The sequence below is a fragment of the Pandoraea pnomenusa genome, from assembly GCF_040391475.1.
In the GTDB taxonomy this organism is placed as follows: domain Bacteria; phylum Pseudomonadota; class Gammaproteobacteria; order Burkholderiales; family Burkholderiaceae; genus Pandoraea; species Pandoraea pnomenusa_C.
This window is the reverse complement of record NZ_JBEBXS010000004.1, coordinates 229,714-284,973: the sequence shown is the minus strand read 5'-3', so window position 1 is coordinate 284,973 and position 55,260 is coordinate 229,714. Positions and strand designations below refer to the sequence as shown.

The window sequence follows — 55,260 nt, the reverse complement described above, 5'->3', positions numbered from 1 at the left end:
TTGCCGCTGGGGCTGCTCATGGGCACCAGCACGCGCGTCTACGGACTGTTCAACCCGCTGGTGCAGGTGGTGCGTCCGATTCCGCCGATCGCCTACATTCCGCTGGCCATTCTCTGGTTCGGCCTGGGCAATCCGCCTGCGTTCTTCCTCATCGCGCTCGGGGCATTCTTCCCCGTGCTGATGAACACGATCGCGGGCGTGCGCCATGTCGACGGCATCTATCTGCGCGCCGCACGCAATCTCGGTGCAAGCCAGTTCACGATCTTCCGCCGCGTGATCATGCCGGCGGCCACGCCGTACATTCTCTCGGGCATTCGCATCGGTATCGGTACGGCGTTCATCGTCGTGATCGTGGCCGAGATGATTGCCGTGAACAACGGCCTCGGCTACCGCATTCTGGAAGCGCGCGAGTACATGTGGTCGGACAAGATCATCGCCGGCATGCTGACCATCGGTCTGCTCGGCCTGATCATCGATCTGGGCATGGATCGTCTCAACAACCACCTGCTCAAGTGGCACCGTGGTCTCGAAACCAAGTGAGGCGAGCGACATGCTGATCGAAATCGAAAACGTCAACAAACAGTTCCCGATCCCCGGCGGTGTCGTCGACGCGCTCAAGGACATCGACCTGAACATCGCCGCCGGCGAGTTCGTCTGCCTGCTCGGCCCGTCGGGCTGCGGCAAGTCGACGCTGCTCAACGCGCTGGCGGGCTTCGTGCAACCGACCTCGGGCGCCATTCGTATCGATGGTCGTGCCGATGCGGCGGCCGAGCCGGGCCCGGATCGCGGCATGGTGTTCCAGCAGTACGCGCTGTTCCCGTGGATGACGGTGGCGCAGAACATCGCGTTCGGGCTGGAAATCAAGGGCATGAAGCGCGCCGAGATCAACGAGCGCGTCGACCTGCTGCTCGGCAAGCTCAACCTGCGCGAGTTCCGCGATCGCTTTCCGCGCGACCTGTCGGGCGGCATGCGTCAGCGCGTGGCGATTGCCCGCGTGCTCGCGCTGGACAGCCCGATCATGCTCATGGACGAGCCGTTCGGCGCGCTCGACGCGCTCACGCGTCGCACGTTGCAGGACGAGCTGCTGCGCATCTGGGAGGAATTCCGGAAGACGATCATTTTCGTCACACACAGTATCGAGGAGTCGATCTATCTGGCCGACCGGGTCGTCGTCATGACGTACCGGCCGGGCACGGTCAAGCAGGACGTGGTCATCGAACTACCCCGTCCGCGCGACACGGCGGGCAGCGAATTCAATGAATTGAAGAAGACGCTGGCCCAGATGGTGATGGAGGAGCAAATGCGCTTTGCGCAAAGCGAGATTCGCGGCGTCACCGCGGATTGATAACAAGGGCGGTGGCTTGCCCCGCCGCCTGAAGAGGAAACAACATGCAAACCCAGACCAAGAAACCCTTTTATCGCATCCTGTACGTGCAGGTGCTGTTCGCCATTGTCATCGGCGTGCTGCTCGGGCACTTCAAGCCCGATCTGGCCGTACAGATGAAGCCGCTCGGCGATGCGTTCATCAAGCTGATCAAGATGATCATCGGCCCGGTGATCTTCTGTACCGTCGTGACCGGTATCGCCGGCATGGAGGACATGAAGAAGGTCGGCCGCGTTGGCGGCAAGGCACTGCTCTACTTCGAGATCGTCTCGACGCTCGCGCTGATCATCGGTCTGGCAGCGACGCACATCCTGAAGCCGGGCGCCGGCTTCAACGTGGACATCAACTCGCTCGATCCGAAGGCGATCGCCGGCTACGCCGAGAAGGCCGCGCACGGTGACACGTTCGTCGACTTCCTGCTGCACCTGATCCCGAACACGATCACCGACGCGTTCGCCAAGGGTGAGATTCTGCAGATCCTCGTGATCGCTATCCTGTTCGGCGCCGCCCTGGGCGCGATCGGCGAGCGTGGTCGCGTGGTGACGGGCTGGATCGACAGCGTCTCGGGCGTGCTCTTCCGCGTGGTGCACATCATCACCAAGGTTGCGCCGCTGGGTGCCTTCGGTGCCATGGCCTTCACGATCGGCAAGTACGGTATCGCCTCGCTGGTGCCGCTGGCCAAGCTCATGGGCACGTTCTACCTGACGTCGTTCCTGTTCGTGATCGTCGTGCTGGGCCTGATCGCCAAGTTCACGGGCTTCTCGATCTTCCGCTTCCTCGCCTACATCAAGGAAGAGCTGCTGATCGTGCTGGGTACTAGCTCGTCGGAAGCCGCGTTGCCGCACCTGATGGAAAAGATGGAAAAGGCCGGTTGCTCGAAATCGGTGGTGGGTCTCGTGATCCCGACCGGTTACTCGTTCAACCTCGACGGCACGAACATCTACATGACGATGGCCGTGCTGTTCATTGCGCAGGCGACCAACATCGATCTGACCTGGGGTCAGCAGCTCACGCTGCTCGCCGTGGCGATGCTCACGTCGAAGGGCGCATCGGGCGTGACCGGCGCCGGCTTCATCACGCTGGCCGCCACGCTCGCCGTGATTCCGACGATCCCGGTCGCCGGGATGGTGCTGATTCTCGGTATCGACCGCTTCATGAGCGAATGCCGCGCGCTGACGAACATCGTTGGCAACGGTGTTGCCACGGTTGTCGTGTCGGCCTGGGAAAAGGAACTGGATCGCAAGAAGCTGGCCGAAGCGATGTCCGGCAAGCAAGGTCCGGATCTGGCCTGACGGCCCCGGCAGCGGCCGCCGGAGCCTCGTGCAACCCCGTAGTGACGGGCGTCGCGCGCAGGCGCCGGCAGTGTTCTGATGACCGCTGCCATTGCAACGTACGCCACCGGGCGGCGCGGCACAGGCACAATAGCGCCTGAGCTTCGCCGCCCGGTGGTCTTTCGGTACCCTGCGCCCCAATGGCCACCCTGTACGACACCCTGATCCGCGCACGCCGCCGCGACACCCCGACGGGTGCCGCCGCCACGTCTGCGAGGACCCCGGACACCCGGCGCGACGAAGTCCCCATCGATCTCGAGAGGACAGTGCCGATGCGCCGTTGGTCATGGATCGTCGTCATGCTGTTGGCGAGCGTTCTGTTTTGTTGGTTGACGTACACCCTGAGCTGGCAGCGCGGCGTAGCCGACCTGCGCGTGAACGCCGGTGCTCGCGTCGAGCGCTACGCAGGCAGTCTGCGCAGTACCGTCGACCGTTACGAATTCCTCCCTTACCTGTTGTCGCTGCACCCCTATGTGCACGACCTGCTGCGCCACCCGAAGGACCCGGCGGTCGTTCAGCGCGCCAACGACTATCTGTTCGACGTGAACCAGCGCGCCAAGGCATCGGCTGCGTACGTGATCGACGCCAACGGTCTCGCGCTCGCTGCCAGTAACTGGCGCGAGAAGGCCACGTTCGTCGGACAGGAATATCGCTTTCGCCCGTATTTCCTCGACGCCATCAAGGGCGCGCTCGGGCGCTTCTACGGCGTGGGTACGACCTCCGGCGAGCCGGGGTATTTCGTCTCCCAGCCGATTGTCGTGGATGGCCAGATTCGCGGTGTGGTCGTCGTCAAGCTCAATCTCGAATGGTTTCAGCGTGCGGGTGCCGACGCGTCAGAGCCGGTAGTCGTGGCCGACGATCACGGCGTGGTCTTCCTGTCGTCGGAACCGCGCTGGCAGTATCGTTCGCTCGCACCGCTCGGGCCGGACGTGACGGCGGCACTCAACAGCACGCGTCAGTACTACAACCAGCACATCACGCCGCTTGCCTGGAGCGAGGACGAGCGACTCGACGCCGACGGTGAAGTGGTCACCGTGCACGACGGTCGCAGCGCGGGCAAGACCCGGCGCTTTCTCGCCGTGCAGCGCAAGCTGGGCGAGCCTGACTGGACACTCATGTACTTCGCGCCGCTCGATCAGGTGATCGCCAACGCGCGCATCGCCGCCGTGGCGGCGGCCTGTCTGGCCGCGTTCACCTGTTTGCTCGGGGTGGCGTGGAATCAGCGGCGCCAGCGCGTGCGCGACATGCTCAAGAGCCGTGAGCTGTTGCAGTCGGCCTATGCCGAACTGGGCGAGCGGGTCGCCGAGCGCACGGCCGATCTGCAATCGGCGAACCAGCGGTTGCAGACGGAAGTGCAGGAACGTTCGCGCACCGAGCACGAATTGCGCGAAGCGCAGAGCGAACTCGTGCAGGCATCGAAACTCGTGGCACTGGGGCAGATGGCCGCCGGTATCACGCATGAACTGAATCAACCGCTCTCTGCGCTGCGCAGCTTTTCCGACAACACTCGAGTGTTGCTCGAGCGCGGTGAGCACTCGGCTGCGCGGGAGAATCTCGAAGCCATTGCGTCGCTGACCGATCGCATGGGCAAGATCACCGGCCAGTTGCGGTTGTTCGCAGGACGCGCGCGTCGCGGCGACATGGAAGCGCCGGTGCAACGTGCGCTCGACAACACGCTGATGCTGTTGCGCGGGCGGCTGGAAGGCATTTCAGTGACGACGTCGTTCGCCGACGGACTCGACGATGTGCAGGTTGCCTGCGAAGGGCTGCGTCTGGAGCAGATCCTGATCAACCTCGTGGGCAATGCCATCGATGCCGTGCTGAGCGTGTCCGGCGCTGCCGACGAGTGGCATCTGCACGCGCCGCCGTCGATCTGGATCGATGTCGACGCCGACGCATCGTGGGTGCGCATCTACGTTCGCGACAACGGACCGGGGATTTCGGAGGCCCATATGCCACGTCTTTTCGAGCCGTTTTTCAGTACCAAGGAGGGCGGTCAGGGCATGGGGCTCGGACTCGCCATCTCATCGTCCATCGCTCAGGAGAACGGCGGCCAGCTCGTGGCGCGCAACGTTCCCGGCGGTGGGGCGGAATTTCTCGTGACGCTGCGCCGCGTGCAGCGCACCATTGCGACCCTCGCATGATGTACAAGAACCTCCAGATCCTTTTCGTCGAAGACGACGAGCTCGTGCGGCGTGCCACGCTGCAGAGCCTGCAACTCGCCGGACTCGACGCCTTCGGGCTCGCCTCGGCCGAGGCGGCGCGCGAGCGCATCACGCCGGACTTCGCCGGTATCGTCGTATCCGACATTCGCCTGATCGGCATGAGCGGGCTGGAACTGCTCGCGCATCTGCGTCAGCACGCGCCCGAGGTGCCGGTCATTCTCGTCACGGGGCATGGCGACATCTCCATGGCCGTGCAGGCGATTCGCGACGGCGCCTACGATTTCATCGAGAAACCGTTCGCGCCGGATCGTCTGATCGAGTCGGCCAAGCGCGCGCTGGAAACCCGCAAGCTCATGCTCGAGAACCAGGCGCTGCGGCGCGAACTGGCGGAGCAGGGCGGACGTGCCTCGCGCATCATCGGCCGCAGCCCGTCGATGGAGACGCTGCGCACGCTGATCGCCAACGTGGCGATGACCGACGCGCCCGTGCTCATCAACGGCGACACCGGCACCGGCAAGGAACTGGTCGCGCGCAGCCTGCACGAACTGTCGCGCCGTCGCGATGCGCCTTTCGTGGCGCTGAACTGTGGCGCCTTGCCCGAAGCGATCTTCGAGAGCGAGATGTTCGGCCACGAGGTCGGTGCGTTTACCGGCGCGGCGAAGCGTCGTATCGGCAAACTGGAGCACGCGTCGGGCGGCACGCTGTTCCTCGACGAGATCGAAAGCATGCCTGCGGCCTTGCAGGTGAAGTTGCTGCGCGTGCTGCAGGACGGTGTGCTGGAACGGCTCGGGTCGAACCAGTCGATCCGCGTGGACTGTCGCGTGGTGGCGGCCGCCAAGGGCGACATGGAAGCGCTCGTGCGCGCCGGAACGTTCCGGCGCGATCTGTACTACCGCCTCAATGTGGTGACGCTCGCGTTGCCGCCGCTGCGTGAGCGTCGCGAGGACATTCTGCCGCTGTTCGAGCACTTCATGCTCGACGCTGCGGTGCGCTACGGGCGCCCTGCACCGGTGGTGTCGGATCGCATGCGCCAGGAGCTGATGCAGTCGGACTGGCCGGGCAACGTGCGGGAGCTGCGCAATGCGGCGGATCGTCTCGTGCTCGGCGTGGCCAGCGCACCCGAGGGCGATTCGCTCGCGCCGCTGCCGCTCAAGGAACAGGTGGATCGCTTCGAGCGTGCCGTGCTGCAAGAGGCGCTGGAGCACAGCAAGGGGAATGTGGCGGCCACCGCCGAAGCGCTGCACGTCCCGAAGGCCACGCTCTACGAGAAGCTCAAGCGCTATGGTCTGCACACGCGCGGACACGGTGACGGGGGCGACGGCGGTCGGTGAGGTCGTGTTCATAAAAAAAGCGCCCTGAGGGGCGCTTTTTCGATGCTGCGACGTTGTCGCCGCCGGCTGGGGGCGTCAGGCCTGTTTGGCGAGCGCCTTCTCGATGAGTTTGTCCAGCTCCGCGTATTCCGGCTCGCCCACATATTGCTTGAGTACCTTGCCGTCGCGATCCACGACGAACGTCGTCGGCGTGAGTTGCACGTTGCCGTATTGCTTGGCCACGCTGCCGTCGGAATCCATCGCGACCTTGAACGGCAACTGACGCGTTTGCGCGTAGTTCACCACGTACATCGGCGGGTCGTAGCTCATGGCGACGGCCACGAATTCCAGACCCTGGCCCTTGTACTTCTCGTAGGTCTGCACCATCGTCGGCATTTCCTTCATGCACGTGGTGCAACTCGTCGCCCAGAAGTTGACGAGGTAAACCTTGCCCTTGAGTTGTTCCGTGCCGAGCTTCTGCCCCGAGAGCAACGTGAACGTGGCTTCGGGCGCGCGCTTTTGTCCGGCGAACGTGAAGTAGCCGGCAGCGGCGACGACGACAAGAATCGCCGCTGCGATGATCTTGCCGAGAGGTGACTTGCGGGACGTCGAAGTGCTCATGACACAGCCGTTTGGGATGGGTGGTTCATTAGGTGACGTCGATTCTACTCTGAATCCCGGAATTCGATCTCAGCGTGCTCCGGTGCCGCTGGGGGTGCCGGCTTGGGCGCCGGTCTGGGCGCCGGTCTGGGCGCCGGTCTGGGCGCCGGTCTGGGCGCCACTTCCCGCCTTGTTCCCTGCCGCGCGCTCCGCGTGGATGCGGGCGCGCCCCCGGGCGATGGCGTCGTCGAGATAGGCGCCGTAGAAGTCCGGGAGTCCGGCGCCGATCAGCGGGTCGGCCACCGGGTGTCCGTTGGTATCGAGGAACAAAACCGTGGGCGATACCTTTGCGCCATGCGCTCGCGCCCACGCGACGCCCGTCGTCGTCGATCCGTCGAAGTCGCGCACTGGGGCCGTGCTGTCCATGCCGATTTCGCGCACTTCGTACTTGCCGCTGCGCACCAGCGGCGCGAGTTCGCGTTGACGGATCGGGCCGCAATAAACGCAGTCGCGCAACGACACCAGCACGATCAGCGGCACGTCTAGCGCCTTCGCTCGACGCGCGTGCGCCGCGAAGTCGGTCGCCAGGGGCACGGCTGCCTGTTGGCTGGCGGCAGTCTTGCTGTCGAGCGGTGCGGCCGTCGTGCCCTCGTGGGGATAGGTGATGCCGGTGGCCTGGGCTAACTGGCGACTGGGCGCGGCGCCGGCCGGCTTGCTGGTTTGTGCCGCCGTTGCCTGACGTGCATTGCCAGTCGGCTTGTTGGCTTCTGCGGCCGTTGCCTGAAGTGCGGCGCCGGTCGGCTTGCTGGTTTCTGCGGCCGTTGCCTGAAGTGCGGCGCCAGTCGGCTTGCTGGTTTCAGCAGCCGTTGCCTGAGGCGCCGTGCCGAGCACACAGGCTGACGATAGCGTGGCCAGCATGCCGATGGCACACATGACGCGGCGAGCGAGACCAACGGGGCGTGTGGGGGAATGGGGCGCACGTTTCATGGCGCCGATGATACCGGGAACCGGGGCGAGGTGTTTTCCGTGCCGCGGCACATGACGGATAATGGCCGTTTCCTGTCCTTCCACTTTCACTCCGCTATGAATCGCGTTGTCCGTGTCTGCGTCATGCTCGCTGCGGCGGTCGTGCTCGCCGCGTGTTCTCCCCGCTACGACTGGCGCGAGGTCCACGATAAGGACGGCGCCTACGCGGTGACGTATCCCGCCAAGCCCACGCAGGACGCCCGCGAAGTGAAGTTCGCCTCCGGCCCGTTGCCCATGCGTATGCAAGCCGCCCGCGTGGACGAGGCGCTGTTTGCCGTCGGCGTGGTCACGCTGCCCAACGACGACGCCACGTTGCGTCAGACCGTGCTCGCCGAATTGCAGCAAGGCCTGCTCGCGAACGTGAACGACGCAGCCGCGGCCCCCGCACAGGTCATGGTGCGCCAGGCCGGCGATGCGCCCACCGTCCCGGGCGTTGCCGTCTCGGCACAAGGCAAGTCGAGCGACAAGACCGAACGGTACGTGGCAGCCCGATTCGTCGGGCGCGGCAATCATGCGTATCAGGTTGTCGTGATGGGGACCAAGGCGCCCACGAAGGAACAGGTCGACCAGTTCCTCGATTCCTTCACACTGGAGTGATCCCCGCTGTCACGGCGGCGCTTCGCGATACTGCACGGCTTCGGCGACATGGTGCGCGTCGATGGCGTTGCATCCGGACAGATCGGCCACGGTGCGCGCGACGCGCAATACGCGGTGATAGGTACGTGCGGACCAGTGGTGTTGGGTAACGGCGCGGTGCAACACTTCCTGCGCTTCCTTTGCCAGCGGGCACTGCGCTTCGAGCAGACGGCCTGACAGGGTGCAATTCAGTTGGCCTTGGCGCGTGACCTGTCGCTCACGCGCCAGTCTGACGCGCGCGGCGACCGTGCGGCTTCGTTCGCCGTCTGCCGGTGCTGCGAATATCTCGGCGCCCAATGCAGGCACTTCCACATGCAAGTCGATTCGATCGAGTAGCGGGCCGGAGAGGCGGTTGCGATAGCGCGCCACGGCGTCTGCGGTACAGCGACAGCTTCGCGATGGATGGCCCAGATCGCCACATGGACACGGGTTCATGGCGGCCACCAGTTGGAACGCGGCGGGAAAGGTCGCCTGCCCGCCTGCGCGCGAGATCGTCACGTGGCCCAATTCGAGCGGTTCGCGCAGGACTTCCAGAACACGTCGCTGGAACTCGGGAAGCTCGTCGAGAAAGAGCACGCCTCGATGCGCGAGACTGATTTCTCCGGGGCGTGGGCTGCTTCCACCACCGACGAGGGCCGCTGCCGAAGCGGTGTGATGGGGCGCGCGAAACGGTCGCCTGCCCCAATGGCGCAGATCGAAGCCCTGCGCACTCAGGCTGGCAAGTGTGGCGGCTTCGACCGCGTGCGCTTTGCTCAAGGTCGGGAGCAACCCGACGAGACGTGTCGCCAACATGGACTTTCCCGTGCCCGGCGGCCCGTAGAACAGGACATGATGGCCGCCCGCCGCCGCCACTTCCAGCGCTCGCTTGGCCGGGGCTTGTCCCTTGATGTCGGCAAGATCGGGGACGTCGTCTGCGTCCGGACGCGTGGCCGTTGCCGCTGCATCTGGGGCGCCGGCCGTGCTCGCGGCGTTCGGCGACTTCGCGGCACCTGCCGATGCCCTCGCCGGATGCTGCGCCGAATTTCCGACTGACGCGCTCACCGGCGTCTCCGCAGGCACTTCTGCCGGCACCTCGGTCGAAGCCGCTGACCCCGCAGACTCGCTCGCATCACCGGCACCTTCGGGTTCTGAAACCGTGCGCGGTACGACCGCCCGCGGCAGCGGTGTCGCCACGTCCGGTTCCGCAAGGTGCGCGCACACGTCGAGCAAGGTGCGCGCGCCATAGACGATGGCGTCTTCCACCAGCGCCGCTTCCTGAGCGCTGCCTGTCGGCAGCACCAAGGCACACGATGTCGCGCCGGCGGCCACCGCACTTGCCATCGCCAGCCCGCCGCGTATCGGACGAAGCTCACCGGTCAGCGAGAGCTCTCCCGCGAACTCGTGCGTGCGCAGACCGGCCTCGGGAAGCTGTCCGCTGGCCGCGAGAATACCGAGGGCAATCGGCAGGTCGAAACAGCCGGAAGCCTTCGGCAGATCGGCCGGCGCCAGATTGACGGTAATGCGTCTGGCCGGAAACTCGAACCGGCTGTTCTGCAATGCGCAGCGCACGCGCTCCCGGCTCTCCTTCACCTCCGTATCGGGCAGTCCGACCAGCGACAGGGCCGGCAACCCGTTGGCCAGATGCACTTCAACCGTCACGGCACGCGCCGCCATTCCTGTGATCGCCCGGCTGCCGACAATGGCCAATGACATGACTTCTCCTTCGAACGTCGCGATGCATTGCATGAGCCTCGATAGTCGTCGGCATGCGAGGCACCGCGCAACGCTCTATTGGCCAAGCGCGCGGGTATGGGACGTTTTTCGGACGTCCGGCACAGGGGCGCCGGAATCGTCTGTATATGGCTTGGGACGAATCCGATAGCCGAATCGGAATCGATGCGACCGGCAAGAGGGGAGGGGGAGTGGGGAGCGGGGACGGGGACTGCGAGAGAGGGAAAAGCGAGTCGCGGTCGGTCTCGGCCAACGCATTGCACGATGAGCCAGCCAACGCACGGGTCAACGAACCGGTCTACGAACCGGTCAATGGACAGGTCAACGAACCGGGGAAAACGCCGGCAACGGCAGCGCGCCGCGCCAGAAAGCAGAAGGGGCGCCGCAGCGCCCCTGTGAATCGTCAGTCCTGCGCTTCGTTGCGCAGGCCTTCGAGTTCGGCCACGCGCTTCTCCAGCGCTTCGAGCTTCTCACGCGTGCGTGCGAGCACCTGTGCCTGTACGTCGAATTCTTCGCGAGTCACCAGATCGAGGCGGGTGAAGCCCTGATTGAGCAGGCTTTTGACGTTGCGCTCGATATCCTTGGCGGGCGATTGCTTGAGCATCTCGCTCACCTTGGCTTGCATGTCTTGCAGGATCTCGTTCGGTTTCATAAGCCTTCCTCTCTTCGTTTGTTCGCACCAACGTGGTGCTTGCACCGTCAACGTGCTTCGTCGTGCCGGACTGACCGGTGCAAGGTGGTGCATCTGGTGCGGGCCACAACGTTGGCGCAACTCTAACACCGTTTTCTGCGCCCAGCCAACGCCGATGCGCCGCAGCATCCGCCTTCGGATCGTTGCCCCGCAAGGGTTCGACTCTCGACATGCGTCATGGTTGCGGCCGCACGCCGTTGTTCGCCCGCCTCACTTTCCCCGCAATTTTGCCAATTTTTTATCTCGAAATTCGTATCTTGCGCGTCGCAGCAAACGCGGATCGAGGACCTGGCACGGGAGTTGCTCTACCCACTCCGGAACCTGCCGCACGCTGCACCAAGACTTCAAATTTCAACTTAGGGGAAAGTGATGAAAAAAGTGTCAACTGCGATGGCTGGCGTTGTGTTCTTCGGGGCGATGGCAGCAGGAAATGGCGCCTTTGCGCAGTCGAGCGGCGACGCCGCCGCAGCAGACGCAGCGCCGGCCCCGGCGGCTGCCGCAGCGGCCGAACCGCTGACGGTGACCGCCAATATCGGCTTGTTCTCGGACTACCGCTTCCGCGGCATTTCGCAAACGGCCAAGCGTCCGGCAGTGCAGGGTGGTTTCGATCTCGCGCATGAGTCCGGGCTGTACGCCGGGGTGTGGGCGTCGAACATCAGCTGGATTTCGGATGGCAATTCCGCCGTGAGCGCGCCCATCGAGATGGACTTCTACGGCGGCTGGAAGAAGGAAATCGTCCCGGACTGGACCATCGACTTCGGCGGCCTGCAGTACTACTACCCGGGCAGCTATCCGTCCGGCAATTTTTACCCGCGTCCGCATACGTTCGAGCTGTATGCCGCCGTGGGCTGGAAAACGATCACGCTGAAGTACTCGCACTCGCTGACCCGTCTGTTCGGTCTCGTCAGCCCGGACGGTCAGGACACGACCAACAGCGGCTACCTCGACCTGACGGGCACCTACGACATCGGCTTCTGGGGCCTCTCGGCCGTGGGCCATGTGGGTCACCAATGGGTGCACAACTTCAGCGCCGCAAGTTATACCGACTGGAAGATCGGCCTGCAGAAGGACCTGGGCAAGAACTTCACCGTGTCGGTCGCCTACGTCGATACGAACGCCGATGAGAAGTACTACACCGCCGCGAACTCCGGCAAGGTGCTCTCCAAGGCGACGGTCGTCGTAGGGTTGTCGAAGACATTCTAAGGAGCGACTCATCATGAAGCTGATTACCGCAATTGTGAAACCCTTCAAGCTCGACGAGGTGCGCGAAGCCCTCTCGAACATCGGCGTGGCCGGTATTACGGTGACCGAAGTCAAGGGCTTCGGCCGCCAGAAAGGCCATACCGAGTTGTACCGGGGCGCGGAGTACGTCGTCGACTTTCTGCCGAAGGTGAAGATCGAGGCGGTAATCGGCGATGCCCTGCTCGATCAGGCGATCGACGCCATCGAACAGGCAGCCCGCACCGGCAAGATCGGCGACGGCAAGATTTTTGTGTCGAACGTTGAACACGTGGTTCGCATCCGTACGGGAGAGACCGGCGAAGACGCGCTCTAAGCGCCGTATAGGTCCCACATAAGAGACAACAATCATGAAAACACTGCTTGCCAAACTCCTGCTCGCCGCTGCCCTTCTGGGCGCGGTCGGCACCGCCGGCCTCGGCGCGAACGCTGCGTTCGCCCAGGACGCTTCGGCACCTGTTGCCGCCTCGGAAACCGTCGCACCTGCGGTGGCTGCCCCAGCGGCTGTGCCTGCGCCTGCGGCACAGGCGGCCGCGCCGGCACCCGCCGCGGCACCGGCTGCGCCCGTGCCGCCCAACAAGGGCGATACGGCATGGCTGCTCACCTGCACGGCGTTCGTGATTCTCATGACGTTGCCTGGTCTCGGCCTGTTCTACGGCGGCCTCGTGCGCTCGAAGAACATGCTGTCCGTGCTCATGCAGTGTTTCATCATCTTCTCGCTGGTGGTCGTGCTCTGGTCGATTTACGGCTACAGCATTGCGTTCACTGAAGGCAGTCCGTTCTTCGGGGGCTTCGACCGGCTGTTCCTGAAGGGCATGACGCCGGATTCGGTCGCCGCGACCTTCAGCAAGGGCGTGAATGTGCCGGAGTTCGCCTACATGGCGTTCCAGGCCGCGTTTGCCGCGATTACCTGCGCGCTGATCGTCGGTGCCTTCGCCGAGCGTGCCAAGTTCGCGGCCGTGCTGCTGTTCACCGTGATCTGGTTCACGTTCTCGTACCTGCCGATGGCGCACATGGTCTGGTTCTGGGCCGGTCCCGACGCGTACATCGATGCCGCAGCGGCCGACGCCGCCAATGCGCACGCCGGCTGGCTCTTCCAGAAGGGCGCGCTCGACTACGCCGGCGGTACCGTGGTGCACATCAACGCGGCCGTCGCGGGTCTGGTGGGTTCGTACATGGTGGGCAAGCGTCTGGGCTTCGGCAAGGAAGCGTTCAAGCCGCACTCGCTCACGATGACGATGATCGGCGCCTCGCTGCTGTGGTTCGGCTGGTTCGGCTTTAACGCCGGTTCGGGGCTGGAAGCCAACGGCGGTGCCGCACTCGCCTTCGTGAACACGCTGCTCGCCACGGCTGCCGCCACGCTGTCGTGGACGGCCGGTGAATGGGTGGGCAAGGGCAAGCCGTCGATGCTCGGTGGTGCGTCGGGTGCGGTGGCGGGGTTGGTGGCCGTCACGCCGGCCGCCGGTTTCATCGGCCCGATGGGCTCGATCGTGCTCGGCCTGCTTGCCGGCCTGATCTGCCTGTGGGGCGTGAACGGGTTGAAGCGTCTGCTCAAGGCCGACGATGCGCTGGACGTGTTCGGCGTGCACGGCGTGGGCGGGATGCTCGGCGCGATTCTGACGGGAGTGTTCGCATCGCCCGCCCTCGGCGGCACCGGAATCTACGACTACGTCGCCAACAAGGTCGCGCCGGACTATTCGATTGCCGGTCAGGTCTGGATTCAGCTCCAGGGCGTGCTGACCACGATCGTGTGGTCGGGTGTGGTGGCGTTCATCGCCTTCAAGATTGCCGATATCGTGCTGGGTCTGCGCGTGCCGGAAGACGAAGAGCGCGAAGGGCTGGACATTACGTCGCACGGCGAATCGGCCTATCACAACTGATACCGCCGATACGACAGAAGCGACAGAAGCGACAGAAACGACCGATTCGGCGGCGGTTTACGCCCGGAAACCGTCCTCGGGGTCTCGTCTAGGTTCGTGAGTAGCGTTGCCGGCGGCCGGTCGGACAGCCGGTCCCGGTGTTGTGCGGGCACCCCTGGGGTGCCCGTTTTTTTGGGCGAGCCCTGGCGAGGTGGTACGCGCTGGCTTGTGATTTCCCGCTTCACCCCCATCTTCTCTCACCGCGGCATTGCGCCGTACCTCTGCAGCGTCGTCCTGATGCGACCCGCTCGATTCGCCCGCCTCGCCAACCGGCGCTGCGGCGGCGCACCGGGCAAGGCGCGGTGCCCCTTCCGGGGGCATGGCGAACGGCGGAGGTGCCGGGCGTATGCTCTACAATCGATATTCCATCTGGATATGAGAGAAGCATGGTTCCGCATCTCGTCACGGCCCTGAAAGGCCCCCTGCTCGACCTGGAAAAGAAGATCCTCGACGCGACGCCCGCGATCGAGCGCTGGTTCCGTCTCGAGTGGCAGGAACATACGCCGCCGTTCTACTGTTCGGTCGACCTGCGAAATGCCGGCTTCAAGCTCGCCCCCGTCGACACCAATCTCTTCCCGGGCGGGTTCAACAACCTCGCCCCCGAAGTGTTGCCGCTCGCCGTGCAGGCCGCGATGGCCGCCATCGAGAAGATCTGCCCCGACGCCAAGAACCTGCTGCTGATTCCCGAGCGTCACACGCGCAATTCGTTCTATCTGCAGAACATCGCCCGTCTGTCGACGATCATGCGGCATGCCGGGTTGAATGTGCGCCTGGGGAGTCTGTCCGACGACATCACCGAGCCCACGACCATTGAACTGCCCGACGGGCAGCATGTGGTGATCGAGCCCCTCGAGCGCACGCCACGCCGGCTCGGGCTCAAGAATTTCGACCCGTGCTCGATTCTGCTCAACAACGATCTGTCCGCCGGGATTCCGCCGATTCTCGAAGGCCTGCACGAGCAGTACCTGCTGCCGCCGCTGCATGCGGGCTGGGCCATGCGTCGCAAGAGTCAGCATTTCTCGGCCTATGACGACATCGTCAAGAAGTTCGCGAAGATGATTGACGTCGACCAGTGGATGCTCAACCCGTATTTCGCGAAGTGCGAGGGCATCGACTTTGACGAACGCGTGGGCGAGGAGAAGCTTGCCGACACAGTCGACGCAGTGCTCAAGAAGATCAACAAGAAGTATCGTGAGTACGGCATCTCCGAGAAGCCGTTCGTTGTCATCAAGGCCGATGCCGGCACGTACGGCATGGGCGTGATGATGGTGCACGACGCTGCCGAGATCAAAAACCTGAATCGGCGCGAGCGCACCAAGATGAGTGTGGTCAAGGAAGGCCTCGAAGTGCACGACGTGATCGTGCAGGAAGGGGTCTACACCTTCGAGCGCATCAACGAGGCCGTGGCCGAGCCGGTCGTCTACATGATCGATCGCTATGTGGTCGGCGGCTTCTACCGCGTGCACACCGGACGCGGCACCGACGAGAACCTCAACGCCCCCGGCATGCACTTTGTACCGCTCGCGTTCGAGCACACCGCATTGCCCGACGTCCATGCCAAGCCGGGGGCCGCGCCGCCCAACCGCTTCTATATGTATGGCGTGGTGGCGCGTCTGGCGTTGCTCGCGGCGTCGGTCGAGCTTGAGCGTACCGATCCGGACCCGGAAACGTACTGATCGGCCGAGTGCTGACGGGGCGCGAGTCACACCGGCTCGTGCACCATCGTTGTCAGCGTCCTGTTGAGAATTTTCTGAATTGATGTGAAGCCGATGCCGCACGGCGGTGGCTTCGACCGCGTCTCGCTTTGGGACGCGAAATGAAAAAGACGCCCGGCTGGCCCCCCGACTAGCCGGGCGTCACATTTACCAGCCGTCTCATGCAACGGCCGGAAATCGGGGCTTCCCTGAGTGAGTCCCCCCGCAAACTGGTTTCCTGCGTTCTCTTTCCCGTGACGGAATCGTGTACTGTGCCGATCCGCCATGCGGTTCGCGTCGGCAGTGAGTGGATGATGCGATCGTTTGGTGCGTCAAACATCCCCCGGATGGGGGATACCAGTTCGTCTTCAGGTGGAATAAGAAATTTCCCCTGTGACGCGTCTATCCGGGAGCGACATGACAATGCAGGGGGAGCGGGATCGATCGGCGTGTCCGGGACACGTGCAGACGCCGGGCGATTTGCGTGCGTGCCTTCGCCAGCTTCATCAACTGCCCGTGCCGATACTGGGCTATTTGCCGCTATGGCTGGAGACACTGCGGGCATGGCTTGCGGCGGATGGCGTGGTGGCCCTCTGGACCCAGGCATGTGTCGATCAGGGCGAGGGCGCGTCGGACGCCCGGACGGAAGCCACCTGCTGGTATGCACCGCAGGCATCGCTGTCGGCCTGTGAGCAATTGGCCGCCAGCGGTCGGGCCATGCCGCGTGTGGCGGCGCTGCAACGTGCGCTGTCGCATGGGAGTGTGCTCCGCAATCATGCGCGACGACTTCCCGGTGAGCGTCGGCACGCGGCATCGATGTCGTTATGCCGATCGCCCGAGCTCGAACGCTGTCTGCCGGACGGCGATCTGCTCGACGTGTGCTTGCGGCCACTACCCGGTGAAGTGCGACAGGCCGCCGAAACCGGCGAACAGGGCCGTGCGCCGTCGACCACCGATACCTCGGATTTCGGTACCCTGCGCCTGCTCGTGTCTCGCCGCAGCGCCAAGCCTCGTTTCAACGCGAGGGAAGTCAAGGCATTCGAGACGGCCGCGTTGGCGTTCGCCACACCGCTCGAGCGTCCTTGCTTTCCGCCGCTCTGCGCTTCGCCCCTGTCGCTCTCATTAGCGCTTTCATCTCCGGTTTCGACGTTCACGTCCGCCGATGCGTGTCGGCGCGCCGATACGTCGCTCGCGATCGGCCACGACGTGACCGGCACCCTCATCTGGCATGGCCGGCAACCCGAGTGGGCCGACCCGACGGCGCTGGCATTGATGCGCCGCGTCTGGCACGTGGCGCCCGGGCGCGCCTGGCCGGACGCGTGTGCTGTGGTGCGGTCGTGTCAGTCGCTGGCCGATGAACTGATGTCACCGTCCTCAAGCACCGCTGGGTCGGGGGCTCAGGTCAGCCGCGCCATGCCGGTACCTGGCGGCACCTTGCATCTGCACGCCACGCATCTGTGCGGCATGGGAGGGCGGCCAACCGACCGGGTACGCATTGCGCTGCACCTCGCGGTGCCGCCTGCGATTCGCCTGTTGCAGCGGCTGTGCGAAACACCGCTCACGCCGGTGCAGAGAGAGATCGCGATGCGTTTGCTGGCGGGTCAGTCGCGCGCGCAGACGCGCGAAGCCTGTGCGATCGGTGTGCAGACACTCAAGACCCACCTGTCGCTCATGCGGGCCCGTCTGGACCCTGTGCGAGACGCTGCGCTGCTGCTGGGTCTGGGACGAACGGGCACCGCCGGAACCACCGGTCACCTGTGACTTTTCCGTGCCGTGCCCGCGAAACCGCCGGGTGGTGCGCGGCTTGCCGCTCCGAAGCGGCAAAATGACGCCTCGGCTAGAATAGATGCCTGTCGCCGCACCCTGCGGTGTGTGCATCCGAACCCCCAAGACTCCCGCCGATCGATGCAGATTCTCTTTATCGCCGACCCGCTCGACCAGTTCAAGATCTACAAGGACACCACGTTCTCGATGATGCGCGAAGGCGCGCGTCGCGGGCACCGTATCTTCGCGTGCGAGCCGCATGAGATGGCATGGCAAGGCGCCAGCGTCGACGCGCGCGTGCGGGAAATCAAGCTGACGGGCGATGCGGACGCCTGGTACGAAGTGGTCGACACGCGCGTGGCTGCGCTCACCGAGTTCGACGCCGTCCTCATGCGCAAGGACCCGCCGTTCGACATGGAATACATCAATTCCACGTGGCTGCTGGAAATTGCGGAGCGGGCAGGGGCGCGCGTGTTCAACAAACCGAGCGCGATCCGGGATCACTCCGAAAAGCTCGCCATCGCCGAGTTCGGGCAGTTCGTGGCACCGACGCTGGTCACGCGCGACGCCACGCGCCTGCGTGCGTTCCACGCCGAGCATGGCGACGTGATCTACAAGCCGCTCGACGGCATGGGCGGCACGGGCGTGTTCCGTATTGGCCCGGACGGTCGCAACCTCGGATCCGTCATCGAGATGCTCGGCGAGAACGGTGCACGCTCGGTGATGGCGCAGCGTTTCATTCCCGACATCAAGCTGGGCGACAAGCGCGTGCTCGTGATCGGCGGCAAGGTCGTGCCGCATTCGCTCGCGCGTATCCCGCAGGGCAACGAAGTGCGTGGCAACCTCGCAGCCGGTGGCCTGGGCGAGGCGCGCGACCTCTCGGCGCGCGACCGCCAGATCGCTGAAGCCCTGGGGCCGATTCTCTGGAAGCGCGGCCTGCTGCTCGTGGGCCTCGACGTCATCGGCGATTACCTCACCGAAGTGAACGTCACGAGTCCGACGTGCTTCCAGGAAATCACCGACCAGACCGGTTTCGACGTGCCGAAGATGTTTATCGACGCACTGGAACTGGCGGTCTGAGGCGATACGGGGTCCGTTGGCAGCGACGGCTTGGGGCAGACCCTAACATGATGAAAAATCGGGGATTTTGCGCGCCTGCTAAAATAAGAGTCCCAAAATCGACAGGTTCGCGTCCGTCGTTGTGTTTGTATCCCGAACACTCGCGGCGCACGGCGTGCCTAGCATCATGGCTGGAATTCTGATCATTGCCCACGCACCGCTCGCCTCGGCACTTCGCGAGTGTGTTTCGCACATCTACGGGGGCTGCCCGTCGCGCATCGGCGCGATCGACGTCGTTCCCGACCAGGACACGGCGGCGCTCGTCGACACGGCGCGCGCGCGTCTCGTCGAGTTGCACGAAGAGAACGGCGTCCTGGTGCTCACCGATCTGTTTGGCGCAACGCCGTCGAACGTGGCGGCGCAACTCGTCGGCCCGAAAGTGCGGGTGCTGGCCGGGGTGAACTTGTCGATGCTGATCAAGGCCGTGTGCTATCGCTCGGTACCGCTCGACACGCTGGTGGAGAAGGTGCTTTCGGGCGGATCTAAAGGTATTCTGGAAGTCGGCGCGGGTGCGCCGGTCACACACACTACGTCACACTGAAACATGCTTCGACAAGAAACGACGATCGTAAATAAATTGGGCTTGCACGCTCGGGCATCCGCAAAGCTGACGCAACTGGCGGCGAAATTTCAGAGTGAGGTCTGGCTGACCCGGAACGGTCGGCGCATCAACGCGAAGAGCATCATGGGCGTCATGATGCTTGCGGCCGGTATCGGCTCGAAGGTCGAAGTCGAAACCGAAGGCTCGGACGAGCAGCAAGCCATGGACGAAATCCTGGCGCTCATCGCGAACAAGTTCGGCGAAGGGGAATAACACGTCGCATCGTCGCTGTCATGCCATGGCGACGACGGTAAGTCACGGCGCTATGCAGGCGCGCCGTCGCGCGGTGACGATGATCGACGAATCATCGTCTTGAACTGCCACCTACCGCAGCCCATACCCCCGAAACGTAAAGTAGTCACAGAATACGGTCGTATCACCCGCCTCTGAACTGGGGAGACTTCCTTGTCTTTCACCCTGCACGGTATTCCCGTTTCCCGCGGCATCGCCATCGGGCGCGCCTATTTGCTCGCGCCCGCGACGCTCGATGTTCCGCACTATCTGCTCGATCCCTCTCAGATCGACGACGAAATCGCACGATTTCACGGCGCCCAGGCGACCGTCCAGCACGAACTCGATACCCTCAAGGCCGAACTGCCCGACGATGCACCGGGCGAGATGGGTGCATTTCTCGATGTCCACTCGCTGATTCTCAACGACACGCTGCTGGCCGATGCCGTCATCAAGCTGATTCGCGAACGCCGCTATAACGCGGAGTGGGCGCTGACCACGCAGCTCGAGGTGCTGGTGGCGCGCTTCGAGGACATCGACGACGAGTATCTGCGCGAACGTCGCGCGGACATCGAGCAGGTGACCGAGCGCGTGCTCAAGGCCCTCGCGGGAGCCCCGGGCATCCGCCACGTGGTCGACGAGACGCCGCGCGACGACATGATCGTCGTGGCGCGCGATATCGCGCCGGCCGACATGCTGCAGTTCAAGTCGCAGACGTTCAAGGGCTTTGTCACCGACCTCGGTGGCAAGACGTCCCATACGGCCATCGTGGCCCGCAGTCTGGGCATTCCCGCGGCTGTGGGGGTGGCGCAAGCCAGCCTGCTCGTCAAACAGGACGACGTCATCATCATCGACGGCGACAACGGCATCGTCATCGTCGATCCGGCACCGATCGTGCTCGAGGAGTACAGCTACCGGCAAAGCGAACGGGCGCTGGAAGAGCGTCGTTTGCAGCGCCTGAAGCACTCGCCTGCGCAGACGATCGACGGCACACCGATTGCACTGCTCGCCAACATCGAGCTGCCGGAAGACGCCAAGACGGCCGTTGATGCCGGCGCCGTGGGCGTGGGTCTGTTCCGCACGGAGTTCCTCTTCATGAACGAAGAGGAGGCCCCCGAGGAGGAGGCGCAGTTCGAGGCGTACAAGCGGGCGGTCGAGACGATGCACGGGTTGCCGCTCACGATTCGTACCATCGACGTGGGCGCTGACAAGCCGCTCGACAGCCACGAGACCTACGAAACGGCGCCGAACCCGGCGCTGGGGCTGCGGGCGATTCGCTGGAGCTTGTCGGAACCGCGCATGTTCCTCACGCAACTGCGCGCCATCCTGCGCGCATCGGCGTTCGGCAAGGTGCAGATCCTGTTCCCGATGCTCGCGCATGCGCAGGAGATCGATCAAACGCTCGAACTGGTACGCGAAGCGAAGTCGCAACTCGACGCGGCCGGCCTGCTCTACGATCCGGGTGTGAAGCTCGGCGCGATGATCGAAGTGCCGGCGGCGGCGCTGACCGTGCCGATGTTCCTCAAGCGACTGGACTTCCTGTCCATCGGCACCAACGATCTGATCCAGTACACGCTGGCCATCGATCGCGCCGACAACGCGGTGGCGCATTTGTACGATCCGTTGCACCCCGCCGTACTGCGCCTGATCGCCATGACGATCCGCGAGGCACACGCTTTCGGCGTGCCGGTGGCCGTATGTGGCGAGATGGCGGGGGATCCGACCGCCACGCGACTGCTGCTCGGCATGGGGTTACGCGAATTCTCGATGCATCCGAGCCAGCTGTTGCAGGTCAAGCAGGAAATCCTGCGGGCGCATCTGCCGGATCTCGAGCGTCCGGTGCAGGAATTGCTGGCTGCCACGGAGCCCGAAGAAATGCAGGCGGCATTGGCGCGATTGGCCGTCGCCTGACGAGGCACTGACGGGTCGCCTCTCGCACATAAAAGGCGGGCCTCCGACAATGGGGGCCCGTTTTTTTTCTGCCGTTTTCGAATGGATTTGTGGCCTATCCGAGTGCAACTCAGACGTCGCCCATCCGGTCAGTGGCGCTCACCGCAGACCTTGCACTCCGGATTGCGGGCGCAGTGCATGGTGTGCCAACTCATCTTGCGTCCGTCGAGCATTTGCAGACGCCCCACGAGCGGCGTGCCTACCCCCGTAATGAGCTTGATGGCTTCAGCGGCTTGCATGCTGCCGATGATGCCGACCAGCGGGGCAAGTACGCCCATCGTGGCGCAGGCCTGCTCGGGGAAGGGCTCGTCGGCCGGGAAGATGCACTCGTAGCAAGGCGACGCGTCATTGCGCACGTCGAACACGCTGATTTGTCCGTCGAAGCGCAACGCGGCGCCGGACACCAGCGGCACGCCCGCCGCGACGCACGCGCGATTCACGGCATGACGCGTGGCGAAGTTGTCCGAGCCGTCGAGCACCACGGTGGCGGTGCGGGCCAGGGCGGTGAGCCGAGCCTCGTCCACGCGCTCGTTCACGACATCGACGATCACCCCCGGATTGATCTGTGCAATTCGTTCGCGCCCGGAAATCACCTTCGGGCGCCCCACACTTTGCGTGTCATGCAGGATCTGGCGTTGCAGGTTCGTGAGATCGACGTCGTCGTCGTCGATCAACGTGATGCGTCCCACGCCGGAGGCGGCCAGATACAGCGCGGCGGGCGAGCCGAGCCCACCGGCGCCCACGATCACGGCATGCGCGGCGAGCAGGCGCTCCTGACCCTCGATGCCGAGTTCGTCGAGCAGAATGTGGCGGGAGTAACGCAGCAACTGGTCGTCGTTCATCGCGAAACGGAAAAGCGGAAAAGGAATAAAAAAACCGTGCCGGCTTTCGCAGGCACGGTTTCCAGTGTAAAGCCGAAGCTTATTTCTTGTCCGACGGCTTGGCCGGCACGACCGTGTCGGTCTTCGGATCGGTCTTGGCACCTGCGGCAGGGCTGGCGGCCTTCGACGCGTCCTTCGGCAGCGGACCGGCGTTGGCTTCCAGACGCGACTTGGTGCGCTGGACCGGCTCGCCCTTGAGCTGATGGACAGCCTGCTGGAGCATGAAGTCGTCGGCGCTGCCCAGATCCGGCAGGCGTTCCTCGCGTTCCTTCTTGCGTTCTTCCGGCGTCTTCTTCGCGTTCTCTTCCTCGAGGCGGCGCAGTTCTTCCAGGCGGCGAGCTTCGCGGGCGTCGATTTCCTTCTGCTCGTCAGGCGTTTGCGTGTTGTGCAGGTGGTTCTGGTAATCGATTTCGCGCGTGACCAGTACGTCGTCCGGGTCGCCCTTCGGATTCTGATCGACCGGCACGTCCGGCTTGATACCGATCGACTGGATCGAGCGGCCGCTCGGCGTGTAGTAGTACGCCGTGGTCAGACGCAGCGCGGTATCGGGCGAGAGCTGACGCACCGTCTGCACCGAACCCTTCCCGAACGTCGTCTTGCCCATGATCAGGGCGCGCTTCGAATCCTGCAGTGCGCCAGCCACGATTTCCGAGGCGGATGCGGAGTAGGCGTTCACCAGCACGACCATCGGCACCGTCTTCCAGAACGGGGCTTCGCCCTTGAGCGGATCTTCCGGGCTAGCCGACAGGCGGTAGTTGTCGAAGGTGGCCGTGTACTTCTGCTTGGCGTCTTCGATCTGGCCGTTGGTCGTCACGACCGTGGCGCCTTCCTTCACGAACGCTGCGGAGACACCGACTGCGGACTGGAGAATGCCGCCGCCGTTGTTACGCAGATCGAGGATCAGGCCCTTCGGCTGGTCCTTGGCGAGTTCCTGGAGCTTCTTGGCCAGGTCCGGCACGGTGCGCTCCTGGAAGCTCGTGATACGCACGTAGGCGATACCCGAGTCCAGCATCTTGCCCTTCACGCTCTGCACGCGGATTTCCGCACGCACGATCGATACCGGGAAGGTTCGCTCCTCCGACTTGCGGAAGATCGTGAGCGTGACCTTGCTGCCCGGGGCCCCGCGCATACGCTTGACCGCCTGGTCGAGCGTCATGCCGCGCACGGGCTTGTCGTCGATGCGGGTAATCAGGTCGCCGGGCTTCAGGCCGGCCTTGAATGCCGGGCTGTCCTCGATCGGCGAGATGACCTTCACGAGGCCGTCTTCCTGCGAAATCTCGATGCCCAGACCCGCGAAGCGACCGCGTGTCTGCTCCTGGAGCTCTTTGTATTCTTCCTTGTCGAGGTACGACGAGTGCGGATCGAGGCTCGACACCATGCCCTTGATCGCTGCGGTGAGCAGCTTCTTGTCGTCGACCGGTTGCACGTACTCGCGCTTGATCTGGCCGAACACTTCGGCAAGCAGACGAAGCTGTTCGAGCGGCAACGGCGTGGTAGCGCTTTGTGCGGAAGCCTGCGAGAACGCGAGGGTGGCAGCCGCACCGGTCGCGAGGCCCAGCACGATCAGGCCGATGTGTTTGAGGGTTTGGCGCATATAGGCGTGGAAATTCCGGATTTTTCGGGGCGCCCGCCAATGGGCGCGCGCACTTTGGCGAAGTATAACCGTTTGCCCGCAGGCGGGACATTGCCCATTCGACAGGGACTTTTCCGGAGTGGTTCTACGAAAAGTACCGTTTAAAACGCCAACACGGCGAATTTTTTGCCGGATGTCACCCGAATGAACCGCGCTTTTGCGGAGAAATCACGCGATGGCACGCCTTGGGAGCCGTGAACTCGGACCGCAAAATGCGGGCGGAGCGTGTTACCGCGTATTACGGAATGTCCCGGCGGATGGCGGGAAAGTGGCCGAAAGCGGTCGGCAGGCAGGCAGACAGGCGGGCAGGCGGGCTAAAAGGCGAAAAGGCGGAGAGGCGGAGAGGCGGAACGACCGGCGGCGCCAAATGTGCCGCGACGTGAGACGCGTCGAGAGCGAAATGCGCCGGCGAATCGGTGCCGGGCGCTGCGATAGCGCGCCGCCGTCCAGGCGATGCACTATCGCACGTCACGGCATGTGGCCCCGAAGGGGCGACATGCCGTGAATCGCGAGACGTTACTTCGACTTGCCCTGCGCGGCCACGGCGGCCAGCGCACCGGCGATCTTGTCCTGATCGCCCAGGTAGTAATGACGGATCGGCTTCAGGTCGGCATCCAGTTCATACACGAGCGGCGTGCCGTTCGGGATGTTCAGGCCGGCGATGTCGTCGTCCGAAATGTTGTCGAGATGCTTGATGAGGGCACGCAGCGAGTTGCCGTGTGCGGCGACCAGCACCTGCTTGCCGGCACGCACGGCCGGAGCGATCGACTCGTTCCACAGCGGGAGCACGCGCGCCACGGTGTCCTTCAGGCACTCGGTGAGCGGAATTTCTTCGCGCTTGAGCTTGGCGTAACGCGGATCGTTGTAGGAGCTGCGCTCGTCGTCGGCGGCCAGCGGCGGCGGCGGCGTGTCATAGCTGCGACGCCAGACATGCACCTGATCGTCACCGTACTTGGCGGCGGTCTCGGCCTTGTTCAGGCCGGCCAGCGCGCCGTAGTGACGCTCGTTGAGGCGCCAGCTGTGGACCACGGGGATCCACATCTGGTCCATGGCGTCCTGCACATGCCAGAGGGTGCGGATGGCGCGCTTGAGCACCGAGGTATAGGCGAGATCGAACTTGAAACCGGCTTGCGAGAGCAGGTCGCCGGCCTGGGCGGCCTCGGCAACGCCCTTTTCGGTCAGGTCGACATCGACCCAGCCGGTGAAGCGGTTTTCCTTGTTCCACGTCGATTCGCCGTGGCGGATGAGAACGAGCTTGTACATGAGCAGACTTCAAACAGAGTTGGAAAGCGGGGGCAGCCGATCGGGGGCGGTCCGTCGCTGCTACCTCGCACAGCCGCGCCCAGTAAGGGTTTGCGGCCATGCCCGGAGGACATTCGGGGGAGCGGCGAAGGGGCCGTCGACGTCCGTTGCAGCGATTGGCAACGAGACCCGTCGGCGCAATCACGGATTATTTTATAATGATCGGATTCTTTTGACCTTTTTCAGGTGGTTTGTGAAGTTCTTTGCCGATTACACCAACCTCGCGCTGATCGCGATCGCCCTCGTTTCGGGTGGCATGCTGGCCTGGCCGGTTTTCAAGCGCGGCGGTCGCGGTCTGTCGACCACGGAAGCGACCCAGCTCATCAACCGCAAGGGCGCCGTGGTGCTCGACGTGCGTACCGGCGAGGAATTTGCCTCCGGCCACCTGCCGTCTGCGCGCAACGTACCGCTCGACGACGTGGAACAAAAGGTCACGCAAGTCATCAAGAATAAGGCAGCGCCGGTACTTATCGTGTGCAAGAGCGGTCAACGCTCGGCGCGCGCTCAGACGCTGTTGCGTAATCTTGGCTATGCTGAGGCGTTCAGCCTCCAGGGCGGCATTGCCGCCTGGCAGGAAGCCGGCCTGCCGGTCGTGAAGTAATCGAGGAGTTGCAAGTCATGCCGAAGATCGTGATGTACAGCACGCAAGTGTGCCCGTATTGCCAGATGGCGGAACGTCTGCTGCGTCAGCGCGGCGTTCAGGAAATCGAGAAGATTCTGATCGACAAGGACCCCGCCCGCCGCGAAGAAATGATGACGCGCACCGGACGTCGCACCGTGCCGCAGATCTACATCGACGAGCGCCATGTCGGCGGTTACGACGATCTCTCGGCGCTGGATCGTGCCGGTGGTCTCCTGCCGCTCTTGCAAGCGGCCTGAGAGCCCCTGCAAAATAGTCGTCCGGCCGCGTACCTGCGCGGCTGTTTCATACCCAAGGAAACGAAGAAATGTCCGACCAGAATCAGCCGTTTTTCAGCATCCAGCGCGCTTACCTGAAAGATCTGTCGCTCGAGCAGCCGAATTCGCCCGCGATCTTCCTCGAGCAGGAGATGCCGACCGTTGAAGTGCAGCTGGACGTCGCTGCCGAGCGCCTGGCCGAGGAAATCTTCGAAGTCGCCGTGATCGCCACGGTGACGGCAAAGATCAAGGACAAGGTCGCGTTCCTGGTCGAAGGCAAGCAAGCCGGTATTTTCGAAATCCGTAACGTGCCGGTCGAGCAGCTCGACCCGCTCATCGGCATCGCCTGCCCGACGATCGTCTACCCGTACCTGCGCGCGAACGTGGCCGACGCCATCAGCCGTGCCGGTTTCCAGCCGATTCATCTGGCGGAAGTGAACTTCCAGGCGCTGTACGAGCAACGTCTGGCGCAACTGGCCGAGCAACAAGCGGCCAATGGCGAGGCGCCGGCATCGGGCATCGTGATGCCCGACGGCTCGTCGGCTCAGACCCACTAAGCGCTTGCGCTTCATCGGCGCGATGGCGGGCGAATGGCTCGCTGTCGCGTCGAGGTCCTCTTCATGAAGATTGCCGTATTCGGTGCAGGTGCCTGGGGCACCGCGATGGCGAGTCACATGGCAGCACGCCATGACGTTGTCCTTTGGGCGCGCGACGCAGCGTTGCTCGAGCAACTCGCCGACTCCCACGAAAATTCCACTTATCTCCCCGGTTGTCCGCTCTCCCCACGTCTTCGATTCGAAGCCGATTTCGCGCGCGCACTGGCGCACGGCACAGGCGCGCATGCGTTGTGCGTGGCCGCCGTTCCGGTCGCGGGGTTGCGGGCACTGGCCGGTCACATGGCGCTGGCCGCCAACCCACCGCAGAACCTGATCTGGTTGTGTAAGGGTTTCGAGGCCGATTCGGGGCTGCTGCCACATCAGATCGTGGCCGACGTCTTCCCGAAGGTCGCGGGAGGCTCGCTCTCGGGGCCGAGCTTCGCGCGCGAAGTGGCGCAGGGCCTGCCGGCGGCGTTGACCATCGCCAGCACGGCGCCGTCGCTGTGCGAACTGACCATTGCGGCGTGCCATTACGGCGCGCTGCGCATTTATTCGAGCGACGACGTCGTCGGTGTCGAAGTCGGCGGTGCCGTGAAAAACGTGCTGGCGATCGCCACGGGCGTGAGCGACGGGCTGGGCCTCGGTTTGAATGCGCGTGCAGCGCTCGTAACGCGTGGACTCGCCGAGATGACGCGGCTGGGCGTTGCGCTGGGCGGCAAGCCCGAGACGTTCATGGGACTCGCCGGCATGGGCGATCTGATCCTGACGGCAACGGGGGATCTGTCGCGCAACCGCACCGTGGGTTTGCAACTTGCCACCGGCAAGTCGCTCGATGAGGTGCTGGCGTCGTTGGGGCACGTTGCCGAAGGCGTACGATGTGCGCGTGCGGTACGCGATCTGGCGCACGCGCATGGCGTTGAAATGCCGATCACGGATGCCGTGTGTGCCACCCTGTTCGACGGTTTGCCCGCTCGTGCGGCGGTGGAAGCGCTGCTGCGGCGCGACGCCCGTGCAGAGCGCGAGGACGACGGTCACCCGGGCTGACGCGTCGCAAACAACCTCATGCGGTCCGCCGGCGTTGTCTCCCGGGCAAGCTGGCGGCCTGCAACTGTGCCGCTGCTGCCATGCTTCGGCGCTTCGACGGCGAATCCTCGTCGTTGACACTCGCTACAAGGGAGTTCCGCCCATGTCGCAAGCTGTCCATCTCCACGCCTCTCAAGGCGATATCACGCAATCTAGGGTTGATGCCATCGTGAACGCGGCGAACGAATCGCTGCTGGGCGGTGGCGGTGTCGACGGTGCGATTCATCGTGCGGCGGGGCCTGAATTACTCGACGCCTGTCGCAAGCTGCACGGTTGTCCGACCGGTCAGGCGAAGCTCACGCCGGGTTTTCGTCTCAAGGCCAAATTCATCATCCACACGGTAGGCCCGGTCTGGCATGGGGGCGCCGTCGACGAGCCGGCGCTGCTGGCGAGTTGCTATCGAGAGAGCCTGCGCCTGGCGTCCGAGCAGGGCTGCCGCAGTGTGGCATTCCCGGCGATCAGTTGCGGCGTCTATGGCTATCCGGCGGAGCTGGCGGTGCCGCTGGCCGTGTTCACCGTGCGCGATGCGCTACTGCATTTCCCCAATGTCGAGCACGTGGAGTTCGTCTGCTTCGACGCCCCGATGCTCGCGCTTTATCAGACGGAACTCGCGAATCAGGACCCGCCTGCGTAGTCCTGCTGTCGCCACGCCTCGAAGACCACCACGGCGACGGTGTTCGACAGATTGAGACTGCGATTGCCGGGACGCATGGGCAGACGTACCCGTTGCGTCGTCGAAAACGTCTCCAGCAGGGTTGGGTCGAGACCACGGGTCTCCGAGCCGAAGACGAACCAGTCGCCCGGCGCGAACGACAACTCGCCAAAGGGGCGCGAACCGCGTGTGGTCAGCGCGAACATCCGCGTCGGATCCGGCGTTTCTGCGGCGAGAAACGCGGCCCAGTCCTTGTGCACCTTCATCTCCGCGTACTCGTGATAGTCGAGGCCGGCGCGGCGCATGCGGGCGTCGTCGAGCGGAAAACCCAGCGGCTCGATCAGATGCAGGCGTGCACCCGTGTTGGCGCAAAGGCGGATCACATTGCCCGTATTGGGTGGAATTTCAGGCGAGACGAGAACGACGTTGAACATAAGCGTTGGGGGCTGAGTTATGGGAAGGAGGGCGGGCGGAGCGGGGCGGCGTGCGCAACGCGACGGCCGCCAGCACGTGCGTGGCCCCTGCGCGTTTGAGCGCAGACGCCGCAGCGTCGCAGGTGGCGCCGGTGGTCATCACATCATCGATCAGCACGATACGTCGCCCGCGAACGCGCTCGCTGGCGACGAACGCGCCACGCAAGTTGCGTTTCCGGTCGTCACGCGAGAGGCGTCGCTGCGCAGTGGTCGTCCGTTCGCGGCGCAGTACGTGCGCGCTCGCGGGCAACTGCGCGCGACGTGACGCGACACGTGCCAGCTCCCATGCCTGATTGAAGCCGCGCGACGCGAGTCTCGACGGCGCCAGAGGCACGGGCACCAGCAAAGGGGTCTCGCCGGCGTGTGCCGACAGGGCGTCGCCAAGGCGTTCGCCGAATTCGCGGGCGAACGGCAACGCACCGTGGTATTTCAGACGAATCATCAGCATATCGAGCGGTGCCACGTAATCCGCGAGCGTCAGCGTCGCGTCGAATGCGGGGGGACGACGGAGGCATTGTCCGCAGATAACGGTAGGGTCAGTGCGACAAATTGTCGCACCTCCGATGTTGGATGTGGCCGAGCCCGAGGAAGGCGCCGGCGGCAGGGCGATCGCGCATCGATGGCAGCGCAGCGGCGCCTCGGGCCGGTGGCTGTCGAACCCGTATGCGCAATCCGCACAGACCTGCCGGGCCGCGCGCCGGCCGCACAGCGCACAATGGTCTGGCAGCGCCACGCGCAGCAGTTCGCCACTGAACCGGGCGAGCGCTGAGAGGGTGGCACGAAGGGTAGACACGGCGATAGCGGAAATCAGGTGATTCGAGAGGCCTCGACAAGTCATAAAGCCGTTGGCGAAGGCAGGGTGCCCGAAAACGCAAGGTTTGCGGCGGTGTCCGATGCGTTCGGACGGCAACGAGTATACTGCCGACTCGCCTTTTTGCCTGTCCCATGAAGCCCGCTGCCGCTCCCCAATCCCCGTCTTCTACGTTCTCCGCTCGCTTTCTGCGTGCCGCGTTCGATCGTCGCGCGCCGAATTGGCCGGAGGCCGATTTCCTGATGCGGGAGGTCGCATCGCGACTCGCCAGCCGTCTGGATTACATCAAGCTCAAACCGACACGAATCCTCGACGCAGGCTGCGGCACGGGGAGTGACCTGCTGAGCTTCGGTGAGCGCTATCCGGACGCATATCGCGTGGGGCTCGACGCATCGTTCGGCATGGTGCAAGCCGCGAGCGCTGCGGGGGCCGTCACCGGCTGGCGACGGCTGTTGCGCAGCGCGCCGCCGTATGGCCTGGTGCAGGCCGACTTCTCGGCGCTGCCGTTCGCACCGCGCTCGTTCGATCTCGTCTGGTCGAATCTGGCGCTCCATTGGTATCGCGAGCCGCACAGGGTGATTCCCGAGTGGCACCGCGTACTGAGTACCGACGGGCTGCTGATGTTTTCGGCCTACGGTCCTGACACGCTGCGCGAACTGCGCGCCGCGTGGGCGGAAGTCGACGACGTACCGCACGCCCTCGAGCCGACCGACATGCACGATTTGGGCGACATGATGGTGGCCAGCGGTTTCGATACGCCGGTGACGGACATGGAGCGTCTTACGCTTACGTTCGAATCGCCCGATACGCTCTTGCGCGACGTACGTTTGCTGGGCGTGAATCCGCGACCCGAGCGCCGTATGGGGTTGACCGGGCGCGCGCGTCTCGATGCGCTGCGTCAGGCGCTCGAGCGTCAACGCAGTGCCGACGGCACGATCGCGCTGACGTTCGAGCTGGTCTACGGCCACGCCTGGAAGATTCCGGAGAAGACCGATGCTGCGGGAAACGCCATCGTTCGCCTTCAGGACATCGGACGCGGCGGTCGGCCGCGCTAAGCACCTACTCGCCTTCGAGGGTTCACACCGACCCTCTCGCTGCACTCGCTCACGGTAAACACCCACCGAAAGCACTCGCCGCAACATGCGTCCTACACGACCATGCAGGTGTTCTGCGCGTCTCCCCTTCGCTTAAATGACGCTTTACGGCGTGCATGAGCGCAGGGTGATCCGAATCCCCATCCCTTTGCTTTGCCACGTCATGGCGTCGCCTTCGGGCGCGACTTCGGGAGGCTGGCAGTGGGGTTTCCGCACGAGACGTTGGTGGTTTCCGCAGGGTGCGACCCGTCGCAAGAGGGGGCAGCACTACACGTCGACGGTGCATTTCTGCGCCCGTCACTTCCCGCGTTCGCGGCGATCGAAGGACTCTGTCCCGCGACGGTCCATCTCAAGCTGGAGGGCCTGAATCCGGCGGGGTCCATCAAGCTCAAGACTGCGCTGCAGTTGATTGAGGAGCTGGAGTCGACCGACCGTCTTCGGCCGGACACGCGGATCGTCGAGTCGTCTTCAGGGAATCTTGGCGTCGCGTTGGCACTTGTCTGTGCCAATCGCGGCTACCGATTTACGTGTGTCACTGATCCCAATACGTCGCGTCACGCGATCGCAGCCATGCGCGCCACAGGTGCGCACATCGTGCGCGTGACGCATCGCGACGCGCAGGGGGGCTATCTCGGCACGCGCATTGCCTGGATTCGGGAACGTGTCGCGCGCGATCCAAGGTGGGTCTGGCTCAATCAATACGCGAACCCGGGGAACTGGCGGGCGCATCATCGCTGGACGGCTCCTGAGATCTTCGCTGCGTACCCGCACGTCGACCATCTGTTCGTGGGGGCCGGCACGACCGGGACGTTGCTGGGGTGCCTCCGATACGTGCGCAAGCATTGCATGCCGACGCGGGTGATTGCCGTCGATGCCCTGGGCTCGGTCACGTTCGGAGGGCCTCCCGGACCGCGCCGTATTCCCGGGCTGGGCACGAGTTGCCGCCCTGCGCTGTGCGAAGCGCCGAACACCGAGGTGCCGGACGACATCGTGTACGTCCCCGAGCCGGACACGTTGCGCATGTGTCATTCGCTCGCCCGACGAGGACTGCTCGCCGGCGGGTCCACCGGTAGCGTGCTATGCGGGGTGCAGATGGCATCGGCCTCCATTGCGCGCGATGCCACGGTCGTCGCCATTGCCCCGGACATGGGCGACAAATATCTCGACACGATCTACGACCCCGACTGGACCACTTCGTGTTTCGAGGCGGCGGCCCCCGGGCATCCGCCTGCACCCCACGAGACAGCCGACGCCTTCGACGCTTCCCATCCTTCACTGCCATGAGTGCACTCTCGTTACCGCAATTTCGCGTGTTCGCCGGCGAGCAGATCAATGCTGCGGTCCAGGAGGGACGACGCGCCATTCTCACGACGGTCGAAGCGGCGTATCGCGCGCATCAGGCCGGCCGCACGGTCAATCCAGAGAGTCAGTTTCTTCGCTTTCCGGACGGCCCTCGCAATCGGATCATCGCCTTGCCCGCGCACATCCGCGATCGCAGCGGCGATGGCGTGACCGGCATCAAGTGGATATCGAGCTTTCCGGAAAACGTCGAACGCGGGATGCCGCGCGCATCGGCGGTGCTGATTCTGAACGACATCATGACCGGCTATCCGATGGCGTGCATGGAGGCGAGCATCATCAGTGCCGCGCGTACTGCTGCGAGTGCGATCAGCGCACTGCGCTGCCTTGCCGCGAACCGGACGCTACCCGATCGGGGCCTGCGGATCGGCTTCATTGGTGCGGGGGTGATCGCGCGTCATGTGGCCGAGTGTCTGCCGCTCGCCGAGCGGGACATCAGCCGCGTGACGGTGCATGACCTGAGCGACGAATACGCGGCATCGCTTGTCGCACGCATCGAGTCGCGGCTGGGTTACGAGGCGTATGCCGAGACGTCGCTCGAACGCACCATTCGCCATTCGGACATCGTCGTTTTCGCCACAACGGCCGCCATGCCCTATGTCGATAACCCCGACTGGTTTTCCCATTGTCCGACCGTCTTGCACCTCTCGCTGCGCGACCTGGCCCCGGAGGTCGTGCTGGCGTCCCACAACGTGGTCGATGACATCGATCATTGCCTGCGTGCGCAAACATCGTTGCATCTGACAGAGGGTGCCATCGGTCATCGACGTTTCGTCACGACGTCGCTGCCTCACCTGCTCTGTGGCGGCGAACCGCCTTCGCAGGACCGTCCCATTGTGTTCTCGCCGTTTGGTCTGGGCATTCTCGATATCGCCGTTGGCCGATGGGTCTACGAACGACTCGCGACGCACCAGGCACCTGTTCCTCGCTTTTTCTACGATATGCAACGCGCATGACCTCTGTTTCCTGTAGTGCCACCTCTCATGTTTCTCACCAACCTTCGTCGCGCACTGAAGGCTATGCCGACGTGCTTGTCGGTCTGCAATACGGTGACGAAGGCAAAGCCAAGATCATCGACGCCCTCGCGCCGGGGTATGACGTCATCGCACGTTTCAACGGTGGGGCTAATGCGGGTCACACCATCGACACGCCTCGTGGGCGCGTCGCCCTTCGGCAACTTCCGTCAGGCGTATTTCATCCGTGCGCCGAGCTTTACATCGGCTCGGGATGTGCGATCAATCCCTGGAAGCTCGCAGAGGAAATCGAGCAGATTCGCGAGATGGGCGTTTCGCTCGAGGGTCGTCTGCGCATTAGTGCGCGGGCGGCGATCGTGCAGCCGCATCACATGGCACTGGATCGCACTGCCAGCCACACCATCGGCACGACAGGCAATGGCATTGGCCCGTGCTATGCCGACCGGGCACTGCGGGTGCGCAACGACACGCGAGTCAACCTGATGCTGGGGGACCTGCTCAGCAATGAAACGGAAACCATCGCTTCAATGCGGCAAGTTTTCACTCGCATGATCAATGCGGAAGGTGGCACGTCGCCCTGGATGGCGGAAATGTCGGATCTTCTGTTGGGCTTGCCGAGGGTCGCGCAAACGCTGCGTGAGTACATCGCGCCGGATCGCTCATGGCTCGCGAATCGTGTGGCGAATGGCGCCAGGGTGCTGTTCGAAGGTGCGCAGTCGATATTGCTCGACGTCGTCGACGGCAGCCAACCCTACGTGACGTCGAGTCATACGGTACCGGCATATGCCTACGTGGGTGGCGACTTGCCGCCGAAGTATCACCGGCGGACGATCGGCGTCGCGAAGGCCATCGTGTCGCGCGTTGGGCGCGGCCCGTTTCCTTCAGAACTGGGTGGCGAGCGCTCGGCGCAGTATTGCGATGAAGCTTCGCAGTCGCGACGGGGTGCGGCGGACGAGTTGAAGCAACATCTGCCAGACAGCTTGCTGCAATCGAGCGATCCCTTCGATGTCGGCACCGCACTTCGCATGCTCACCGGTGAGTACGGCACGGGAACGGGGCGACCGCGTCGTATCGGAATGCTCGATCTCGCTCAGCTCCGCGAGGTGATCAAGGCGCACGCGATCGACTGCGTCTATCTGAACAAGGTCGATTGTCTGACGCACTACGTTCATTCGACGTATCAGGGGGTGCCGGTGCGCGTACATCGCGAGGCGCTGTCCCATGACGCAACGCCCGATGTGTTGATCTACCCGGGGCTGACGGAGCGGTCGATCGCCCTCGGGCGCGAGGGAACGCTCGACGCAGCCATGCAGGGCTTCATCGACTTCGTCGAGCGACATGCCGGCGCTCCCTTGGCGGGTATCGGACTGGGACCGGAACGCGCCAGTCTGATGGCGCTTTCCGTGCATCATCCGGTGCCACACGCTGCGGTGGAGGAGCATGGCTGACTTGTCGTCCGAGGGTATGGAATCCCATCGGCAGGCGCCTTGGCGAGAGGTTGCCGCAGTCACGCGTTGCAGCGTGGAAGCCTGCTTTCCCCCGTTGCAACCCGATCAGCTGTTCTTCAATGTCTCGCTCATGCCCTATGCGACGCATCCGCTCGTTTGCGAGATGGGGCAGGCGGCGCGTCAGCAGTTGAGCGCGCTGCGACTTGCCGACTACCTGAACAAGACGGAGCGCGTCGAATTGCACATCGTCAACCGCGCGGTCGAGCAGATGATGGACATTCCGGGCATCACGTCGGTGAGTCGCGACGATCTGCTGGCCATCTACACGGATGAAGGATTTCACACGTGGATGATGGAGCGCTTTCGTCGCCGGCTTTTTGAGCGAACGGGCCGCGAGCTGGCACAGAAGCCCTCGCTTGGCGTGACGCGCGTGATGGCGCTGTGCGAGTCCGTGCCGGCGACGCATCGCGGCATGGCGATCGTGGCCGCAGCGTCGATTACGGAAACGCTGATTACCGGCACGCTGCGTCAGGCAGGCGCCTGCGACGACATTTACCCACCGGTGCGTGCATTGCTGGCCGACCATGCGGCGGACGAAATGCGGCATCAGGCGGCGTTCGTCCGGTTCGTGTCGGAATGGGTGCCTGCGCTCTCATCCGACGAGCGCGCCTTTCTCAATGACCTTTTTCCGGATTTGATGCTTGCGTTCCTCGCCCCCGAGTTGCCCGTCTGGCACGAGCATCTGTGTGCCGTGGGCATGGCGGCGGGCGACGCGGAGCAGGTGATTCGCGAAAGCGTCGATTCGTTGGCGGTCGGCGTGCAGATGATGGAGGCGGCGCTCGTACCGCGTCGTCTCTTCGAACGATTGGGAATGTCCTGCGCGGAACGGTTTGCGCAACGTGCGAGCCGTTGGCGCCCACCTTGATTATCAGGAGGCACATGTGACTTGTCATTGGCTTGCCCCGGATCTCACCATGAGCTCGGCGGATTACCGGGCGCTACTCAACGCCGCGCTCGCCTTCAAGCGTCGATACCCTGCGCATACGGAAGACGTACTGCGCGGCCGGACGATCTACTTCCTGTTCTACAACGCCTCGCTGCGTACGCGAAGCAGCTTTCAGACCGGCCTGTCACGGATGGGGGGGCACGCCGTTGTGCTCGACCCAAAGCATGGGATCTACACGCCTGCCCTGCCGGAGGCCGAGATTCCCTATGCCACGGAGCGGATCTCGGACACGGCGCGGGTGCTGTCTTCCTATGGAGATGCGATCGCCATACGCATGTACGGCGAACCGGCGGGCTGGGTGTATGGCGCCGCGCATCGTCACCTCGAAGCGTTTGCCGAATGGAGCCAGGTACCGGTCATCAACATGGAGTGCGATCGCTTCCATCCATGCCAGGCACTGGCCGATGTCATGACATTGCGTGAGCAACTGGGCGAACTCGCCGGGCGGCGTCTGTGCATCAGTTGGGCGTATTCGGGAAGCTGGCACAAGCCTGTGGCCGTACCGCAGAGCCTGCTGCTCGCCGCGGTGAAGGCTGGCATGGATGTCACGCTGGCGCACCCGGCGCCGTTCGCGCTCGATCCGAGCGTGATGCAAGCTGCATCCCGTTTCGCCGATCAGACCGGTGCGAGGATTCGCGTCACGCACGATTTCCGTGACGGCGTTTCGAATGCCCATGCTGTCTACGCAAAGTCGTGGTGCAGTCTGGCGTCGCTGCCGACGCGCCGTGGCGACCCTGTCGACGCGTCGGCCATGCAGTCGGCATTCGAGCAACATCGTGACTGGTGCGTCGACACCGATGTAATGCAACACGCGGCCCCCGGCTCGGGATATCTGCACTGCCTGCCCGCCGATCGGGGGCAAGAGGTGACAGACGACGTGATCGATGGACCGTCGTCGTGGGTATTCCGGCAGGCCGCCAATCGGCTTCACGCGCAGAACGCCGTGATGGCGCACTTGCTGAACCCGGGGAGCCTGGCATGAGGTCGCCCTTCTCCTACCGCTACACGTGCGTCAAATGTGGGACCCCACAATCGTGGGGTGAGATTCGATATCGTTGCCCGGTGTGCGGGCAGAACCTGCGCGTCGAACGCAAGAGGGATGCGGATTCCCCCTGCGGTACGGACATCGTGCGCACGTTTCGCGGGCGAGGCATCTGGCGATATCGCACGCTGTTGCCGGTGGACGCCTGCTGGGGAAGCCGACTGGTGGTTGGCCAGACACCATTGGTCGACTGCGGTGAGGACGGCGGGGTGTATCTGTGCGTCAAGGACGAAGCGCGTAACCCGAGCGGATCGCTGAAGGATCGTGCCACCGAAGTCGTGGTGGCGGCTGCCAGGCATGCGGGATGTACACATGTCGTGACGGCATCGACGGGCAATGCCGGTGCGTCGCTGGCCTGCATTGCGGCGTCGCAGGGGATGGCAGCGACAGTCGTCGTGCCCGCGCGTACTCCGCTCGCGAAGCTCGCGCAGATTCGCGCATACGGTGCGAATCTCTGCATGATCGAGGGCACCTACGACGACGCCTTCTCCGTCGCCGAGCGCATGGCCGAAGACGCTGGCGTCTGTTGCCGCAACACGGGCGTCAATCCATTCACCCGCGAGGGCAAGAAAACGTGTGCGTTCGAAATCGCCGAGGCGCTTGACTGGAACGTGCCCGATTGGGTCATCGTACCGACCGGTGACGGGAATATTCTGTCGGGGATTGCAGCGGGATTCTCCGATCTCTGCTCCCTCGGCATCACATCGGCTGTGCCACGTCTGCTCGCTGCGCAGGCCATCGGTTCGAGCAGCATTTCTCGCGATTGGTACACCTGCACCGACGTCATGGATTTGCCTGACGATCCTGCCGTCGTCGTCCCCGACACCGTGGCCGACAGCCTGTCTGTCGGGCGTCCGCGCGATCACCTCGCCGCACTGCAGGCGATACGGAACACAGGTGGCGCCTGCTGCACGGTCAGCGATGCACAGATCATGGCCGCGTCGGCGGCGATGGCGCAGCGTTTCGGCCTCTGGATGGAGCCGTCGTCGGCGGCTGGGTACGCAGCGTTGCGTGAATGCCTCGCGACGGGGCGGATAGCGGCCGGTACCACCGTCGTATTGCTTGGTACCGGCAGCGGGCTCAAATCCGCCGAATGCTCCGATAACGCCTTGCCGGCGTTCGTCAACGATGCTGCTGCCATGCCACACCCTGCGCACAACGAACGCACGCCCTCACAACTGGCGGGTCGCCCATGACACGACCGCATGTCATTGTTCTCGGGGCCGGCGTGAGCGGTCTCACGACAGCCGTGACGTTGTCACTCGCGGGGTGCGACGTCACCATTCATGCTGCGGAGGGGCCCTCTCAGACGACATCGGCGCTTGCCGCGGCGATCTGGCATCCGTTCTATCAGGCACCTGATCTCGTTTACCTCGAACGGGCACGCCAGACGTACGTGACCATGCAGCGCATGTCCGATGATCCGTCGTCCGGCGTGCACATGCGCTCCCTGACCGAATTTTTTTCGCGTGACGCCGGAGCGCCATGGTGGGCCGAGTGCGTCAGCCATGTGAAGCGCGTGTCGCCAGCCGATGTCCCGTCGCGTTTTGCCTGCGCTTACCGGATGGATGTCCCCGTGGCCGACGCGGAAACCTACCTGCGTTATTTGATGACGACGTTCCTCGATCTCGGCGGGTGCTACGTATCGGCACGAGTCGGCGCCCCGTGGGCATTGCTCGACGACGCCGACTTCGTGGTGAATTGCTGCGGGTATGGCAGTCGCCGGTTCGGGGATGCCGATCTCAGCCTGTCTCGAGCGATCGTCCTGCGTGCGACGCCCAGCGATGCCGTCAAAGGTTGCTTCATCGACGACTCCGACCCGGCCTCCCCAACGTATGTCGTCGAACGTCCGGACGATATCGTGCTCGGCGGCACCGCCGACGTCGATCTCACTTCGACGATCGTTGGCGAGCGTCAGGTAGAAGACATCGTGCGTCGGTGCACCCGACTGTGCGATGGCGTTGCGGCGTTGGAGGTGATCGAGGCGCGGGTGGGATTTCGTCCCTCGCGTCGTCTGGCGCGCGTGGGACGCGATGAGCGTCACGCTCGCTTGTTGCACAACTACGGTCACGGCGGCGGCGGGTTTACGTTGTCGTGGGGATGCGCGAACGATGTCGTCCGGCTTGCCGGGCTCACGGCGTGCAACGCATTTTCCGTCGCGTGACCTACGTGACTCACTCCCTTGGGAGCCAATATGGAATTGGATCCGGCGACGCTCGGCGAAGCGAGTGTCTACAACTTCATGATGAGTACGATCCTGCCGCGTCCCATCGCGTGGGTGAGCACGGTCGACGCATCGGGACGTCCGAATCTTGCGCCCTATGCTTACTTCATGGGCGTGTGCTGCGTGCCGATGACCGTATTGTTCTGCCCGGTCGTGCCACCACCGCCGATGCGCAAGAAAGACACGCTGCGGAACATCGAAGCGGTGCCCGAGTTCGTCGTGAACATGGCGACTGCGTCGTGTATCGATGCCGTGAACCTGTCGGCGGCACCCTTGCCACATGGCGAGTCGGAATTCGAGCTTGCCGGCGTGACGCCAGTGGCGTCGTCGCGCGTGCGTCCGCCCCGCGTCAAGGAGGCTGCGGTGGCGTATGAATGCCATGTGCGCGACGTCATCGAAATCAGTTCGTCGCCCGGTGGCGGATGGGTGGTGATCGGGACGGTGCTGGCAGCGCACGTCGACGACGCCCTGATCGATCCCGTCACGCACCACGTGGATTTACAGGCGCTGCGTCCTGTAGGACGACTCGGCGGTGGTTCGTTCGTGAACGCCGCGTCCGATACGTTCACCCTGACGCGGTACAAGACGCTCGCGGATCTCGCCGCACGGAAGTAGCGGAAGCAATGGAAGTAGCGGAAGTGAGGGGTGTCGACATAGGTGGCTCGCCGTCGTCGAGAAGACCGTAGTCGTTCGCGAGTTGGGCCGCGCGGTGACGGCTGGACACGTCGAGCTTTCGCATTACGCTGCGAAGATGAAAGATGACGCCGTGCTCGGACAAGGCGAGGATGCGTCCGATTTCCCACGACGTCTTGCCACGTGCCACCCATTGCAGGCATTCGCGCTCGCGTGGCGTGAGCGTCGGTGCGCCGCCGTGCGCCGCGCTGCGCTGCACGATGCGCCACACGGCCTCGTGCACGTGCATCGCCAGCAACGCGCCGACATGCGACGTCCAGGCATGCGCACCGGCCACACGCAAACGACTGCCCGGTTCTCGTGATGACGACAGACTCAATGTCCCCGATGCCCCCGACGGGGTGAACACCGGATAAGTGATGCCGCAACGCAAGCCCGCCGCACGCTGCTCACGCAGCAACTGCTGCGCGTCGGTCGAGACGTACAGCGCCGGCGTCCACGCCACCGGCGTGAGTTGTCGACTGGCATGCGAGAGCGCCGGGTCGATGCTCGCGTAGCGACGCGCTTCGTAACGCGCCTCCCAGGCGTGCGGCCAGTTGCCGAACTGCGGCGTCGCAACCCGGCCGCCGGGTAACGGGAAGTGTCCCCGATATCGGAAGTGGCAATGCCCGAGCGAATGACAGAGCGATGGCAACGCGTCGCGCAGCGTGTCGAATTCGCTTGCAGCGCGCAGTGCGCTCAGTTGCTCGGCAAAAACAAGGGGAGTGGTGCAACGCATGGCACGCATCACATGACGATGTAGGGAACATGTTCGGCTTGTAGCATGTGCCCTGCGAGTGCGCGCGCCGGGTATCGTCGATGCACGGTTTCGCCGGCACGGTATGGCGTCAAAGACACACTGCCGGCGGGCGCGACATAACGTCGCATGCGAAATTCGGCACAGCGTCTACTGTTCAAGGATATCGGACGAATCCCGCATCGCAACGGAGCCGGAGCGATGCGCGATGTCTGCGCGAAGCGAGGCGGCAGCGTCTGACGGTACGGGGATGATGGCGCGTCGAACGCTTGGTTCGAAAGGTAATCAGGACACCGCAACGAGTCGTGTCGTGTTGCAACGTGTCAATCGAAACGCGCATAGGGAGTATCCCGTAGTCGTTGCGATGCGACGTTTTTCAGATAGGGGAATTACCGGATTCTCCTTTTGTATCAATGAGTTCAGGAGAATGCTATAGCGCGTCAAATACTCGGTATCAATGTTGTCGCTTCGAGAAGGCGCGTTCTATAATGCGGCAGTTTGTCGCGGCCCGGACGCAACTGGTTCCCGGCCGTCGGACATGAAAGACCCAAAATGCCCCACGGGTGACGGCGATGCTCGCAGCTTCCTCTTCAGACACCGGATCGGTGACTAAGGAATGGACGCATAAGCGCAACTGCGCGATATCGCCGCGCCAGTTTGTCCTGTTCTACCTGTCGTTGGCCGCCGTGTCGCTGGGTGTTGCCTTGATTGCGGCGTGGCGCGGTGGGTGGTTGGTCTTGCCGTTCACAGGCCTGGACTTGCTCGTGGTGGGCGTTGCGTTCGTCATTCATGCCCGGCATGCCACAGATTACGAGGTCATTCGGTTGTCGCCCATGAGCCTTGTGGTCGAGCAACGTTCAGCACAGAGGTTGACGCAGTACGAGTTCAATCCCCGCTGGGTACGCATCGACGTCGAGACACCGCCGCGCACGCGCATCGTATTGCGCTCGGGCAGTCGCTCGGTCACCGTCGGTGCCTACCTTGCGCCGCATCGCCGCGAAACGTTTGCGCGCGAGCTGCGCCGTTGTCTTGCCCAACAGGCCTGAGAGAGATGGAGACGATCTCGGGCGACCACCAGGGAGGATTTGGATGGTAATTTTGGGTAAGGAAGCTATGAAAAAAACGAAACACGCCTTGGCGGCTTTCCTTGCGGGCGCCTCACTGCTGGTCGGCGCACCGGCACAGGCGCTGGCGGCGATTACGGACATGCCGGGGGGGCCTGCCGTCAACGAGCTCAATTTCCAGCCGCCAGCCACACGCGTTGCGGAAGAGCTTCACAGCCTGCACACCATGATGCTGATCATCTGCCTGGTGATCTTCATCGGCGTGTTCGGCGTGATGTTCTATTCGATCTTCAAGCACCGCAAATCCAAGGGCCATCAACCCGCGAATTTCCATGAAAGCACCACGGTCGAGGTGATCTGGACGGTCGTGCCGTTCATCATCGTGATTCTGATGGCGCTGCCCGCGACCAAGACCGTCGTGGCGATGAAAGACACCTCCAACGCCGACCTGACGGTCAAGGTCACCGGCTATCAGTGGAAGTGGGGCTACGACTACCTCAAGGGCGAAGGCGAGGGCATCAAGTTCCTGTCCACGCTCACCACGCCGCGCGCCCAGATCGACGGCCTCGAGCCGAAGAGCAACACGTATCTGCAGGAAGTGGACAACCCGCTTGTGGTGCCGGTCAACAAGAAGGTGCGCCTGATCACCACGGCCAACGACGTCATCCACTCGTTCTACGTGCCCGCCTTCGGTATCAAGCAGGACGCGATCCCGGGCTTCGTGCGCGATACGTGGTTCAAGGCCGAGAAGGTGGGTGAGTACCGCGGCTTCTGTACCGAACTGTGCGGCAAGGAACACGCGTTCATGCCCGTGGTGGTGAAGGTCGTCTCGGACGAGGACTACACCAAGTGGGTCGACGCGCAGAAGAAGCTGCTGGCCGCTGCCGCCGACGATCCCAACAAGACTTACACCGTGCAGGAACTGATGGAGCGCGGTCAGAAGGTCTACGCCTCGAATTGCGCCGTGTGTCACCAGCCGAACGGCAAGGGCGGTGGTGCGTTCCCGGCACTCGATGGCGGCAAGATCGTGACGGGCCCGGTGGCCGACCACATCAGCATCGTGCTGCATGGCAAGAATGCGATGCCCAACTGGTCGCATCTGAACGATGTGGAGCTTGCGGCCGTCATCACGTTCGAGCGCAACTCGTGGAGCAACAAGACCGGTGACGTGATTCAGCCGGCACAGGTGCGCGACGCACGCGGCAACAAGTCGGCGAATGCCGCAGGGGCCGCCGGCGCAGACGCAGCGAAGAACAGTTAAGTCGTTCGACCAGTTCGAAGGAAGGAGATTGGGTATGAGTTCCATCGCTCACGATCACGTGGCGGGTCACGACGATCACGCGCACGACCATCCGCACGGATGGCGTCGCTGGCTGTTCGCGACGAATCACAAGGACATCGGCACGATGTACATGATCTTCTCGTTCGTCATGTTGCTCTCGGGCGGCGTGATGGCGTTGATGATCCGTATGGAGTTGTTCGAACCGGGCCTGCAGTTCATTCGTCCGGAGTTCTTCAACCAGCTCACCACCATGCACGGGCTGGTGATGATTTTCGGCGCGATCATGCCGGCGTTCGTGGGCTTCGCGAACTGGATGATCCCGCTGCAGATCGGTGCGTCGGACATGGCGTTCGCACGCATGAACAACTTCAGCTTCTGGCTGCTGCCGGTGGGCGGTCTGCTGCTGATCTCGTCGTTCCTCGTGCCGGGCGGCGCCACGGCAGCCGGCTGGACGATGTACGCGCCGCTCTCGGTGCAGATGGGCCCCGGCCAGGATCTGGCGATCTTCGGTGCGCACATTCTGGGTGCGTCGTCGATCATGGGCGCGATCAACATCATCGTGACCATCCTGAACATGCGCGCACCGGGCATGACGCTCATGAAGATGCCGATGTTCGTGTGGACGTGGCTGATCACCGCCTACCTGCTCATCGCCGTGATGCCGGTGCTCGCCGGCGCGATCACGATGCTGCTCACGGACCGTCACTTCGGCACGTCGTTCTTCAACGCGGCGGGCGGCGGCGACCCGGTCATGTATCAGCACATCTTCTGGTTCTTCGGACACCCGGAGGTGTACATCATGATCCTGCCGGCGTTCGGGATCGTGTCGCAGGTGATTCCGGCGTTCTCGCGCAAGCCGCTGTTCGGCTACAGCTCGATGGTGTACGCCACGGCGTCGATCGCGATCCTGTCGTTCATGGTGTGGGCGCACCACATGTTCGCGACGGGCATGCCGGTCACGGGCCAGCTCTTCTTCATGTACGCCACCATGCTGATCTCGGTGCCCACAGGCGTGAAGGTGTTCAACTGGGTTGCGACGATGTGGAAGGGCTCGCTCACGTTCGAGACTCCGATGCTGTTCGCCATCGGCTTCCTGTTCGTGTTCACGATGGGCGGCTTCACGGGCCTGATGCTCTCGATGGCCCCGCTCGACATTCAGATGCACGGCACTTATTACGTGGTGGCGCACTTCCACTACGTGCTGGTGGCCGGTTCACTCTTCGCGCTCTTCTCAGGGTTCTACTACTGGGTGCCGAAGTGGACGGGCCACATGTACAGCGAGTGGCGCGGCAAGTTCCACTTCTGGGGTTCGCTCATCACGTTCAACGTGACGTTCTTCCCGATGCACTTCCTGGGACTCGCCGGCATGCCGCGTCGTTACGCCGACTACCCGTCGCAGTTCACGGACTTCAACCAGATCGCCACGATCGGCGCGTTCGGTTTCGGTCTGATGCAGGTGTACTTCCTGTTCTTCGTTGCACTGCCTGCATGGCGCGGTGGCCCGGCCGCCGAAGCCAAGCCGTGGGACGGTGCCGAAGGCCTGGAGTGGACCGTGCCGAGCCCGGCGCCGTTCCATACGTTCGAGACGCCGCCGAAGGTGCATTGAGATGGCAGCGAGTCGCGAGCAACGAACGAAGAACCTGCGCACGGGGCTGATTCTCGCCTCGGTCGTGCTGATGTTCTTCTTCGGTGTGATGATCAAGACCAAGTTGATGGGCGGGATGTGACCCGCGCGTCCCGCCTTCGCGCGGGACGTTCAGGTCGCCCCGTCTGGTGGCAGTGACGACGCAGTTTTCACGGCAAATCAGGCGAGTCAGGCGGATATGGGCGGTTTGCGACGAATCAATGTGCGTACCTTCAGCAAGTTGCTGCTGCTGGTCGTGGCGATGTTCGGTTTCGGCTATGCAATGGTGCCGTTCTACCGAGCGTTCTGCGATCTCGTCGGCATCAACCAGCTGGGCGATCGCACGACGGAGATCGTCGCCCGTAATTCGCAGGTCGACACGAGTCGCACGATCACCGTGGAGTTCGACGCCAACGCGCAGGGCCCCCTGCGCTTCAAGCCGGCGAAGAGCAGCCTGACGGTGCATCCGGGCGAGATCGCGACCATCGAGTACGAAGTGGCGAACCAGCAGCCGCATGCGGTGCGTGCCCAGGCGATCCCGAGCTATGCCCCCTCGCAGGCCGCCAGCTACTTCAAGAAGATCGAGTGTTTCTGCTTCACGCAGCAGACACTCGGGGCCGGAGAGGCCAAGGAGTTTCCGGTGGTGTTCGTGGTCGACACGAAGCTGCCCAAGGATGTGAATACGATCACGCTGTCCTATACTTTTTTCGATCTCGGCAAGAGCGAGACCGGCCAGCGCGCAGACGCTTCGACGGGCGCGAACACCGGACCCGCAGCCACGGCAGGTGCGACAGGAGGAGGCAAGGGCAGCAATGGATGACCTGAAGGAGGCGACCCGGCGCAAGCTGTCATTCGTCCAGACCATCAAAGCGGTGTTCTGGTCGTTTTTCGGCGTGCGCAAAGGGCGTGATCACGACCGTGACATGGCGCAGCTCAACCCTGTGCACCTGATCGTGGCGGGACTGCTCGGGGGCATCCTTTTCGTTGTGGCGCTGGTGTTGCTGGCGAAGCTCGCCATCCGCCTCGCGACGTCGTAATCGGCATAGACAAAGAGAACCAAGCCTGGAGAGATAAGAATGAGTGGTCAACACCAAACGGCGCCTTACTACTTCGTGCCGGCACCCTCGCGCCATCCGGTGAGCTGCAGCGTCGGCCTGCTGGTGGTGCTGGCGTCGGCGGCGGCGTGGGTCAACGGACAATCGTGGGCACCGTGGACGGCACTCGCCGGCCTGCTGTGGGTGCTGTGGGTGCTGCGCAGCTGGTTCGGCGATTCGATCGCCGAGTCGGAGGGCGGCCTGTACGGCAAGCGCATCGACGTGTCCTACCGCTGGGGCATGAGCTGGTTCATCTTCTCCGAGGTGATGTTCTTCGCGGCATTCTTCGGCGCGCTGTTCTACGCACGCACGCTGGCCATGCCCTGGCTCGGCGATCTCGATAACAAGCTGCTGTGGCCCGACTTCACGGCTGTCTGGCCGAACACCGGCCCGGCCGGCGTGGTGGATGCCTTCGAGACGATGGGCCCGTGGCCGATCCCGACGCTCAACACGGCACTGCTGCTGACCTCGGGTGTCACGCTCACGATCTCGCACCACGCCCTGCGCGCGAACCATCGCGGCAGCGCGATCTTCTGGCTGTTCGCCACGGTGGTGCTGGGTGTCGTGTTCCTGGGCTTCCAGGCGTTCGAATATCACCACGCCTACACGGAACTGAACCTGAAGCTGACCTCGGGCGTGTACGGCTCGACGTTCTTCCTGCTCACCGGTTTCCACGGCTTCCACGTGATGCTCGGCGCGATCATGCTGTCCGTCATGCTGGTTCGCCTGATCAAGGGGCACTTCACGCCGGAGCATCACTTCGGGTTCGAAGGCGCGGCCTGGTACTGGCACTTTGTCGACGTCGTGTGGCTCGGGCTGTACGTCGTCGTCTACTGGCTCTGACGCTCGCACAGGCATCAGGCAGTCGGGACGCCGCCGGATTCCGGCGGCGTTTGCATTTGCGCCGGACGCGCGAGACACGCCAGACACGCCAGACACGATAGGTCAGTAGGGGTATTCGGTCCGAATCGGCCGGGTGAGGCGGGCGATGCGGCCTTATGTCGCATGGCGGCCGGGCTGTTCGGGTAACCGAGGGATTGCCTCCCATTGACGCGAAAGACGCGGCATCACGCAAGGGCCACCCGCATGGATGGCGCGCGGGTGCGGTGGTGCAGGGGCAGGACGGATGGGGTGCGGCGATTTGCCGCAGGTGGGTGGCGCGGGACTCAGTATCGTATGCCCGTGCTGTGAATCCAGCCCATCCAGTTGGCGAACAGGATGAGCAGGAACAGCGTCACCGACAGGCCGACGCGCACCATGAGCGAATGCACGGTGCGATTGGATCGGCCCTTGTCCCGCATCATGAAGAACAATGCGGACGCCAGACTGCCAAGAATCAGGACGAAGGCGATGGCAACGATGATGCGCATGATGTGTCCGATGACGGGAATGCGTCATTATCGGGCAACGCTCCCCCGCTGGCACGCTGCAATGCAGTGTGCGCCGTATGCGCCGCGTGTATCGGGAGTCGCGGCGAGCGTCATGCGTGTCGACCGTCAGTCAGACAAGGAACGTACGTGTTGAAAACCCTTTTGCGCGGCATGCGTCCGGTACCGACGCTGCTGATCGTGCTGGGCGTGCTGCTCACGGCGGCGCTCGGTGTGTGGCAGTACCAGCGTGCGCAGATGCGTCTGGCGCGTCAGGCGCAGATCGAGCATGCCGAGCAGGCTCCCGTGATCGCACTCGGCACGCAGACCTACGGCCTGGACGACGTGGCGAACCGACGTGTTCGCGTGACGGGCCGGTTTCTGCCGAACCGCGTGGTGTACCTCGACAATCGTCCGCGCAACGAACTGCCGGGCTTTTACGTGGTGATGGCGTTGCAGACGGCGCCGGATCACGTGGTGCTCGTCAATCGTGGCTGGATGCCGCGAGACCTGCGCGATCGCACGGCGATCATGCCGTACCCGACGCCCGAGGGCGAGGTCACGATCGAGGGAATCGCGCAGGCCGACCCGTCGCGCGCGTTCGAGCTTGGGCATGGCGGCTCGGCGGCCGGAATGAGCATTCGCCAGAATCTGGACGTGGCGGACTATGCGCGCGAGACCGCGCTGCCGCTGCAACCGTTTGTCGTCATGCAGACCAACGACACGGGCGATCACCTGCTGCGCGACTGGCCGGCGCCGGCGAGCGGGGCAGATCGCAACTATGGTTATATGGCGCAGTGGTTCGGCATGTCGCTGGTCCTCGCGCTGCTGGGGCTGCGGTTGGCTTACCGTCGCGGACGTCGGCTGGCCACGACGGGCAACGATTTCAAGCGGGCATAGTTGAGCATGAGTGAGACACGCATGAGTGCAGATGTCGGTTCCGGGCGCACGAATGGCCCCGCAAATCGCCGGGTCGATCCTTCCGATCCCGTGCAGCGGCGCCGCGCGCGGCGCATGCTGGTACTGCTGTTCGTCGTGTGCGCCGCACCGGCGATCGCGGCGTACCTGATGTACTACGTCTTCAAGCCGCAGGGCGGTACGTCCGCCTACGGCCAGCTGATCGAGCCGCAACGCCCGCTCCCCGCGCTGGTGGTGCATGACGACGAGACGGGTGAGGCTTTCCCGCTGTCGTCGCTCAAAGGCAAGTGGCTGATGATCAGCGCCGACACGGCCGCGTGCGACGAGAAGTGTGTGAGCAAGCTCTTCTACATGCGGCAGATCCGCGTGTTGCAGGGCAATGAGCGTACGCGCGTGGAAACGCTCTGGCTGGTGACGGACGCCGCTGCCGTGCCGCAGACGATCGACACCGCATATCCGGACACGCGGCGACTGCGTGCCGATCCGGTGGCGCTGGCGTCGTGGCTGCCCACGCAGGAGGGCACCGGGCTGCGTGACCACATCTATCTGGTCGACCCGTTGGGCAACCTGATGATGGCGTTTCCGAAGGACGCCGATCCGAGCAAGATCAAGCGTGATCTGTCTCGACTGCTCAAGTGGTCGGGGACGGGTTGAGGCGCTGAGGGGCCACGGCCCCGCATGATGAAACCGACCGGTCGCCCCCGAGGCGCGCCGGAATTGACGAAGAACTGACGTAAAACCGATGCTTTACCTTCTGGAACTGGGCTTCATCGGCCTGTGCATTGCCGTACTGCCGTTGGGTTGGGTGCTGCTGCGCCGAGACCCGAACAAGTACCGCAAGCTGGCCTGGGTGACGACCTTTCTCACGCTCGACCTGATCATGTTCGGCGGCTTTACGCGTCTGACGGACTCGGGACTCGGCTGTCCCGATTGGCCGGGGTGCTATGGCACGTCGTCGCCGTTCGCCGCGCATGCCGACATTCACGCCGCGCAGGTCATGCTGCCGAGCGGGCCGGTGACGTTCGTGAAGGCGTGGATCGAGATGATCCACCGCTATTTCGCCATGTCGGTGGGCGTACTCATCATCGTGTTGATGGTGATGGCCTGGGTCAAGCGCCGTGAACTGAAGCAATCGCCGTGGCTCGCGACGTGGCTGTTCGTGCTCGTGTGCGTGCAGGGCGCATTCGGCGCCTGGACGGTCACGATGAAGCTGCAGCCGATCATCGTCACCACGCATTTGATGTTGGCGCTCACTCTGTTGGGCTCGCTGGGATGGCTCGCATCGCGTCAGATGCCTCGTGATCGCGTAAGCGCCGATCCGGGCGCGCTGCGCTGGCGCTGGGCGGCGCTCATCGGACTGGCGTTGCTCGTTTTCCAGATTGCCCTTGGCGGATGGGTGAGTACCAACTACGCTGTATTGGCGTGTACGGATTTCCCGACGTGTCAGGGCCAGTGGGTGCCGCCGATGGACTTCCACAACGGTTTCAGGTTGTGGCGCGAACTGGGCAAGACGGCGGGCGGTGACGTGATTCCGATGGAAGCGCTGGTGGCCATCCATTGGGTGCACCGGACGTTTGCCGTCGTGGTGGTCGGGTATCTGGCGTGGCTCGCGACCCGGTTGCGGCGCCATGCGATGCTCAAGACGCCGTCGACGCTGGTGCTGGTGCTGGTGTTCGTGCAGTTCGCAACCGGGTTGTCGAACATCGTTTTCCAATGGCCGCTGCTCAACGCCATCGCCCACAACGGCGGGGCGGCCGTCCTGTTGCTTTTGCTTGTCATGTTAAACTACCGCATTCGCGCCGCCCGCAATGTCGCAGCGGCGCCTGTTGCGGCCAGCCTGAATCAGGCAGACCTTTTGGCCCGCCAGAAGCCCCTCCCGTCAGCGGAGCCGGCCGCCGCATCGATCGCCGGCGCCCCGACTGGCCCGGCGTAGCGCATTGCCTCTGAGTGTATGAAAAGTACGACCCTTCCCCATCCGCCGGCTAGCCGTATCGCACAATACTGGGCGCTGACCAAGCCCCGTGTGACGCAACTGGCCGTCTTCTGTGCCGTGATCGGCATGTTCCTGTCCACGCGCGGCATGGTGCCGTGGCAGGTGCTGATTGGCGGCACCATCGGCATCTGGCTGCTCGCCGGGTCTGCCTTCGCGGTGAACTGCCTGATCGAGCAACGCGTCGACGCGCTCATGCGCCGCACGGCGTGGCGTCCGTCCGCGCGTGGCGAGATCGCACCGTGGCAGATCATCGTCTTCTCGACGATCCTTGGCGCGGCCGGCATGGTCGTGCTCTATACGTTCACGAACGCGCTCACGATGTGGCTCACACTGGCCACGTTCGTCGGCTATGCGCTCATCTACACCATCATCCTCAAGCCCTCCACGCCGCAGAACATCGTGATCGGCGGCGCGTCGGGCGCGATGCCCCCGGCACTCGGCTGGGCCGCAGCGACTGGCGCCGTGCCGGCCGATGCGTGGATTCTGGTGCTCATCATCTTCGTCTGGACGCCGCCGCACTTCTGGGCGCTCGCGCTCTACCGCCGTCAGGACTACGTGAACTCGGGCCTGCCGATGTTGCCGATCACGCACGGCGAGAAGTACACGCGTCTGCAGATCCTGCTCTACAGCGTGGTGCTCTTTGCGGTGTCGCTGCTGCCGTTCGCGCATCGCATGAGCGGTTATTTGTACCTCGTGTCGGCTGTCGTGCTCTCGGGCATCTTCCTCGGGTATGCCGTCAAGCTGTGGCGCAATTATTCCGACGCGCTCTCGCGTTCGATGTTCCGGTACTCGATCGTCTACCTGTCGCTGCTGTTTGCGGCGCTGCTGATCGATCACTACGTGCAGATGTTCCTGCTGGGCTGAAGCCGGGGCCACTGCGAGGCATGGGCTTCGCCGAGGGCTGAGTCACGAAGACAGGCGCGTTACGGTATTCTTGACCGTCGCGCCTGTTGTCTTTTCGGAAGGCGTTTTTTCCATACGTTTTGGGGTCATGCGTTCATGAATCTTGCTGTCACCTGGTTGCGTCGCGCGATGTTGCTGTTGGGGGTGTCCGTGCTGCTCGCCGCATGCGGCAAAGAGGGGCCGACGTTCCAAAGCCTCGATATCACCGGCAATAAGGAGTTTGCGCAGAACTTCTCGCTGCAGGATCCACAGGGCCAGACGCGCACGCTCGCCGACTACAAGGGCCGCGCTGTCGTGATGTTCTTCGGCTATACGCATTGTCCGGACGTGTGTCCGACCACGATGGCCGAGCTCAATCAGGTGATGCAGAAACTCGGCCCGGATGACGCCAAGCGCGTGCAGGTGATTTTCGTGACGGTCGATCCGCAACGCGATACCCCCGAACTGATGGGCCAGTACGTGCCGGCGTTCAACCCGGCATTCGTGGGGCTGCGCCCGGCGGACGATGCGGCGCTCAAGGAAGTCACCAAGTCGTTCCGCGTCGTGGTCAACAAGGTCGAAGGCTCCACGCCGACGAACTACACGATCGATCACACGGCCGGGATCTATGTCTTCGATCCGAACGGTCAGTTGCGCCTGTTCATGCGCCCGGACGAGCCGGTCGATGCGATGGCGAAGGACCTGAAGACGTTGTTGAGTTAAGTCGATTCGCGGGGCGTCGTGGGGCATGCCACGTCGCCACGGTCCCGCAAACGAAAAACGCGCCCGAGGGGCGCGTTTTTTTATTGCCGTCAGCGTCAGAGCCCTAAGGGCCCTGAGCGTACCGGCGCCACTGACGCGGCACCGGTGTCATCAGGCTCAGTTGCCTTCCTGACTGCGACGCTCGAGGTCGTCATGCGCTTCGAACCACATCACGTTGATGATGCCGAAGGCCAGTGCGAGACCGAGGCCGAGAACCCAAGAGAAATACCACATGTCGCGACTCCTTGATCAGTACATCGTGTGCGGGTTGTCGTTGACGGCCTCGATCGTCACGCGGCCGCGAATCACGCGATACACCCAGCCGGTGTAAAGCAGGATGATCGGCAGGAAGACGACTACGGCGATCAGCATGATCTGCAGCGTGAGCTGGCTTGAGGTGGCGTCCCAGACGGTGAGGCTGCTGCCCGGAGCGGTCGACGAGGGCATCACGAACGGGAACATCGAGAAGCCGGCAGTGAGAATGATGCCGGCCATCATCAGCCCGGTCACAACGAACGTCCACGCATAGGCACGGCTCGTGGCGAGTAGCGCGGCGAGAAGGGCGCAAACGCATGCCACCACAGGCGCCGCGATCATCCACGGATACGTGTGGTAGTTCGCGAGCCACAGGCCCGGGCCGGTCGCGACCTGCTTGAACAGCGGGTTGGCCGGCGCGTCGGTCGCACCCATCTGCGTGATGACGAAGCCGTCGACATGCGTGGCGACGAGCACCCCGGCCAGGAGGAACAGCACCAGCGTGCCCAGCGCGGTGAAGCGCATGATGCGGCCCGCGCGTTGTGCCACGATCGGATCGGCCTTCATACGCAGGTGAGCCGCGCCGTGCGTGAGCAGCATGAGCAGGCTGACCAGGCCGCACAGCAGCGCGAACGGGTTCAACAGTGCCCAGAACGAGCCGGTGTAGGTGGAGCGCAGCGTGTTGTCGAACGAGAACGGCAGGCCGAGCAGCAGGTTGCCGAAGGCCACGCCGAACACCAGCGACGGCACCGTGCTACCCACGAACAGCGCCCAGTCCCACGAATTGCGCCAGCGTGCGCTCGGCAACTTGTTGCGATAGTCGAAGCCGACCGGTCGCAGGAACAGGGCGAAGAGCACGAGCAGCAGCGCCCAGTAGAGGCCCGAGAATGCGGCCGCATACACGAGCGGCCATGCGGCGAACATGGCGCCGCCCGCCGTCACGAACCAGACCTGGTTGCCTTCCCACGTCGGGGCCACGGTGTTGATGATGACGCGGCGTTCCGCGTCGGTCTTGCCGAGGAACGGCAACAGCGTGCCGGTGCCCATGTCGAAGCCGTCGAAGAAGGCGAAGCCGATCAGCAGCACGCCGATGAGCACCCACCAGATCAGCTTGAGTACGGTGTAATCGATCATCATGATGTTGTGTCTCCCTGACGATCAGGCCGATGCCGGACGGTCGGTGCCGTTCGCGCCTTCGGTCTCGAAGTGATAGCGGCCGGTATGCAGCGACGACGGGCCGAGCTTGATGTACTTCAGCATCAGGAACATTTCGATAACGAGCAGTGCGGTGTAGAAGAGCACGAAGCCCGCGAGGCTCAGATACAGGTCACCGGCCGAGAGCGACGACGTCGAGAGATGCGTCGGCAGAATGCCGGCGATGGTCCACGGCTGACGTCCCACTTCGGCAACGATCCAGCCGAATTCGGCAGCGAGCCACGGCAGCGGAATCGCCCACACGGTCCAGCGCAGGAACCAGGCCGAGCTCGGCTTGAGCAGGCGGCGGCGTGCGCACAGCCAGAAGGCCCACAGGAACGTGAACAGGAACAGGAAGCCCAGGCCGACCATGATGCGGAACGACCAGAACACGGGCGCGACCGGCGGGATGGTGTCGTTGGCGGCCATGTGGATCTGTTCCGGCGTGGCATCGACCACGTTCGGCGTGTACTTCTTGAGCAGCAGGCCGTAACCCAGGTCGTCCTTGTACTTCTCGAACTCGGCCTTCACTTCCGGCGACTTGTCGCCGCCGCGCAGCTTCTCGAGGGCCGCGAAGGCCAGCATGCCGCGCTTGATGTTGTCCTTGTGCTCGTCGCGCAGTTGCGACAGGCCGATGACCGGCGTGTCGATCGAGCGCGTGGCGATCAGGCCCATCGCCCAGGGAATCTTGACCGCGAAGTCGGTGCGCTCTTCCTTCTGGTTCGGGAAGCCGAACAGCGTGAACGATGCGGGCGGCGGAGACGTTTCCCACTCCGCTTCGATCGCGGCGAGCTTGACCTTCTGCACTTCACCCGTGGTGTAGCCCGATTCGTCGCCCAGCACGATCACCGAGAGTGTCGATGCCAGACCGAAGCCCGCAGCCACGGCGAACGAGCGCAGCGCGAACGGTACGTCGCGGCGCTTGAGCAGATACCACGCGGAGACCCCGAGCACGAACATGGCGGCGGTGACATAGCCGGCCGAAAGCGTGTGCACGAACTTCACCTGCGCGACCGGGTTGAAGATCACTTCCCAGATGCTGTTCAGCTCCATGCGCATGGTTTCGTAGTTGAAGTGCGCGCCGATCGGATTGTTCATCCAACCGTTCGCCACGAGAATCCACAGCGCCGAGAGGTTCGAGCCGAGCGCCACCGCGAACGTGGTCGCCAGGTGGCCGATGCGCGAGAGCTTGTCCCATCCGAAGAAGAACAGGCCCACGAACGTGGCTTCGAGGAAGAACGCCATCAGGCCTTCAATGGCGAGTGGCACACCGAAGATGTCGCCAACGTAGTGCGAGTAGTACGCCCAGTTGGTGCCGAACTGGAATTCCAGCGTGAGACCGGTGGTCACGCCCATCGCGAAGTTGATCAGGAAGAGCTTGCCCCAGAACTGGGTCATGTCCTTGTAGATCTGCTTGCCCGTCATTACATACACCGACTCCATGATGACGAGCAGCCATGACAGGCCGAGTGTGAGCGGGACGAACAGGAAGTGATACAGCGCCGTAGCGGCGAACTGCAAGCGCGAGAGGTCAACGACTTCGCTACTGATCATGGCGGACACCTTGACTTGGGGTGGGGGACTGCGTTTGCACTGCCTGCGGCCCGATCAGGGCGCGGGCCACGACGTCCGGCGGCAACTGCATGTGCTTGGCCATCGGTGCGTCGAAGAACGCATGTTTCAGAATAAACAGGAGTACTACCTTGATCGCGAGCACGACCAGGATTTCGACCATGAAACGGGAAGGGCGGGTACGCCAGCGCCTGACGATCCAGGCGAGGATGCCGGAGGCGACGGGGCGCGACGCGTCAGCGGGCGCGGCCGTGGCGGGAGGCTTCAGACTGCTAGGAGAGTGGGTGTCCATCCGTGACGGCTCCTGGCGTCGAAAGTCGTGATGTCGGAAAACAATGTCGACTTTCGGCGCATTTTGCCTTATCGCTTGAAAATGTCAAACCGCGGGGCTCGGGGGCGGATGACACGCAGATGACGCTGGTTCGATGCGGATCTGCCGCCACGACGGGCGACAGATGAGAAGCGGATTCGAGACAAGGTCCGGCGCGGCGAACGGCCCCCGGACCGTCCTTCGCACGTAGCATGGCCACGTACGAGCCGATTCTATCGACCGGTCATTCCTGCGACCTTGCGATGCATCAAGTCTTCGGCGAATGGACGAAGAACTTTCGATGTCCAATAAAAAAGCCCCGTGGGTCTCACGGGGCTTGATGGCCGGCGATGTGGCTCCGGCATGAAGGGTGTGCGTTGCGTGCGTGATGTGACTTATGTGGCAATTTGTCGCGTGGTTCGCGTTGCGGATGTTGCAATTGCCACACGATCCCGACGTGTCGGGACCACGCGATTATGCGTAGGCCTGCAACGCGCCTTTCATCTTCTTCATCGCGGCAACTTCGATCTGGCGAATGCGCTCGGCGGACACGCCGAACTCTTCCGCCAGCTCGTGCAGCGTGGCGCCGCCGCTACCGTCGTCGGCGACCGACAGCCAGCGCGCTTCGATGATGCGGCGGCTGCGCGGGTCGAGACGGCCCAGCGCGGT

The 55,260-nt window shown here is 63.8% G+C and carries 56 protein-coding genes and 1 pseudogene (2 of these 57 cut by a window edge); 41 read left to right on the top strand and 16 right to left on the bottom strand.

Annotated features, from left to right (window positions below; genetic code table 11):
* The 5 genes from ABWO90_RS07010 to ABWO90_RS06990 all read left to right on the top strand — a co-directional run.
* On the top strand, positions 1-540 hold the 3' portion of the coding sequence (locus ABWO90_RS07010; protein WP_353190468.1) for an ABC transporter permease. Its footprint begins 297 nt before the window's first position; 540 of the gene's 837 nt are visible here — the last part of the coding sequence; its start codon lies off the left edge, out of view; the stop codon is at positions 538-540.
* A gap of 10 nt (positions 541-550) precedes the next feature.
* Positions 551-1,345 carry an ABC transporter ATP-binding protein gene (locus ABWO90_RS07005; protein ID WP_353190467.1) on the top strand — a complete coding sequence of 265 codons (795 nt, stop codon included), beginning with the start codon at positions 551-553 and terminating at the stop codon, positions 1,343-1,345.
* A 44-nt stretch (positions 1,346-1,389) separates the two neighbouring features.
* Positions 1,390-2,676: a dicarboxylate/amino acid:cation symporter gene (locus tag ABWO90_RS07000; protein ID WP_353190466.1), complete on the top strand. Its 1,287-nt coding sequence runs from the start codon at positions 1,390-1,392 to the stop codon at positions 2,674-2,676.
* A 179-nt stretch (positions 2,677-2,855) separates the two neighbouring features.
* Positions 2,856-4,859, top strand: a complete 2,004-nt coding sequence (locus ABWO90_RS06995; protein ID WP_353190465.1) for a sensor histidine kinase — start codon at positions 2,856-2,858, stop codon at positions 4,857-4,859.
* Positions 4,859-6,211: a sigma-54-dependent transcriptional regulator gene (locus ABWO90_RS06990; RefSeq protein ID WP_353190510.1), complete on the top strand. Its 1,353-nt coding sequence runs from the start codon at positions 4,859-4,861 to the stop codon at positions 6,209-6,211. Before ABWO90_RS06995 ends, ABWO90_RS06990 begins: the two co-directional genes overlap by 1 nt.
* Positions 6,212-6,286: 75 nt before the next feature.
* On the opposite strand, the gene ABWO90_RS06985 is transcribed toward ABWO90_RS06990, so the two are convergent.
* Both ABWO90_RS06985 and ABWO90_RS06980 read right to left on the bottom strand, forming a co-directional pair.
* On the bottom strand, positions 6,287-6,811 hold the full coding sequence (locus tag ABWO90_RS06985; RefSeq protein ID WP_353190464.1) for a TlpA disulfide reductase family protein: 525 nt from the start codon (positions 6,809-6,811) through the stop codon (positions 6,287-6,289).
* Between the two features lie 69 nt (positions 6,812-6,880).
* On the bottom strand, positions 6,881-7,777 hold the full coding sequence (locus ABWO90_RS06980) for a thioredoxin domain-containing protein (protein WP_353190463.1): 897 nt from the start codon (positions 7,775-7,777) through the stop codon (positions 6,881-6,883).
* A 96-nt stretch (positions 7,778-7,873) separates the two neighbouring features.
* Here ABWO90_RS06980 and ABWO90_RS06975 point away from each other — a divergent pair, with 96 nt between their 5' ends.
* A complete protein-coding gene (locus tag ABWO90_RS06975; protein WP_353190462.1) occupies positions 7,874-8,413 on the top strand; it encodes a hypothetical protein in 540 nt (179 codons plus the stop codon).
* A 9-nt stretch (positions 8,414-8,422) separates the two neighbouring features.
* Here the strand turns inward: ABWO90_RS06975 and ABWO90_RS06970 are convergent, their stop codons facing one another.
* Both ABWO90_RS06970 and ABWO90_RS06965 read right to left on the bottom strand, forming a co-directional pair.
* Entirely contained in the window at positions 8,423-10,144 is a 1,722-nt protein-coding gene (locus ABWO90_RS06970) for a YifB family Mg chelatase-like AAA ATPase (RefSeq protein WP_353190461.1), read from the bottom strand.
* A 421-nt stretch (positions 10,145-10,565) separates the two neighbouring features.
* A complete protein-coding gene (locus ABWO90_RS06965; RefSeq protein ID WP_353190460.1) occupies positions 10,566-10,814 on the bottom strand; it encodes an accessory factor UbiK family protein in 249 nt (82 codons plus the stop codon).
* A 408-nt stretch (positions 10,815-11,222) separates the two neighbouring features.
* Between ABWO90_RS06965 and ABWO90_RS06960 the strand changes: the two genes are divergently transcribed.
* The 9 genes from ABWO90_RS06960 to ptsP all read left to right on the top strand — a co-directional run bounded on the left by ABWO90_RS06960 (position 11,223) and on the right by ptsP (position 21,331).
* Positions 11,223-12,056, top strand: a complete 834-nt coding sequence (locus ABWO90_RS06960) for a TorF family putative porin (RefSeq protein WP_353190459.1) — start codon at positions 11,223-11,225, stop codon at positions 12,054-12,056.
* Positions 12,057-12,069: 13 nt separating this feature from the next.
* The gene (locus tag ABWO90_RS06955; protein WP_010804740.1) at positions 12,070-12,408 is read left to right on the top strand and encodes a P-II family nitrogen regulator; all 339 of its coding nucleotides are present in this window, start codon (positions 12,070-12,072) and stop codon (positions 12,406-12,408) included.
* 34 nt (positions 12,409-12,442) lie between these two features.
* Positions 12,443-13,972, top strand: a complete 1,530-nt coding sequence (amt, locus tag ABWO90_RS06950) for an ammonium transporter (protein WP_353190458.1) — start codon at positions 12,443-12,445, stop codon at positions 13,970-13,972.
* A gap of 425 nt (positions 13,973-14,397) precedes the next feature.
* Positions 14,398-15,687, top strand: a complete 1,290-nt coding sequence (gene gshA / locus ABWO90_RS06945) for a glutamate--cysteine ligase (RefSeq protein WP_353190457.1) — start codon at positions 14,398-14,400, stop codon at positions 15,685-15,687.
* Between the two features lie 435 nt (positions 15,688-16,122).
* The gene (locus ABWO90_RS06940) at positions 16,123-17,466 is read left to right on the top strand and encodes a helix-turn-helix transcriptional regulator (RefSeq protein WP_353190456.1); all 1,344 of its coding nucleotides are present in this window, start codon (positions 16,123-16,125) and stop codon (positions 17,464-17,466) included.
* Between the two features lie 144 nt (positions 17,467-17,610).
* Positions 17,611-18,549 carry a glutathione synthase gene (gene gshB, locus ABWO90_RS06935; RefSeq protein ID WP_353190455.1) on the top strand — a complete coding sequence of 313 codons (939 nt, stop codon included), beginning with the start codon at positions 17,611-17,613 and terminating at the stop codon, positions 18,547-18,549.
* Positions 18,550-18,715: 166 nt separating this feature from the next.
* Positions 18,716-19,129, top strand: a complete 414-nt coding sequence (locus ABWO90_RS06930) for a PTS sugar transporter subunit IIA (protein ID WP_353190454.1) — start codon at positions 18,716-18,718, stop codon at positions 19,127-19,129.
* Positions 19,130-19,132: 3 nt separating this feature from the next.
* A complete protein-coding gene (locus tag ABWO90_RS06925) occupies positions 19,133-19,402 on the top strand; it encodes an HPr family phosphocarrier protein (RefSeq protein ID WP_150679887.1) in 270 nt (89 codons plus the stop codon).
* Between the two features lie 192 nt (positions 19,403-19,594).
* A complete protein-coding gene (gene ptsP / locus ABWO90_RS06920) occupies positions 19,595-21,331 on the top strand; it encodes a phosphoenolpyruvate--protein phosphotransferase (protein WP_353190453.1) in 1,737 nt (578 codons plus the stop codon).
* Positions 21,332-21,459: 128 nt separating this feature from the next.
* On the opposite strand, the gene ABWO90_RS06915 is transcribed toward ptsP, so the two are convergent.
* From ABWO90_RS06915 to gpmA, 3 genes are all read right to left on the bottom strand, one after another.
* Positions 21,460-22,212 (bottom strand): HesA/MoeB/ThiF family protein, encoded by a 753-nt coding sequence (locus tag ABWO90_RS06915; RefSeq protein WP_353190452.1) that lies wholly within the window; start codon positions 22,210-22,212, stop codon positions 21,460-21,462.
* 79 nt (positions 22,213-22,291) lie between these two features.
* Positions 22,292-23,845, bottom strand: a complete 1,554-nt coding sequence (locus ABWO90_RS06910) for a S41 family peptidase (protein ID WP_353190451.1) — start codon at positions 23,843-23,845, stop codon at positions 22,292-22,294.
* A 555-nt stretch (positions 23,846-24,400) separates the two neighbouring features.
* Entirely contained in the window at positions 24,401-25,147 is a 747-nt protein-coding gene (gene gpmA / locus ABWO90_RS06905) for a 2,3-diphosphoglycerate-dependent phosphoglycerate mutase (RefSeq protein ID WP_353190450.1), read from the bottom strand.
* A gap of 232 nt (positions 25,148-25,379) precedes the next feature.
* On the opposite strand from gpmA, the gene ABWO90_RS06900 reads away from it, so the two are divergent.
* The 5 genes from ABWO90_RS06900 to ABWO90_RS06880 all read left to right on the top strand — a co-directional run bounded on the left by ABWO90_RS06900 (position 25,380) and on the right by ABWO90_RS06880 (position 28,396).
* Positions 25,380-25,787, top strand: a complete 408-nt coding sequence (locus ABWO90_RS06900; protein ID WP_353190449.1) for a rhodanese-like domain-containing protein — start codon at positions 25,380-25,382, stop codon at positions 25,785-25,787.
* 17 nt (positions 25,788-25,804) lie between these two features.
* Entirely contained in the window at positions 25,805-26,065 is a 261-nt protein-coding gene (gene grxC, locus ABWO90_RS06895) for a glutaredoxin 3 (protein WP_353190448.1), read from the top strand.
* Between the two features lie 68 nt (positions 26,066-26,133).
* Positions 26,134-26,640, top strand: a complete 507-nt coding sequence (secB, locus tag ABWO90_RS06890) for a protein-export chaperone SecB (RefSeq protein WP_039407783.1) — start codon at positions 26,134-26,136, stop codon at positions 26,638-26,640.
* A 63-nt stretch (positions 26,641-26,703) separates the two neighbouring features.
* Entirely contained in the window at positions 26,704-27,723 is a 1,020-nt protein-coding gene (locus ABWO90_RS06885) for an NAD(P)H-dependent glycerol-3-phosphate dehydrogenase (RefSeq protein ID WP_353190447.1), read from the top strand.
* Between the two features lie 142 nt (positions 27,724-27,865).
* The gene (locus ABWO90_RS06880; RefSeq protein WP_353190446.1) at positions 27,866-28,396 is read left to right on the top strand and encodes an O-acetyl-ADP-ribose deacetylase; all 531 of its coding nucleotides are present in this window, start codon (positions 27,866-27,868) and stop codon (positions 28,394-28,396) included.
* Here the strand turns inward: ABWO90_RS06880 and trmL are convergent.
* Both trmL and ABWO90_RS06870 read right to left on the bottom strand, forming a co-directional pair.
* Positions 28,378-28,848 (bottom strand): tRNA (uridine(34)/cytosine(34)/5-carboxymethylaminomethyluridine(34)-2'-O)-methyltransferase TrmL, encoded by a 471-nt coding sequence (gene trmL, locus ABWO90_RS06875; RefSeq protein ID WP_353190445.1) that lies wholly within the window; start codon positions 28,846-28,848, stop codon positions 28,378-28,380. The genes ABWO90_RS06880 and trmL overlap by 19 nt on opposite strands.
* On the bottom strand, positions 28,820-29,329 hold the full coding sequence (locus tag ABWO90_RS06870) for a ComF family protein (protein WP_353190444.1): 510 nt from the start codon (positions 29,327-29,329) through the stop codon (positions 28,820-28,822). Before ABWO90_RS06870 ends, trmL begins: the two co-directional genes overlap by 29 nt.
* 503 nt (positions 29,330-29,832) lie before the next feature.
* Here ABWO90_RS06870 and ABWO90_RS06865 point away from each other — a divergent pair.
* The 9 genes from ABWO90_RS06865 (at position 29,833) to ABWO90_RS06825 (ending at position 39,460) form a co-directional block, all read left to right on the top strand.
* The gene (locus ABWO90_RS06865) at positions 29,833-30,753 is read left to right on the top strand and encodes a methyltransferase domain-containing protein (protein ID WP_353190443.1); all 921 of its coding nucleotides are present in this window, start codon (positions 29,833-29,835) and stop codon (positions 30,751-30,753) included.
* Positions 30,754-30,993: 240 nt separating this feature from the next.
* Entirely contained in the window at positions 30,994-32,076 is a 1,083-nt protein-coding gene (sbnA, locus tag ABWO90_RS06860; protein WP_353190442.1) for a 2,3-diaminopropionate biosynthesis protein SbnA, read from the top strand.
* On the top strand, positions 32,073-33,107 hold the full coding sequence (gene sbnB / locus ABWO90_RS06855; RefSeq protein ID WP_353190441.1) for a 2,3-diaminopropionate biosynthesis protein SbnB: 1,035 nt from the start codon (positions 32,073-32,075) through the stop codon (positions 33,105-33,107). Before sbnA ends, sbnB begins: the two co-directional genes overlap by 4 nt.
* The gene (locus tag ABWO90_RS06850) at positions 33,104-34,573 is read left to right on the top strand and encodes an adenylosuccinate synthetase (protein WP_353190440.1); all 1,470 of its coding nucleotides are present in this window, start codon (positions 33,104-33,106) and stop codon (positions 34,571-34,573) included. The genes sbnB and ABWO90_RS06850 overlap by 4 nt, the downstream gene beginning before the upstream one ends.
* Positions 34,566-35,498 (top strand): diiron oxygenase, encoded by a 933-nt coding sequence (locus tag ABWO90_RS06845; RefSeq protein WP_353190439.1) that lies wholly within the window; start codon positions 34,566-34,568, stop codon positions 35,496-35,498. Before ABWO90_RS06850 ends, ABWO90_RS06845 begins: the two co-directional genes overlap by 8 nt.
* 49 nt (positions 35,499-35,547) lie before the next feature.
* Entirely contained in the window at positions 35,548-36,561 is a 1,014-nt protein-coding gene (locus tag ABWO90_RS06840) for an ornithine carbamoyltransferase (RefSeq protein WP_353190438.1), read from the top strand.
* Positions 36,562-36,707: 146 nt separating this feature from the next.
* Positions 36,708-37,817, top strand: coding sequence for a threonine synthase (locus tag ABWO90_RS06835; protein WP_353190437.1), 1,110 nt, complete (start codon positions 36,708-36,710; stop codon positions 37,815-37,817).
* On the top strand, positions 37,814-38,785 hold the full coding sequence (locus ABWO90_RS06830; RefSeq protein WP_353190436.1) for an FAD-dependent oxidoreductase: 972 nt from the start codon (positions 37,814-37,816) through the stop codon (positions 38,783-38,785). The genes ABWO90_RS06835 and ABWO90_RS06830 overlap by 4 nt, the downstream gene beginning before the upstream one ends.
* Before the next feature lie 30 nt (positions 38,786-38,815).
* The gene (locus ABWO90_RS06825; protein WP_353190435.1) at positions 38,816-39,460 is read left to right on the top strand and encodes a flavin reductase family protein; all 645 of its coding nucleotides are present in this window, start codon (positions 38,816-38,818) and stop codon (positions 39,458-39,460) included.
* On the opposite strand, the gene ABWO90_RS06820 is transcribed toward ABWO90_RS06825, so the two are convergent.
* On the bottom strand, positions 39,411-40,256 hold the full coding sequence (locus ABWO90_RS06820; protein WP_353190434.1) for a helix-turn-helix transcriptional regulator: 846 nt from the start codon (positions 40,254-40,256) through the stop codon (positions 39,411-39,413). The genes ABWO90_RS06825 and ABWO90_RS06820 overlap by 50 nt on opposite strands.
* 590 nt (positions 40,257-40,846) lie before the next feature.
* On the opposite strand from ABWO90_RS06820, the gene ABWO90_RS06815 reads away from it, so the two are divergent.
* The 7 genes and pseudogenes from ABWO90_RS06815 (at position 40,847) to ABWO90_RS06785 (ending at position 46,181) form a co-directional block, all read left to right on the top strand.
* Positions 40,847-41,320, top strand: a complete 474-nt coding sequence (locus tag ABWO90_RS06815; protein ID WP_353190509.1) for a DUF2244 domain-containing protein — start codon at positions 40,847-40,849, stop codon at positions 41,318-41,320.
* Between the two features lie 43 nt (positions 41,321-41,363).
* A pseudogene (coxB, locus tag ABWO90_RS06810) lies at positions 41,364-42,596 on the top strand (cytochrome c oxidase subunit II); the annotation flags it as partial.
* A gap of 37 nt (positions 42,597-42,633) precedes the next feature.
* Positions 42,634-44,226, top strand: a complete 1,593-nt coding sequence (gene ctaD, locus ABWO90_RS06805) for a cytochrome c oxidase subunit I (protein ID WP_353190433.1) — start codon at positions 42,634-42,636, stop codon at positions 44,224-44,226.
* Between the two features lies 1 nt (position 44,227).
* On the top strand, positions 44,228-44,347 hold the full coding sequence (locus ABWO90_RS06800) for a cytochrome oxidase small assembly protein (protein ID WP_353190432.1): 120 nt from the start codon (positions 44,228-44,230) through the stop codon (positions 44,345-44,347).
* Between the two features lie 96 nt (positions 44,348-44,443).
* Complete coding sequence (locus tag ABWO90_RS06795; RefSeq protein ID WP_353190431.1) at positions 44,444-45,064, top strand: cytochrome c oxidase assembly protein; 621 nt, start codon at positions 44,444-44,446, stop codon at positions 45,062-45,064.
* The gene (locus ABWO90_RS06790) at positions 45,057-45,281 is read left to right on the top strand and encodes a DUF2970 domain-containing protein (protein ID WP_353190430.1); all 225 of its coding nucleotides are present in this window, start codon (positions 45,057-45,059) and stop codon (positions 45,279-45,281) included. The genes ABWO90_RS06795 and ABWO90_RS06790 overlap by 8 nt, the downstream gene beginning before the upstream one ends.
* A 39-nt stretch (positions 45,282-45,320) precedes the next feature.
* Positions 45,321-46,181, top strand: a complete 861-nt coding sequence (locus ABWO90_RS06785) for a cytochrome c oxidase subunit 3 (protein ID WP_353190429.1) — start codon at positions 45,321-45,323, stop codon at positions 46,179-46,181.
* Positions 46,182-46,504: 323 nt separating this feature from the next.
* On the opposite strand, the gene ABWO90_RS06780 is transcribed toward ABWO90_RS06785, so the two are convergent.
* The gene (locus tag ABWO90_RS06780; RefSeq protein WP_023597799.1) at positions 46,505-46,708 is read right to left on the bottom strand and encodes a twin transmembrane helix small protein; all 204 of its coding nucleotides are present in this window, start codon (positions 46,706-46,708) and stop codon (positions 46,505-46,507) included.
* Between the two features lie 171 nt (positions 46,709-46,879).
* Between ABWO90_RS06780 and ABWO90_RS06775 the strand changes: the two genes are divergently transcribed.
* The 5 genes from ABWO90_RS06775 to ABWO90_RS06755 all read left to right on the top strand — a co-directional run bounded on the left by ABWO90_RS06775 (position 46,880) and on the right by ABWO90_RS06755 (position 51,221).
* Complete coding sequence (locus tag ABWO90_RS06775) at positions 46,880-47,605, top strand: SURF1 family protein (RefSeq protein WP_502922560.1); 726 nt, start codon at positions 46,880-46,882, stop codon at positions 47,603-47,605.
* A 21-nt stretch (positions 47,606-47,626) separates the two neighbouring features.
* Positions 47,627-48,277 carry an SCO family protein gene (locus ABWO90_RS06770; RefSeq protein ID WP_502922555.1) on the top strand — a complete coding sequence of 217 codons (651 nt, stop codon included), beginning with the start codon at positions 47,627-47,629 and terminating at the stop codon, positions 48,275-48,277.
* An 88-nt stretch (positions 48,278-48,365) separates the two neighbouring features.
* Positions 48,366-49,556: a COX15/CtaA family protein gene (locus tag ABWO90_RS06765; RefSeq protein WP_353190427.1), complete on the top strand. Its 1,191-nt coding sequence runs from the start codon at positions 48,366-48,368 to the stop codon at positions 49,554-49,556.
* A gap of 18 nt (positions 49,557-49,574) precedes the next feature.
* Entirely contained in the window at positions 49,575-50,480 is a 906-nt protein-coding gene (cyoE, locus tag ABWO90_RS06760) for a heme o synthase (protein WP_353190426.1), read from the top strand.
* A gap of 135 nt (positions 50,481-50,615) precedes the next feature.
* Entirely contained in the window at positions 50,616-51,221 is a 606-nt protein-coding gene (locus ABWO90_RS06755; protein WP_353190425.1) for an SCO family protein, read from the top strand.
* 156 nt (positions 51,222-51,377) lie between these two features.
* On the opposite strand, the gene cydX is transcribed toward ABWO90_RS06755, so the two are convergent.
* The 5 genes from cydX to rpoH form a co-directional block, all read right to left on the bottom strand.
* Complete coding sequence (gene cydX / locus ABWO90_RS06750) at positions 51,378-51,494, bottom strand: cytochrome bd-I oxidase subunit CydX (RefSeq protein ID WP_150682974.1); 117 nt, start codon at positions 51,492-51,494, stop codon at positions 51,378-51,380.
* A gap of 15 nt (positions 51,495-51,509) precedes the next feature.
* Positions 51,510-52,646 (bottom strand): cytochrome d ubiquinol oxidase subunit II, encoded by a 1,137-nt coding sequence (gene cydB / locus ABWO90_RS06745; RefSeq protein WP_353190507.1) that lies wholly within the window; start codon positions 52,644-52,646, stop codon positions 51,510-51,512.
* Positions 52,647-52,673: 27 nt separating this feature from the next.
* Complete coding sequence (locus ABWO90_RS06740; RefSeq protein ID WP_353190424.1) at positions 52,674-54,263, bottom strand: cytochrome ubiquinol oxidase subunit I; 1,590 nt, start codon at positions 54,261-54,263, stop codon at positions 52,674-52,676.
* Positions 54,253-54,573, bottom strand: a complete 321-nt coding sequence (cydP, locus tag ABWO90_RS06735) for a cytochrome oxidase putative small subunit CydP (protein WP_353190423.1) — start codon at positions 54,571-54,573, stop codon at positions 54,253-54,255. The genes ABWO90_RS06740 and cydP overlap by 11 nt, the downstream gene beginning before the upstream one ends.
* A gap of 492 nt (positions 54,574-55,065) precedes the next feature.
* Positions 55,066-55,260, bottom strand: partial view of an RNA polymerase sigma factor RpoH gene (rpoH, locus tag ABWO90_RS06730; protein ID WP_353190422.1) — the end only. 744 nt of this gene lie beyond the right edge of the window; only the last 195 of its 939 coding nucleotides appear in the window; its start codon lies off the right edge, out of view; the stop codon is at positions 55,066-55,068.

What these genes read in the sequence shown, in the direction of transcription:
- ABWO90_RS07005 (WP_353190467.1), top strand. Translation starts at nt 551, where the DNA reads ATGCTGATCGAAATCGAAAACGTCAACAAACAGTTCCCGATCCCCGGC.
- ABWO90_RS07000 (WP_353190466.1), top strand. Translation starts at nt 1,390, where the DNA reads ATGCAAACCCAGACCAAGAAACCCTTTTATCGCATCCTGTACGTGCAG.
- ABWO90_RS06995 (WP_353190465.1), top strand. Translation starts at nt 2,856, where the DNA reads ATGGCCACCCTGTACGACACCCTGATCCGCGCACGCCGCCGCGACACC.
- ABWO90_RS06990 (WP_353190510.1), top strand. Translation starts at nt 4,859, where the DNA reads ATGTACAAGAACCTCCAGATCCTTTTCGTCGAAGACGACGAGCTCGTG.
- ABWO90_RS06985 (WP_353190464.1), bottom strand. Translation starts at nt 6,811, where the DNA reads ATGAGCACTTCGACGTCCCGCAAGTCACCTCTCGGCAAGATCATCGCA.
- ABWO90_RS06980 (WP_353190463.1), bottom strand. Translation starts at nt 7,777, where the DNA reads ATGAAACGTGCGCCCCATTCCCCCACACGCCCCGTTGGTCTCGCTCGC.
- ABWO90_RS06975 (WP_353190462.1), top strand. Translation starts at nt 7,874, where the DNA reads ATGAATCGCGTTGTCCGTGTCTGCGTCATGCTCGCTGCGGCGGTCGTG.
- ABWO90_RS06970 (WP_353190461.1), bottom strand. Translation starts at nt 10,144, where the DNA reads ATGTCATTGGCCATTGTCGGCAGCCGGGCGATCACAGGAATGGCGGCG.
- ABWO90_RS06965 (WP_353190460.1), bottom strand. Translation starts at nt 10,814, where the DNA reads ATGAAACCGAACGAGATCCTGCAAGACATGCAAGCCAAGGTGAGCGAG.
- ABWO90_RS06960 (WP_353190459.1), top strand. Translation starts at nt 11,223, where the DNA reads ATGAAAAAAGTGTCAACTGCGATGGCTGGCGTTGTGTTCTTCGGGGCG.
- ABWO90_RS06955 (WP_010804740.1), top strand. Translation starts at nt 12,070, where the DNA reads ATGAAGCTGATTACCGCAATTGTGAAACCCTTCAAGCTCGACGAGGTG.
- amt (WP_353190458.1), top strand. Translation starts at nt 12,443, where the DNA reads ATGAAAACACTGCTTGCCAAACTCCTGCTCGCCGCTGCCCTTCTGGGC.
- gshA (WP_353190457.1), top strand. Translation starts at nt 14,398, where the DNA reads ATGGTTCCGCATCTCGTCACGGCCCTGAAAGGCCCCCTGCTCGACCTG.
- ABWO90_RS06940 (WP_353190456.1), top strand. Translation starts at nt 16,123, where the DNA reads ATGACAATGCAGGGGGAGCGGGATCGATCGGCGTGTCCGGGACACGTG.
- gshB (WP_353190455.1), top strand. Translation starts at nt 17,611, where the DNA reads ATGCAGATTCTCTTTATCGCCGACCCGCTCGACCAGTTCAAGATCTAC.
- ABWO90_RS06930 (WP_353190454.1), top strand. Translation starts at nt 18,716, where the DNA reads ATGGCTGGAATTCTGATCATTGCCCACGCACCGCTCGCCTCGGCACTT.
- ABWO90_RS06925 (WP_150679887.1), top strand. Translation starts at nt 19,133, where the DNA reads ATGCTTCGACAAGAAACGACGATCGTAAATAAATTGGGCTTGCACGCT.
- ABWO90_RS06915 (WP_353190452.1), bottom strand. Translation starts at nt 22,212, where the DNA reads ATGAACGACGACCAGTTGCTGCGTTACTCCCGCCACATTCTGCTCGAC.
- ABWO90_RS06910 (WP_353190451.1), bottom strand. Translation starts at nt 23,845, where the DNA reads ATGCGCCAAACCCTCAAACACATCGGCCTGATCGTGCTGGGCCTCGCG.
- gpmA (WP_353190450.1), bottom strand. Translation starts at nt 25,147, where the DNA reads ATGTACAAGCTCGTTCTCATCCGCCACGGCGAATCGACGTGGAACAAG.
- grxC (WP_353190448.1), top strand. Translation starts at nt 25,805, where the DNA reads ATGCCGAAGATCGTGATGTACAGCACGCAAGTGTGCCCGTATTGCCAG.
- secB (WP_039407783.1), top strand. Translation starts at nt 26,134, where the DNA reads ATGTCCGACCAGAATCAGCCGTTTTTCAGCATCCAGCGCGCTTACCTG.
- ABWO90_RS06885 (WP_353190447.1), top strand. Translation starts at nt 26,704, where the DNA reads ATGAAGATTGCCGTATTCGGTGCAGGTGCCTGGGGCACCGCGATGGCG.
- ABWO90_RS06880 (WP_353190446.1), top strand. Translation starts at nt 27,866, where the DNA reads ATGTCGCAAGCTGTCCATCTCCACGCCTCTCAAGGCGATATCACGCAA.
- trmL (WP_353190445.1), bottom strand. Translation starts at nt 28,848, where the DNA reads ATGTTCAACGTCGTTCTCGTCTCGCCTGAAATTCCACCCAATACGGGC.
- ABWO90_RS06870 (WP_353190444.1), bottom strand. Translation starts at nt 29,329, where the DNA reads ATGATTCGTCTGAAATACCACGGTGCGTTGCCGTTCGCCCGCGAATTC.
- ABWO90_RS06865 (WP_353190443.1), top strand. Translation starts at nt 29,833, where the DNA reads ATGAAGCCCGCTGCCGCTCCCCAATCCCCGTCTTCTACGTTCTCCGCT.
- sbnB (WP_353190441.1), top strand. Translation starts at nt 32,073, where the DNA reads ATGAGTGCACTCTCGTTACCGCAATTTCGCGTGTTCGCCGGCGAGCAG.
- ABWO90_RS06850 (WP_353190440.1), top strand. Translation starts at nt 33,104, where the DNA reads ATGACCTCTGTTTCCTGTAGTGCCACCTCTCATGTTTCTCACCAACCT.
- ABWO90_RS06845 (WP_353190439.1), top strand. Translation starts at nt 34,566, where the DNA reads ATGGCTGACTTGTCGTCCGAGGGTATGGAATCCCATCGGCAGGCGCCT.
- ABWO90_RS06840 (WP_353190438.1), top strand. Translation starts at nt 35,548, where the DNA reads ATGAGCTCGGCGGATTACCGGGCGCTACTCAACGCCGCGCTCGCCTTC.
- ABWO90_RS06830 (WP_353190436.1), top strand. Translation starts at nt 37,814, where the DNA reads ATGACACGACCGCATGTCATTGTTCTCGGGGCCGGCGTGAGCGGTCTC.
- ABWO90_RS06825 (WP_353190435.1), top strand. Translation starts at nt 38,816, where the DNA reads ATGGAATTGGATCCGGCGACGCTCGGCGAAGCGAGTGTCTACAACTTC.
- ABWO90_RS06820 (WP_353190434.1), bottom strand. Translation starts at nt 40,256, where the DNA reads ATGCGTTGCACCACTCCCCTTGTTTTTGCCGAGCAACTGAGCGCACTG.
- ABWO90_RS06815 (WP_353190509.1), top strand. Translation starts at nt 40,847, where the DNA reads ATGCTCGCAGCTTCCTCTTCAGACACCGGATCGGTGACTAAGGAATGG.
- ctaD (WP_353190433.1), top strand. Translation starts at nt 42,634, where the DNA reads ATGAGTTCCATCGCTCACGATCACGTGGCGGGTCACGACGATCACGCG.
- ABWO90_RS06800 (WP_353190432.1), top strand. Translation starts at nt 44,228, where the DNA reads ATGGCAGCGAGTCGCGAGCAACGAACGAAGAACCTGCGCACGGGGCTG.
- ABWO90_RS06795 (WP_353190431.1), top strand. Translation starts at nt 44,444, where the DNA reads ATGGGCGGTTTGCGACGAATCAATGTGCGTACCTTCAGCAAGTTGCTG.
- ABWO90_RS06790 (WP_353190430.1), top strand. Translation starts at nt 45,057, where the DNA reads ATGGATGACCTGAAGGAGGCGACCCGGCGCAAGCTGTCATTCGTCCAG.
- ABWO90_RS06785 (WP_353190429.1), top strand. Translation starts at nt 45,321, where the DNA reads ATGAGTGGTCAACACCAAACGGCGCCTTACTACTTCGTGCCGGCACCC.
- ABWO90_RS06780 (WP_023597799.1), bottom strand. Translation starts at nt 46,708, where the DNA reads ATGCGCATCATCGTTGCCATCGCCTTCGTCCTGATTCTTGGCAGTCTG.
- ABWO90_RS06775 (WP_502922560.1), top strand. Translation starts at nt 46,880, where the DNA reads ATGCGTCCGGTACCGACGCTGCTGATCGTGCTGGGCGTGCTGCTCACG.
- ABWO90_RS06770 (WP_502922555.1), top strand. Translation starts at nt 47,627, where the DNA reads ATGAGTGCAGATGTCGGTTCCGGGCGCACGAATGGCCCCGCAAATCGC.
- ABWO90_RS06765 (WP_353190427.1), top strand. Translation starts at nt 48,366, where the DNA reads ATGCTTTACCTTCTGGAACTGGGCTTCATCGGCCTGTGCATTGCCGTA.
- cyoE (WP_353190426.1), top strand. Translation starts at nt 49,575, where the DNA reads ATGAAAAGTACGACCCTTCCCCATCCGCCGGCTAGCCGTATCGCACAA.
- ABWO90_RS06755 (WP_353190425.1), top strand. Translation starts at nt 50,616, where the DNA reads ATGAATCTTGCTGTCACCTGGTTGCGTCGCGCGATGTTGCTGTTGGGG.
- cydX (WP_150682974.1), bottom strand. Translation starts at nt 51,494, where the DNA reads ATGTGGTATTTCTCTTGGGTTCTCGGCCTCGGTCTCGCACTGGCCTTC.
- ABWO90_RS06740 (WP_353190424.1), bottom strand. Translation starts at nt 54,263, where the DNA reads ATGATCAGTAGCGAAGTCGTTGACCTCTCGCGCTTGCAGTTCGCCGCT.
- cydP (WP_353190423.1), bottom strand. Translation starts at nt 54,573, where the DNA reads ATGGACACCCACTCTCCTAGCAGTCTGAAGCCTCCCGCCACGGCCGCG.